At 67.9% G+C, this 43,171-nt stretch carries 41 protein-coding genes and 1 riboswitch; of the genes, 18 read left to right on the top strand and 23 right to left on the bottom strand.

Annotated features, from left to right (window positions below; all coding sequences use genetic code 11):
* Positions 1–529: aminotransferase class III-fold pyridoxal phosphate-dependent enzyme (locus LK10_RS11805; RefSeq protein ID WP_043123895.1), on the top strand; the 529-nt coding region annotated here is incomplete at its 5' end.
* Positions 530–628: 99 nt separating this feature from the next.
* Here the strand turns inward: LK10_RS11805 and LK10_RS11800 are convergent.
* The 3 genes from LK10_RS11800 to LK10_RS11790 form a co-directional block, all read right to left on the bottom strand.
* Positions 629–1,222, bottom strand: coding sequence for a short chain dehydrogenase (locus tag LK10_RS11800; RefSeq protein ID WP_043123893.1), 594 nt, complete (start codon positions 1,220–1,222; stop codon positions 629–631).
* Entirely contained in the window at positions 1,219–1,917 is a 699-nt protein-coding gene (locus LK10_RS11795; RefSeq protein ID WP_043123892.1) for a GntR family transcriptional regulator, read from the bottom strand. The genes LK10_RS11800 and LK10_RS11795 overlap by 4 nt, the downstream gene beginning before the upstream one ends.
* 191 nt (positions 1,918–2,108) lie before the next feature.
* Entirely contained in the window at positions 2,109–3,170 is a 1,062-nt protein-coding gene (locus LK10_RS11790; RefSeq protein ID WP_043123890.1) for an ATP-dependent DNA ligase, read from the bottom strand.
* A gap of 95 nt (positions 3,171–3,265) precedes the next feature.
* Between LK10_RS11790 and LK10_RS11785 the strand changes: the two genes are divergently transcribed.
* The 4 genes from LK10_RS11785 (at position 3,266) to LK10_RS11770 (ending at position 10,317) form a co-directional block, all read left to right on the top strand.
* Positions 3,266–5,881: an ATP-dependent DNA ligase gene (locus LK10_RS11785; RefSeq protein ID WP_043123888.1), complete on the top strand. Its 2,616-nt coding sequence runs from the start codon at positions 3,266–3,268 to the stop codon at positions 5,879–5,881.
* A gap of 159 nt (positions 5,882–6,040) precedes the next feature.
* Positions 6,041–6,826, top strand: coding sequence for a LamB/YcsF family protein (locus LK10_RS11780; protein ID WP_231567742.1), 786 nt, complete (start codon positions 6,041–6,043; stop codon positions 6,824–6,826).
* A 2-nt stretch (positions 6,827–6,828) separates the two neighbouring features.
* Positions 6,829–8,514 (top strand): 5-oxoprolinase subunit B/C family protein, encoded by a 1,686-nt coding sequence (locus LK10_RS11775; RefSeq protein ID WP_052207252.1) that lies wholly within the window; start codon positions 6,829–6,831, stop codon positions 8,512–8,514.
* A 45-nt stretch (positions 8,515–8,559) separates the two neighbouring features.
* Positions 8,560–10,317: an acetyl/propionyl/methylcrotonyl-CoA carboxylase subunit alpha gene (locus LK10_RS11770; protein WP_043123886.1), complete on the top strand. Its 1,758-nt coding sequence runs from the start codon at positions 8,560–8,562 to the stop codon at positions 10,315–10,317.
* A gap of 127 nt (positions 10,318–10,444) precedes the next feature.
* Here LK10_RS11770 and tcuA read toward each other — a convergent pair whose 3' ends face one another.
* The 3 genes from tcuA to LK10_RS11755 form a co-directional block, all read right to left on the bottom strand.
* Entirely contained in the window at positions 10,445–11,938 is a 1,494-nt protein-coding gene (gene tcuA, locus LK10_RS11765) for an FAD-dependent tricarballylate dehydrogenase TcuA (RefSeq protein WP_231567741.1), read from the bottom strand.
* Positions 11,939–12,028: 90 nt separating this feature from the next.
* A complete protein-coding gene (locus LK10_RS11760; RefSeq protein ID WP_081998478.1) occupies positions 12,029–13,420 on the bottom strand; it encodes an MFS transporter in 1,392 nt (463 codons plus the stop codon).
* A gap of 144 nt (positions 13,421–13,564) precedes the next feature.
* Positions 13,565–14,755, bottom strand: coding sequence for a PrpF domain-containing protein (locus tag LK10_RS11755; protein ID WP_231567740.1), 1,191 nt, complete (start codon positions 14,753–14,755; stop codon positions 13,565–13,567).
* 105 nt (positions 14,756–14,860) lie between these two features.
* On the opposite strand from LK10_RS11755, the gene LK10_RS11750 reads away from it, so the two are divergent.
* The 5 genes from LK10_RS11750 to LK10_RS11730 all read left to right on the top strand — a co-directional run bounded on the left by LK10_RS11750 (position 14,861) and on the right by LK10_RS11730 (position 19,519).
* Positions 14,861–15,781 carry a LysR family transcriptional regulator gene (locus LK10_RS11750; RefSeq protein WP_043123881.1) on the top strand — a complete coding sequence of 307 codons (921 nt, stop codon included), beginning with the start codon at positions 14,861–14,863 and terminating at the stop codon, positions 15,779–15,781.
* Between the two features lie 31 nt (positions 15,782–15,812).
* On the top strand, positions 15,813–16,490 hold the full coding sequence (locus LK10_RS11745; protein WP_043123880.1) for a GntR family transcriptional regulator: 678 nt from the start codon (positions 15,813–15,815) through the stop codon (positions 16,488–16,490).
* Positions 16,491–16,747: 257 nt separating this feature from the next.
* Positions 16,748–17,458 carry a DUF969 domain-containing protein gene (locus LK10_RS11740; protein ID WP_043123878.1) on the top strand — a complete coding sequence of 237 codons (711 nt, stop codon included), beginning with the start codon at positions 16,748–16,750 and terminating at the stop codon, positions 17,456–17,458.
* Positions 17,455–18,423, top strand: coding sequence for a DUF979 domain-containing protein (locus LK10_RS11735; RefSeq protein ID WP_043123875.1), 969 nt, complete (start codon positions 17,455–17,457; stop codon positions 18,421–18,423). Before LK10_RS11740 ends, LK10_RS11735 begins: the two co-directional genes overlap by 4 nt.
* A 10-nt stretch (positions 18,424–18,433) precedes the next feature.
* Positions 18,434–19,519, top strand: coding sequence for a DUF2891 family protein (locus tag LK10_RS11730; protein WP_052207251.1), 1,086 nt, complete (start codon positions 18,434–18,436; stop codon positions 19,517–19,519).
* A gap of 65 nt (positions 19,520–19,584) precedes the next feature.
* Here the strand turns inward: LK10_RS11730 and LK10_RS11725 are convergent, their stop codons facing one another.
* The 6 genes from LK10_RS11725 to LK10_RS11700 form a co-directional block, all read right to left on the bottom strand.
* Positions 19,585–20,634 carry an NADPH:quinone reductase gene (locus tag LK10_RS11725; protein WP_043123873.1) on the bottom strand — a complete coding sequence of 350 codons (1,050 nt, stop codon included), beginning with the start codon at positions 20,632–20,634 and terminating at the stop codon, positions 19,585–19,587.
* 154 nt (positions 20,635–20,788) lie between these two features.
* Positions 20,789–22,330 (bottom strand): UDP-N-acetylglucosamine 1-carboxyvinyltransferase, encoded by a 1,542-nt coding sequence (locus LK10_RS11720; protein WP_043123871.1) that lies wholly within the window; start codon positions 22,328–22,330, stop codon positions 20,789–20,791.
* A 111-nt stretch (positions 22,331–22,441) separates the two neighbouring features.
* Positions 22,442–22,831 (bottom strand): VOC family protein, encoded by a 390-nt coding sequence (locus LK10_RS11715; protein WP_043123869.1) that lies wholly within the window; start codon positions 22,829–22,831, stop codon positions 22,442–22,444.
* 111 nt (positions 22,832–22,942) lie between these two features.
* A complete protein-coding gene (locus tag LK10_RS11710; protein WP_043123868.1) occupies positions 22,943–23,758 on the bottom strand; it encodes an energy-coupling factor transporter transmembrane component T family protein in 816 nt (271 codons plus the stop codon).
* On the bottom strand, positions 23,755–25,281 hold the full coding sequence (locus tag LK10_RS11705; RefSeq protein ID WP_043123866.1) for an ABC transporter ATP-binding protein: 1,527 nt from the start codon (positions 25,279–25,281) through the stop codon (positions 23,755–23,757). Before LK10_RS11705 ends, LK10_RS11710 begins: the two co-directional genes overlap by 4 nt.
* Before the next feature lies 1 nt (position 25,282).
* Positions 25,283–25,876: an ECF transporter S component gene (locus LK10_RS11700; protein ID WP_043123865.1), complete on the bottom strand. Its 594-nt coding sequence runs from the start codon at positions 25,874–25,876 to the stop codon at positions 25,283–25,285.
* Positions 25,877–25,914: 38 nt separating this feature from the next.
* Positions 25,915–26,042: riboswitch (TPP riboswitch) on the bottom strand.
* 81 nt (positions 26,043–26,123) lie between these two features.
* Here LK10_RS11700 and LK10_RS11695 point away from each other — a divergent pair.
* The 3 genes from LK10_RS11695 (at position 26,124) to LK10_RS11685 (ending at position 27,987) form a co-directional block, all read left to right on the top strand.
* Positions 26,124–26,384 carry a DUF4235 domain-containing protein gene (locus tag LK10_RS11695; RefSeq protein ID WP_043123863.1) on the top strand — a complete coding sequence of 87 codons (261 nt, stop codon included), beginning with the start codon at positions 26,124–26,126 and terminating at the stop codon, positions 26,382–26,384.
* Between the two features lie 131 nt (positions 26,385–26,515).
* A complete protein-coding gene (locus LK10_RS11690; protein ID WP_081998477.1) occupies positions 26,516–27,115 on the top strand; it encodes a type IV toxin-antitoxin system AbiEi family antitoxin domain-containing protein in 600 nt (199 codons plus the stop codon).
* Positions 27,112–27,987, top strand: coding sequence for a nucleotidyl transferase AbiEii/AbiGii toxin family protein (locus LK10_RS11685; RefSeq protein ID WP_052207250.1), 876 nt, complete (start codon positions 27,112–27,114; stop codon positions 27,985–27,987). The genes LK10_RS11690 and LK10_RS11685 overlap by 4 nt, the downstream gene beginning before the upstream one ends.
* Before the next feature lie 43 nt (positions 27,988–28,030).
* Here the strand turns inward: LK10_RS11685 and mnhG are convergent, their stop codons facing one another.
* From mnhG to LK10_RS11655, 6 genes are read right to left on the bottom strand one after another with little or no spacing between them, the layout of a single operon-like run.
* The gene (mnhG, locus tag LK10_RS11680; protein ID WP_043123858.1) at positions 28,031–28,396 is read right to left on the bottom strand and encodes a monovalent cation/H(+) antiporter subunit G; all 366 of its coding nucleotides are present in this window, start codon (positions 28,394–28,396) and stop codon (positions 28,031–28,033) included.
* Complete coding sequence (locus tag LK10_RS11675; protein ID WP_231567739.1) at positions 28,393–28,665, bottom strand: monovalent cation/H+ antiporter complex subunit F; 273 nt, start codon at positions 28,663–28,665, stop codon at positions 28,393–28,395. The genes mnhG and LK10_RS11675 overlap by 4 nt, the downstream gene beginning before the upstream one ends.
* Entirely contained in the window at positions 28,662–29,252 is a 591-nt protein-coding gene (locus LK10_RS11670; protein ID WP_043123856.1) for a Na+/H+ antiporter subunit E, read from the bottom strand. Before LK10_RS11670 ends, LK10_RS11675 begins: the two co-directional genes overlap by 4 nt.
* Positions 29,249–30,832 (bottom strand): Na+/H+ antiporter subunit D, encoded by a 1,584-nt coding sequence (locus tag LK10_RS11665; protein ID WP_052207249.1) that lies wholly within the window; start codon positions 30,830–30,832, stop codon positions 29,249–29,251. Before LK10_RS11665 ends, LK10_RS11670 begins: the two co-directional genes overlap by 4 nt.
* Positions 30,829–31,395, bottom strand: a complete 567-nt coding sequence (locus tag LK10_RS11660; RefSeq protein WP_081998475.1) for a Na(+)/H(+) antiporter subunit C — start codon at positions 31,393–31,395, stop codon at positions 30,829–30,831. The genes LK10_RS11665 and LK10_RS11660 overlap by 4 nt, the downstream gene beginning before the upstream one ends.
* Complete coding sequence (locus LK10_RS11655) at positions 31,392–34,376, bottom strand: Na+/H+ antiporter subunit A (RefSeq protein WP_043123855.1); 2,985 nt, start codon at positions 34,374–34,376, stop codon at positions 31,392–31,394. The genes LK10_RS11660 and LK10_RS11655 overlap by 4 nt, the downstream gene beginning before the upstream one ends.
* A 115-nt stretch (positions 34,377–34,491) precedes the next feature.
* Here LK10_RS11655 and LK10_RS11650 point away from each other — a divergent pair, with 115 nt between their 5' ends.
* The 3 genes from LK10_RS11650 to LK10_RS11640 all read left to right on the top strand — a co-directional run bounded on the left by LK10_RS11650 (position 34,492) and on the right by LK10_RS11640 (position 37,695).
* Complete coding sequence (locus tag LK10_RS11650; RefSeq protein WP_043123853.1) at positions 34,492–35,877, top strand: MFS transporter; 1,386 nt, start codon at positions 34,492–34,494, stop codon at positions 35,875–35,877.
* 126 nt (positions 35,878–36,003) lie between these two features.
* Positions 36,004–36,486: a cation:proton antiporter regulatory subunit gene (locus LK10_RS11645; protein ID WP_043123851.1), complete on the top strand. Its 483-nt coding sequence runs from the start codon at positions 36,004–36,006 to the stop codon at positions 36,484–36,486.
* Positions 36,487–36,489: 3 nt separating this feature from the next.
* Positions 36,490–37,695, top strand: coding sequence for a cation:proton antiporter (locus tag LK10_RS11640; RefSeq protein ID WP_043123850.1), 1,206 nt, complete (start codon positions 36,490–36,492; stop codon positions 37,693–37,695).
* Positions 37,696–37,708: 13 nt separating this feature from the next.
* Here LK10_RS11640 and LK10_RS11635 read toward each other — a convergent pair whose 3' ends face one another.
* The 4 genes from LK10_RS11635 to LK10_RS11620 all read right to left on the bottom strand — a co-directional run bounded on the left by LK10_RS11635 (position 37,709) and on the right by LK10_RS11620 (position 41,055).
* Positions 37,709–37,918: a PLDc N-terminal domain-containing protein gene (locus tag LK10_RS11635; RefSeq protein ID WP_052207248.1), complete on the bottom strand. Its 210-nt coding sequence runs from the start codon at positions 37,916–37,918 to the stop codon at positions 37,709–37,711.
* Between the two features lie 64 nt (positions 37,919–37,982).
* Positions 37,983–38,654 (bottom strand): LutC/YkgG family protein, encoded by a 672-nt coding sequence (locus LK10_RS11630; protein ID WP_043123847.1) that lies wholly within the window; start codon positions 38,652–38,654, stop codon positions 37,983–37,985.
* Positions 38,651–40,210: a lactate utilization protein B gene (locus tag LK10_RS11625; RefSeq protein WP_052207247.1), complete on the bottom strand. Its 1,560-nt coding sequence runs from the start codon at positions 40,208–40,210 to the stop codon at positions 38,651–38,653. The genes LK10_RS11630 and LK10_RS11625 overlap by 4 nt, the downstream gene beginning before the upstream one ends.
* Positions 40,207–41,055 carry a (Fe-S)-binding protein gene (locus tag LK10_RS11620; protein ID WP_043123845.1) on the bottom strand — a complete coding sequence of 283 codons (849 nt, stop codon included), beginning with the start codon at positions 41,053–41,055 and terminating at the stop codon, positions 40,207–40,209. The genes LK10_RS11625 and LK10_RS11620 overlap by 4 nt, the downstream gene beginning before the upstream one ends.
* A gap of 123 nt (positions 41,056–41,178) precedes the next feature.
* On the opposite strand from LK10_RS11620, the gene LK10_RS11615 reads away from it, so the two are divergent.
* Positions 41,179–41,988, top strand: a complete 810-nt coding sequence (locus LK10_RS11615; RefSeq protein WP_231567738.1) for a FadR/GntR family transcriptional regulator — start codon at positions 41,179–41,181, stop codon at positions 41,986–41,988.
* A gap of 4 nt (positions 41,989–41,992) precedes the next feature.
* Here LK10_RS11615 and dcd read toward each other — a convergent pair whose 3' ends face one another.
* Complete coding sequence (gene dcd / locus LK10_RS11610) at positions 41,993–42,568, bottom strand: dCTP deaminase (protein ID WP_043123842.1); 576 nt, start codon at positions 42,566–42,568, stop codon at positions 41,993–41,995.
* A gap of 249 nt (positions 42,569–42,817) precedes the next feature.
* Here dcd and LK10_RS11605 point away from each other — a divergent pair.
* Positions 42,818–43,171, top strand: a 354-nt coding sequence (locus tag LK10_RS11605) for an amino acid permease (protein ID WP_043123840.1), incomplete at its 3' end; no start/stop codon positions are given.

Here is a 43,171-nt window from a genome sequence, read left to right as displayed (position 1 = left end):
CCTGGACGCCTTCGACGTCCGCCCCGACCTCATCACCTTCGCCAAGGGCGTCAACTCCGGCTACGTGCCGGTCGGCGGGGTCATCATCTCAGAGGAGATCGCGGCAACGTTCGACGAGCGCGTCTTCCCGGGCGGCCTCACCTACTCCGGACACCCCCTCGCCGCAGCCTCGATCGTGGCCTCCATCGAAGCCTTCGAGGACGAGGGCATCATCGGCAACGCCGCCCGGGTCGGCCGAGACCACCTCGAGCCCGGCCTGCTCGGCCTCGCGGCCGAACACCCGATCATCGGCGAGGTCCGCGGCACCGGCGTCTTCTGGGCCCTCGAGCTCGTCGAAGACCGGACCACGAAGGAACCCGTCTCGGCCGCCCTCATGGGACAGCTCAAGACCGAGCTCGTCTCCCGCGGCCTCCTGCCCTTCACCTCCGACAACCGGATCCACGTCGTCCCGCCGGCGATCGTCACGGGCGACGAGGTGCGCCGCGCCGTCGAAATCTACGACGCCGCACTCACCGCCGTCGGCCGCTGAAAGCAGCCCCAAAAGGGTGCCGGGGACAGCCAGGGCCGCCAGCCTTTTCAGGCTGACGGCCCTGCATCGTGCGGCAGAAAGCCTTCCACCTAGAAAAGCTCAATCTACGGCGTAGGTCTGGCCGGTCTGCACGCCCTCGACCGACTTCACGTACGCCTGGCCGAGGGACTCGGAGGAGACCCTCGAGAACCCTGGGAAGTAATCGTGGTAGCCGGTCGCGTCCTCCAAAACCGTCGGGCTGACCGCGTTGATTCGCAAGCCCCGTGGAAGCTCGGCCGCCGCGGCCATGACGAACGACTCCAAGGCGCCGTTGGTCAGGGAAGCTGCGGCCCCCGTCAGGATCGGCTCGCGGGCGAGGATCCCGCTCGTGAGCGTGAACGAGCCGCCGTCCCGGACGTAATCGACGCCCAGTTGGACGAGAGCCACTTGGCCGAGGACCTTGTCCTCGAATCCAGACCGGAAGTCCCCGAGGCTGAGCTCCGCGAGAGGCTTGAACGGGACGGTCCCCGTGCAGGAGACGATGGCGTCTACTGCGCCGACGCTCTCGAACATCGGTGGGATGGTCTCGGGATCAGCGAGATCGACTGCGACTGCCCCAGAGCGCGAAGCCTCGATCACTTCGTGTCGCATGCCCAAGGCAGCTGCAGCGGCCTTTCCGACAAGGCCTCCAGCCCCGATCACGAGAATCCTCATATCTTCGGTTCCTTTCTCTCCAACATGGCGATCAGCTCTTCGGCGCTAGCAACCGTGTGCTCCTCGAATCCGGCGCGGATGACGCCCATGTCCCCGCTCTTCAGGGCCTCGACCAGACGCTCGTGCACGTCGTGAGCGCGGACGGGATCGTCCCGCGTGGCCTGGTCCTGGGCCAGGACGATCGTGAGATGGGCCTCCGTGACGGGCCAAAGGCGCAGCAGCATTGCGTTCTCAGAGGCGGCCCAGATGTTGCGATGGAAGGCCACGTGTGCTTCATGCTTCACGATGGGATCGGGGTCGAATTCGAGCCCCTTGTACTCTGCCCACGCCTGCTCCACGAGCTGCATTCGGCGTCCCGAGGAATCCGCCCAGATCGCCTCGGCGGCGAGCATGTCCAAGGCCACTCTAGTGTGGGCGAGGTCCATGATCATGTCCGGATCGAGGGTCGCGACGCGGAGTCCGCGATACGGCTCCTGAACCAGGAGGCCCTCCTGCGCCAGCTGGTTGAGCGCCTCCCGAACAGTCGGTCGACTGACGCTGAGCCACTCCGAGAGCTGGGCCTCTGTGAGCTTGTCGCCGGGCTTGATCGAGCCGACGACGACCGCGCGCCGGATCTCGTTGATCACTCCGTCCCGCCTCGACACCGAGGCGACCGGCGACAGACGCGCAGCGGCACGCAAGATTGCGTCTGCCATTGTGCACCTCGCTTCCTCATGCAGATTGTCAGACAAACAATACCTAGAACAGGACTATCCGGAAAGAGCCGCCCCTTCGAGACCGCTCCGTGCGGCCACCTTCCTCGCAACCCTTCTGGTCGCGGCCACCCGAGATAGCAACTGGCTCACCCCATCATGCCGAGCGGTGTCCGGAGAGTTCAGTCCGCAGCCTACGGCCTAAGGATCTTCTCCACGTCGAATGCGGCGGTGGTCTCCAGCTGCGCGTAGTTGCAGCTCTCGGGGTCGCGGTCCGTGCGCCATCGGCGGAACTGAGCGGTGTGCCGGAAGCGGTCGCCCTCCATGTGGTCGTAGGCAACTTCGACGACGAGCTCAGGCCGCAAGGGGACGAACGAAAGGTCCTTCCCGGCGCTCCAGCGGCTCACGGCGCCGGGCATCCTGGTCCCTCGGTGGGCCTCCTGGTTCGCCCAATCGCCCCACGGGTGAGAGGCGAGGTCTGTCTCGATGAGCGGTTCGAGCTCGGCAACGAGGCTCCGTCGCTTCGCCATGGGGAACGACGCGGCGACGCCAACGTGGTGAAGCCGACCCTCGCCGTCGTACAGTCCCAACAGCAGCGAGCCGATCACGCCTCCCGTCTTGTGCCACCGAAATCCGGCGACGACGCAATCGGCCGTCCGCTCGTGCTTGACCTTGAACATTGTCCGCTTGCCGGGTTCATAGGGCTTGTCGAGACACTTTGCGACTATTCCATCGAGGCCCGCTCCCTCGAATTCGCGGAACCATTTCTTGGCCTGCTCAAGATCGTCTGTAGAGGGCGTGATGAAGACCGACTCCGTTCCCCCTTGGAGAGCTTCCCGGAGCGTCTCGCGCCGTTGCTCGAAGGGGCTGCGCATGAGATTCGAATCGCCCAAGGCAAGAATGTCGAACGCGACGAGGGAAACCGGAGTCTGGCGGGAGAGCAGCTTGACCCTGCTCTCGGCCGGATGAATTCTCTGCTGAAGGGCGTCGAAATCCAGACGGCCTTCGCGGATTAGAACAATTTCGCCGTCGACCACGCATTTCTCGGGAAGAGCCCGCCTAAGCTCCTCGACGAGCTCGGGGAAATACCGCGTCATCGGCTTGTCATTGCGGCTGCCAAGAATGATCTCGTCGCCGTCCTTGAAAGCAATGGTCCGGAAGCCATCCCATTTTGGCTCGCTGTGGCCGACGTCGGGGATCTCCGGCACGGCTTTGGCAAGCATCGGTTCGACGGGCGGCATGACAGGAAGCTCCATGCGGATATCCTGCTTCGATTCGGGGTATTCAAACAGGGCGGAGGCGTTTTCAGGCAGCCCTTCACTCCTGCCGCGCCGCGTGGAAAGGTGGCGGCATGGCACGGAATCGCGAGATCGTCGAGGTCGAAGGCCGTGAGGTCCGCCTCTCCAATCTGGACAAGGTGCTCTACCCCGAGGCCGGCGTCACCAAGGCGGAGATCCTGGATTACCTGCGGTTGGTCGCGCCGCTCATGATCCCGATCGTGCGGGATAGGCCCGCGACCCGCAAGCGCTGGGTGCATGGCGTCGGAACCGGCAACGAGCCCGGCGAGGTCTTCTTCCAGAAGAACCTCGACAAGTCCACTCCGGCCTGGGTCAAGCGCGTCACGCTGCACCACCGCCACTCGACCAACACCTATCCCCTCATCAACGACCTCGCGACCCTCATCTGGCTCGGCCAGATGGCCGCCCTCGAGATCCACGTGCCCCAATGGCGCGTTGCAGGCGACGACAAGATGCTCAACCCCGACAGGCTCGTGCTCGATCTCGACCCCGGGCCAGGAGCCGGTCTGCCGGAATGCGTCGAGGTCGCGCATCTCATCAAGCCCATCCTCGACGACCTCGGCATGGTCACCGTGCCTGTGACGAGCGGGAGCAAGGGAATCCACCTCTACGCGAAGCTCGACATGAGCCAGACGTGGGAACAGGTCTCGGCCGTCGCCCACGAGCTCGCGCGCTCCCTCGCCGCCGATCATCCCGACCTCGTAGTGAGCGACCAGAAGAAGACGCTGCGCGAGGGCCGCGTGCTCGTGGACTGGAGCCAGAACAGCGGGCAGAAGACGACCATCGCACCGTATTCCCTGCGCGGACGCGCCCAGCCGATGGTTGCGGCGCCGAGGACGTGGGCCGAGATCGATGCGCCCGACCTAGCACACGTGCGCTACGACCAGATGGCTGCGCGCATTGAGAAGTACGGGAACCTGTTCGCCCCGCTGCTCGCCGTAACCGCGGACCGCAGTTCCGAAGACCACAGGAAAGGCGCGGACGACGACGGCGCTCCCGCGGCGCCGTCGTCCGCGCCTTCCAAGGGGGGTACCAAGGCGACCGGCGGGAGCGACTCCCTCGCCACCTACCGCGCGAAGCGCGACGCTGCCGCGACCCCGGAGCCCGTGCCCATGGAGGCGCCGACCCCGGGCGAGGGCAACACTTTCGTGATCCACGAGCACCACGCGCGCCGACTCCACTGGGACCTGCGGCTCGAACACGAGGGCGTGCTCGCCTCATTTGCGCTGCCGAAGGGAGTCCCGTCCGACACCGGGCGAAACCACCTCGCCGTGCACACCGAGGACCACCCCATCGAATACCTCACGTTCTCGGGCAGCATCCCGAAGGGCGAGTACGGCGCCGGGGACATGTTCATCTGGGACACAGGCACCTATGAGCTCGAAAAGTGGCGTGAGAAGGAAATCATCGTGATCCTGCACGGTCGCGAAGGCGGCGGGCTCGCCTCGATCGCCGACGGGAGGCCGGTTCGGATCGCGCTCATCCAGACGGGAAGCGGCGGCGACCAGAAGAACTGGCTCATCCACCTCATGAAGGACCAGGCGAAGGGCCATTGGCGGCAGGGCGCGCGGCACGATGAGGAGCACGACGGCGAGGAGCACGACGACGCGAAGCCCGCCGCTGGCGCGACTTCGCGCCGGCCCGGCCAGGACGGCGCTGCTGCGAAAGGCGGGGCTGCAAAAGGCGCGGCTGCAAAAGGCGCGGCCACGAAAGGCGGCCCGGCGCCGTCGCCCATGCTCGCCCAGATCGGCGCACCCGGTCTGGTCCACGGCGACGACTGGGCCCTCGAGATGAAGTGGGACGGCGTCCGCGCGATCGTTGACGCGCGCGACCAACTCAAGCTCATCAGCCGGCGCGGCCTCGACACCACAGGGACCTACCCCGAACTCGGGGGTCTCGCCGAGCTCGGGCCGGCCATCCTCGACGGAGAGATCGTCGCGATGGACTCTCGCGGACGCCCCTCGTTTTCCCGGCTCCAGCAGCGCATGGGCCTCACTGACCCGACCGATGTCGCGGCTGCCCGGCATAAATACCCCGTTCAGATCGTGCTCTTCGACCTCCTCGAGTTCGAGGGACGCGACCTCACTCCCCTGCCGTTCCGCGAGCGCCGCGAGGCCCTCGAACTCGTGGCCGAGGGCGGCCTCCCCGAGAACGTGCGGCTCTCGCCGATCTTCCACGACGACATCGACTCGGTGCTCGAGGCCTCAGCAGAACACGGGCTCGAGGGCGTCGTCGCGAAGCGGCTCTCGGCGCGCTACGAGGCGGGCAAGCGCTCGGGCGCGTGGCTCAAGATCAAGCACGAGCGGATGCAGGAAGTTGTGGTCGGGGGCTGGCGCGAGGGGAAGGGCAGCCGGGAAAGCACGGTCGGCTCCCTGCTCCTGGGAATCCCGGACGACGACGGCGCGCTGCGCTACGCGGGCAAGGTCGGCACCGGCTTCTCGGAGCGGGACCTGGTCGAGATCGCGAAGAAGCTGCACCGGATCGAGCGCAAGACGACGCCATTCGGCGACATCCCCCGCGAGGACACCCTCGACGCACACTGGGTCCAGCCGAAGCTTGTCGGCGAGGTCCGCTACGGCGAATGGACGGACGCCGGCCGCCTCCGCCACCCCGTGTGGCGGGGCTGGCGGCCGGACAAGGAGCCGAAGGACGTGAGGGTGGAGGCGTAACCCGCCGTCCAAGGGTCACCTAACGACGGTGCGCACCGCGGGATGTGACCAATGGATAGGCGCCAACCGTCGGGAGGTGACCATCAGAGGGGTCATTTTGTTGAACAATCCTCCGCGATCGTGCATGCTTGAAGCATCACATCTGCGACGGAGGTCACATTGGCAAGCATCGACGGCGAAGGAATCGCCCGCGAAGGAATAGACCTCAACAGCGACGTCGGCGAATCCTTCAGCAACTGGACGTTCGGCGATGACGCGGCGATCTTCAAGAGTGTCTCAAGCGCCAACGTCGCGTGCGGCTTCCACGCGGGGGACCCGCACCACATCCGCAAGACGTGCGACGCCGCGGCCGCCGCCGGCATCGCCGTGGGCGCGCATCCGGGGTACCGAGACCTGGCCGGGTTCGGCCGCCGGTTCATCGACATGGACCCGCGGGAGCTGACGGACGAAGTGGTGTACCAGATCAGCGCCCTGCAGGGCCTTGCCCGCGCGGCGGGCACGGAGGTCCGCTACGTCAAGCCGCACGGCGCCCTCTACAACACGATCGTCCACCACGCAGCCCAGGCTGAGGCCGTCGCCCGCGCCGTCCACGCAGTGGACCCCAACCTGCCGATCCTCGTCCTCCCCGGCTCCGAGATCCAGCGCGTCGCCGAGGGGATCGGCCTCCGCCCCGTCATCGAGGCTTTCGCCGACCGCGCCTACAACCCGGACGGAACCCTTGTGTCCCGGCGCGAGCCGGGCTCCGTGCTCCACGATCTGGATGCGATCGTCGAGCATGTGCTCCGCATCCTCGACGGGAAGGTCCGAGCGATCGACGGCACGATCGTCCCGATCCGCGCCGAGAGCATCTGTGTGCACGGCGATACGCCGGGCGCGGTCGCTATGGCGGCCCGCATCAGGGAAGCCATAACCGAGGCCGGAGTCGAGATCCGGAGCTTCGCGTAACCATGGCCCTCAAGCAGACCGACGCACCACCCCCGGCCGCGCCAGCCGCCCCGGCATCGGCGCCCCGGGAGCCCGCCGTCGTCGGCCTCCGCCCCGCCGGCGACCGCGCCGTCCTCATCGAGCTCTCCTCCCTCGACGCCGTCCTCAGCCTGGCGCGCGAGCTGGATGCCGAGCCGCTCCCGGGCCAGCTCGATGTCATCGCAGCCGCAACCACGGTCCTCGTGGCCGCCGACTCCCCGGAGGCCCTCGAGGCGATCGTTCAGCGCGTCCGCACCCTCGACCTCACGTCGGGCGCGCAACGCCAGGGCGAGCTCGTAGTAATCGAGACCGTGTACGACGGCGCCGACCTCGACGAGGTTGCCCAGCTCACCGGGCTGAGCCGCGAGGCAGTGGTCGCTGTGCATTCGGGGCAGGTCTGGAACGCGGCGTTCGGCGGCTTCGCGCCGGGCTTCGCGTACCTCGCGGGCGACGGCGCCCTCGACGTCCCACGCAGATCGTCCCCGCGCACGGCGGTCCCGGCCGGGTCCGTCGCGATCGCGGGCACCTATTCAGCCGTGTACCCACGGGAGTCGCCGGGCGGGTGGCAGCTCCTCGGCCGCACGTCCGCCGTCATGTGGGACCTCGAGCGCCCGAACCCGGCGCTCATCCGGCCGGGTGATCGGGTGCGTTTCGAGCCGGTGCGGGAGAGCGCCCGGCTCACCGAGCCCAGCGAGCAGCGCACGACGACGCCCACGCCGTCGACCGCAGGCACCGCGGCCCCCGCAGCCGATACCGGTCTCGTGGTCGTCTCCCCCGGGCTGCAAAGCACGTTCCAGGACCTCGGCCGGCCAGGGCTCGCCGCACTCGGGGTGAGCGCCGCCGGGGCCGTGGACCGCGCGTCCCTTCGCCGGGCGAACCGCCTCGCCGGCAACCCGGAGGGCGCGGCGGTGCTCGAGGTGCTGTTCGGCGCGCTCGTCCTGCGCGCCGAGCGCGACCAGGTCCTCGCCGTCACCGGCGCGCGCGTGCCGCTGAGCATCGTCCGCGGCGGGCCTGGGTGCGCGGACGACGACGGCGCGTCACCACCCGCCGTCGAACGCAGCCCCTCGCTCGACGCCCCTTTCGCTCTACTCGCGGGGGAGACCCTCACGCTCGGCGCGCCCTCCGCGGGGCTGCGCAGCTACGTCGCGGTCCGCGGCGGGCTCGATGCCCCCGAGATCCTCGGCAGCCGCTCGACCGACACACTCTCGGGCATCGGCCCCGAGCCCATCCGCCCCGGGACGCAGCTCGGAGTCCTTCCGGCGCGCGGCGTGAGCGTCGTCGGAACCCCCGAGACGGCGCCGCCGCTGCCCGAAGGCGCGGCCGTGCTGCGCGTGGTCCCGGGCCCGCGCCAGGATTGGTTCACGGACGCCTCGGCCGAGGTCTTCTTCTCCGAGGAATGGACCGTGACCCCACAATCGAGCCGGGTGGGCCTACGCCTCTCGGGCCCCGAACTCGAACGCACCCGCGACGGCGAGCTCCAGAGCGAGGGCACCGTGCTCGGGTCTGTGCAGGTCCCGCCGAATGGGCAGCCCGTCCTCTTCCTCGCGGACCATCCCGTGACCGGGGGCTATCCGGTGATCGGCGTCGTCGTGAACGCGGACCTCGACCTCGCCGCCCAGCTCCCGCCCGGTGCGCGCGTCCAGTTCAAAATGGTCGCGCCGCCCCTATGACCGCTTCAGCCCTTCTCCCTTCCACCCAGCCAACAGGAAGCACCGATGCGTAAAGTCCTCATCGCCAACCGCGGCGAGATCGCCGTCCGCGTGGCCCGAGCCTGCGATGATGCGGGCCTCGAGAGCGTCGCTGTATACGCCGACCAAGACGCCGACGCCCTCCACGTCACGGCCTGCAGCGAGGCGTACGCGCTCGGCGGGACGTCCCCAGCCGATACGTATCTCGACGCGGAGAAGATCCTCGCAGTCGCCGCGCGCTCAGGCGCCGACTCGGTGCACCCCGGCTATGGGTTCCTCTCCGAGAACGCAGCCTTCGCCCAGGCCGTCCTCGACGCGGGCCTCACGTGGATCGGCCCCTCCCCCGAGACCATCCGGCTCCTCGGCGACAAGGTCAGCGCCCGCGCAGTCGCCGTCCGCGCCGGGGCGCCGCTCGCGCCGGGCAGCGACGGGCCGGTGGCTAGCGCCGAGGAAGTGCGTGAGTTCGCCCGCGAACACGGCCTTCCGGTCGCGATCAAGGCCGCGTTCGGCGGCGGCGGCCGGGGGCTCAAGGTCGCCCGGACGATGGCCGAGATCGAGGAGAGCTTCGATTCCGCGGTGCGCGAGTCCCGGGCAGCGTTCGGACGTGAGGAGTGCTTCGTCGAGAAGTTCCTCGACCGGCCGCGCCACGTCGAGGCCCAGGTCCTCGCGGACACTCACGGGAACGTCATCGTCGTCGGCACCAGGGACTGCTCTCTGCAGCGCCGGCACCAGAAGCTCGTCGAGGAGGCCCCCGCGCCATTCCTCACCCTGGAGCAGCGGGCCCGGATCCACGAATCGGCTAAGGCGATCTGCCGCGAGGCGGGGTACTTCGGCGCGGGGACGGTCGAGTACCTCCTCGACCGCACCGGCACCCTGAGCTTCCTCGAGGTCAACACGCGCCTCCAAGTCGAGCACCCGATCACGGAGGAGACCTCCGGAGTGGATCTTGTCGCGGCGCAACTCGTCATTGCCGACGGCGGTCAACTCCCGGTCCTCGAGGACCCCGAACCGCGCGGCCACGCAATCGAGTTCCGCATCAATGCCGAGGATCCGGGACGCGGCTTCCTGCCGTCGCCCGGGAAGGTGACGCGCTTCGCAGCTCCCAGCGGGCCCGGCGTGCGCGTGGACTCCGGGGTCCGCGACGGTTCCGTGGTGCCGGGGCAGTTCGACTCGCTGCTCGCAAAGCTCGTCGTGTGGGGCGCGGACCGGCAGCAGGCGCTCCGACGCGCCCGGCGGGCGCTGCGCGAGTTCGAGATCCACGGCCTCGCGACGGTCCTCCCGTTCGACCGCGCCGTCGTCGACAGCCCCGCGTTCGCCGCGGAGCACGAACTCGGCATCTACACGACGTGGATCGAGTCCGAGTTCGCCTCAGAGCTCGCCGCGAACCCGGAGTTCAGCGCGGCCGCACCCGACGGCGGTCGGCGCACCTTCGCCGTCGATATCGACGGGCGGCGGGTCACGCTCGGCGTCCCGGAAGCGCTGTTCGCCGGTTTGGCGGCGGGGGCTACGGCGTCCCCTTCCGCCTCAAATGGGCAGCGGACGACGACGGCGGGCGGCTCGGCGTCGTCGTCGCCCTCTGCGCTCACGGCCGGCATGGGCGGCACCGTGGTGAAATGGCTCGTCAGCCCCGGTGAGGCAGTCGAGGCGGGGGCCGGCGTCGTCGTCGTCGAAGCGATGAAGATGGAAACGACCGTCCAAGCGCACCGCGCCGGGACGCTCGGCGAGCATGCCGCCGCCCCCGGCGACACGGTGGCCGCGGGCGACGTCCTGACCACGATCGGGTAGTCGGGAGTATCTGTACCCGAAACGGTGTGGAGCAGTGCTCGTTGAGAAGGGAGTTCCGGCGCCGGCCCTCGGCTTTCGAGGTGCTTGTTGCGAGTTTTCCCATGCATGCCGACGCCGGAAGTCTTGTTCAGGCGATCGAGCCTGCCCTGCGGCCGAAGACGACTCCTGCCGCGAGTCCCGAGCCTCCGGGGTAGTTGCCCGCGAAGAGGCCGCCGAGCATCTCCCCGCACACGTAGAGGCCTGGGATTTGCTCGCCGGCGGTGTCGAGGACGCGCCCGTGGGCGTCAGACTTCAGGCCCCCGAAGGTGAACGTGATGCCGCAGGTGACTGGGTACGCGTAGAAGGGACCAGCCGCCAAGGGCGTCGCCCAGTTGCTCTTCACCGGCGTCGTCTTCGCTTTCCTCCCGTCCTTGACGTTCGGGTCGAAGGGGATCGAGGGGTCGATGGAGTTGTTGTAGTCGTTGACGGTCTTCGCGAGTGCCTCCGGGTCCACCCCGATCCGCTCGGCGAGCTCCTCGACGTTGTCAGCGGTCTCGACGGAGACTCCGGGCATCTCGTATTCCTCGGCGCGCAGCATCGGGCGCAGGCCGGCGTCGAAGATCTGGTAGGCGATCGAGCCGGGCTGCTCAAGGATGTTCCTGCCGAACTTCGCGTACGTGTAGTTCCTGAAGTCCTCTCCCTCGTCCACGAACCGCTCCCCACCGCTGTTGACGATGATGCCGAGCGGATAGCTCTGCCGCGTGAGCCTGTTGGTCAGCTCCCGGTTCGATTCGTTCCCCGGGGTGAAGGCGTCCCACTGGGTGGAATGGCAGGATGCCCAGTCCCCGCCCTTGGCCGCTCCGAGTTCGAGGGCGGCCATGAGCATCTGGCCAGTGTTGAAGGGCGTGCCCCGGACCTTGGCGTTCTCCCAGCCGGGGCCAAGGTGCTCACGGCGCAGTTCCCGGTTCGCTTCGAAGCCGCCGGCGGCCAGGACCACGGATTCTGCGCGCAGCTCGTGGACGGTGCCGTCGTGCTGCCGAGCCTTCACTCCCCTGACGGTCCCCTCCTGGACGATGAGGTCGAAGACGTCCTGGCCGTAGCGGACCTCTGTGCCGAGCCGCTCGGCGACCTTGACGTGATCATGCATGAGGCCTTCGCCGCCGCCGACGTTCCCGACGTGCAGACCGCCCCAGAAGAGGTAGGTGCCATCGTGGCGCTCGTAGGCCTGGCGCTCGTACATCAGCCGGTACTTCAGGCCGAGCGAGTTCAGCCACCGCAGCCCGGGGCCGGCCTCGTTGACCAGCGCCTGAGTCAAGTCGGGGTCGTTGCGGCCGCCCGTGACCTTCTCCATGTCCCGGGCGTAGTCCTCCGGCGTGTAGGGCGGGACCTCTGTGAGCGCGTGCCGTTCGTCGGGTTCGATGAAGTCCGTCAGGTCATCCAGGCCCTCGTGGGCAATGCGGGTGGCGCCGGCCGTGTAATAGCTGTTGCCGCCGAAGAGCTCCCGCGGAGCCTTCTCCAGCAACAGGACCTTCCGGCCGCGCACGGCCGCTGCGTGCGCGGCCGTGAAGGCGGCGTTGCCTCCGCCGACCACGATGACGTCCGCGACCATGTTCTGGTTCTTGGTTCCGTTGGACTCGCTCAAGGGGAATGCCTTTCATTGCATCCGGCGCTGCCGTGCTGTGGCAGCGCCGGATAGGTGTTCTTTCAGATGATGATTGGTGCTGTCGAGGCGTCAGGCCGGGGAGGATTCCGCGCGGGCGCCCGGCTTCGGTGCTTCGACCGTCTCCACGGCCTCCTGTGAGAGGGCCTCGAGCGGCTGCTTGCCGGTGCGGGGCCCGAAGAAGGCGATCGCGAGGGCGACGACGAGCCAGCAGGCTGCGATGTAGACGAAGACGGCCTGATAGCCCAAGCCTGCGAAGATCGCTGCGACGATCATGGGGCCGAAGATGTTCGCCAGACGTCCTGTTCCGTAGACGAGGCCGTGGCCCGCGTTCCGCAGCCCGGTCGGGAACAGTTCGGGGCTGTAGGCGTAGAGCAGGGTGGCGAAAGTCTGGATCAGGAGGTTCACGCAGAAGCCGAAGGCGACGATGGCGATCGGGTTGAAGGTCAGCCCGTAGGCCAGACCGCTCGCCGCAGTGGCGAGGGAGACGACGACGAGGGGAACCTTCCGCCCGAGGCGATCGGTGACGGGCCAGGCGAGCAGGGCACCGGGAACGGCGCCGATGGTGGTCAGAGCGGAGAATCCCAGAGACTCCGCGACGCTGAAGCCGTGCTGCGCGAGGAGGGTGGGGACCCAGGCCACGAAGCCGTAGAAGCCGAGAGTCTGGAAGATCCAGACGACGGCGAGGAAGAGGGTGGTGCGTCCCGTCCGGCCGCGGAAGAGGTGCCGGTACCCGAGGCTGGCCTGGGTTTCAGCGGTCCCAACGGTCTCCTTGAGGGGTGCGAGCGGGCCGGCCATGAGCTCCAGCCGCGCGATGATCTTCTCGGCCGCCTGCAGGTGGCCCTTGTGGACGAGCCATCGGGGGCTCTCGGGCAGGACCAACAGTGCCGGAACGGCCAGCAGCGCAGCGGAGCCGAGGACGAAGACCAGGCGCCACGCCTCGTTGCCCAGAGGAACGATTCCCCTAGCCGAAAACGACATGAACGGGATCCCGGCCAGGCCCACTGCCATGACTGCCGACTGCATGCGCCCACGCTTCGAGGCCGGCATGAATTCTGAGATGTAGGTCGTTGCGGCAACGACCATCGCCGAGAGGCCCACCCCGGTCAGGAAGCGGAAGACGAGGAAGGTCGGCACGTTGACGCCAGCCGCGTTGACGAGGGAGAAGACCGAGAACATCAGGGTCGAATACAGGAGGGCCCGTTTGCGTCCGATGAGGTCCGAGACCCGGCCGCCGAAGATGGCGCCGACGGCCATGCCGAGGAACGCGGCCGAGGTGACGACGGCGATGTCCTGCACGGAGAACCTTAGGTGCTTGACCAGCGCGGGGGCGACGTACGCGAAGGTGTTCAGGTCTCCGAACTCGAAGAGGAACACGAAGGAAAGGGTCACCAGGGCGATCTTGTGCGCCTTGGTGATCGGCAGACGGTCCAGCCGTGCTGCCGTCATTGATGGAGTGAGCAATCTATCCTCCTTGATAGATAATGGTCGGCGACATTTTCGTTGCCGCCTAGGGCTAGCCCTTACGGCAGGGGATGTTCCCGCCGATGGGTTGATGGCTGCGTGATGGATTGAAGGTTGCGCAGTCGGCTGGGGGGCGAAGCCGTTTCAGGCCGGGACTGCGAGACTGGCCGCGGATGCGTTGGGATCCCCTGCCGCTGCTCTCATCAGGCGGGGGTCTCCCGCCGTCGGAACATGCAGGACTGCGGTGGCCAGCCTGCGTGCGGCGCGGTGCAGGGAAACACCCTCGATGCTGCCGTCCGGCGAGGTCCTCCATTCCACTTGGACCACTCCGGACAGGGTGCCGATCCGCAGGCTGTTCCGGTGACCGCCTCCGTACGAGTGGACGACGGACCCCGGCGTGGCCGCGGCCGTGGCAACCGCCACCGCCGAGGTCAGCCCGATCGCCGGGTGGGCTGCGTGCATGGAGAGCATGCGGACGGCGACGTCGTAGTCCCGCGCCCGGACGAGGCTCCCGTCCGAGGCGCGGTAGTCGCTTGCGGGTCCGATCACTCCCGTCTTGGGCACCGCGTTGGGGGCGGGCTCGCCGGGCTGGACCAGACCGTGCAGCACGGCACCGGCGGCCCGGAAGGCCGTGAGGATCGGCAGCCGCTCTGCGATGTCCTCCGCGTTCTCGATTCCGGTCATCCCGATGCTCTCCGCGTCGACCAGGATCGCCGGCGCCCCGGCCCTGACGATGGTCGCTTGGGCGGCGACCCCGCCGGCGCTGACGACTTCGCGCGCCTGGCCCGTGGGGAACGCGTCGCCGAAGTCGAACGGCCCGTGGAAGGTCAGCTCGACCGGCACTCCGCCGGATTCGACGCCGGGCACGAGGGCATCCCCCGCGCGAGGGGCGCGCCCGCCGGGCGTCGCGACCTCGACCTGCAGGGCGGCGCCAGTGTTGACGTTGCGGAGCCGGACCGTCGTCGTCTCCCCATAGATGGCGACGAGGCCCTCTTGGACTGCATAGAGGCCGACGGCGGTGGCGCAGTTTCCGCAGTTGCTGCCCCACTCGACGACGCGGTCCTCGATTCCCACCTGGCCGAAGAGGTAGTCCACGTCCGCACCGGGCTCAGTGGACCGCGAGACCACCGCGACCTTCGACGTGGTTGAGGTCGCGCCGCCAACGCCGTCGACCTGCCGGCGATCGCCCGAACCGAGGGCGTTTTCGAGCAGCACGTCGAGCTCGAGATGCGCGGCCTTCACCGCCTCGGCAGCGAAGATCCAGCACTTGCTCGTGCCTCCTCGCACCCATGCTCCCGCGATGTCGAGCGTGGCCTCTGTTGGACTCGGATTCACCTGAACTCCTTCCGTTCAACATCAAGCGTGGAGCGGGAGGAGGATTTGAACCAGCTAAAGTTTCTGAAGCCTCCTTTAGCCCTGCTGTAGGATCGATGCGTGGGAATGGACATCAGGCGCATGCTCGTTCTGGTCGAAGTAGCCCGGGCCGGGTCTTTGACTGCTGCGGCCGCGAGCCTGAACTACACCGTCTCGGCCGTCTCGCAGCAAGTTGGCCAACTGGAGGACGAGGCGGGTCAACCGCTCATCGAGCGTCGCCCTCGGGGAGTGACCCTGACAGAGGCGGGGCACGCCGTCGTGCGCCATGCCGAGAAGATCGAACGGATCGTCTCCGCTGCGCACGAGGAGCTTCGCGACCTCGCAGGGCTCAACACCGGCACGCTGCGGCTCGGCACGGTCCCGACGGTGACCGAGTCCTTCCTTCCGACGGCGATCTCCGCCTTCCGGGAACATCACCCGGGGGTTGACCTGCGGATCCACAGCGCTCAGCTCTCGGGCCTCGAACATCTCCTCGAATCCAGGGAGATCGAACTGGCCATTACCTGGGACCGGGACCAACCCGACAGCAGCTCGGGGACGGGGCTGAACAGCGAGCTGATCTTCCGCGACCCTAACGTCCTCCTGATACCCGCCAACCATCCTCTCGCCGACCGGCGATCGGTCCGCATGGACGAACTCCGTCACGAGCCGTGGATCATCCGCACCTCGCCAAACGTCCTTGCCCTGCTCCAGACAGCCTGCGAAGCGGCAGGCTTCGATCCGATCGTCACGTTCGAAGCGCGCAGCTACCAGGAGGCGCAGGCGATGGTCGCCGTCGGCATGGGCATCGCCTTGGTTCCCCGGCTCTCGCTCTACAGCCTGCGCAACGACACCAAGGTGCTCACGATCGTCTCGCCGAGGCCACCGTCCCGGCGTATCGTCCTCGCCCACAGGAGGGGAGAACGACTCACCCCTGCCGGGACCGCCATGCGGAAGATCCTCATCGAGACAGGGCGGGCTTGGAAGCCCGCTGTGCTGGAGCAATAAGAACCCTTCGAGGCGCCGTTAGGGTTGAGCCATGACATCCGAGGGGGTCCTGGCTAGCCTGCGTGCGCAGGCCCGGAGCACGAAGCACGCCGAGACGAGCACGTGGGTCGCCGCGCAGCTCCGCCAGCGGATTGCCGACGGCGACCTTGCCCCGGGCGCGAAACTCGCCGAAGAAGCCCTGCGCGAGGCGCTCGGCGTATCTCGCAACACCCTCCGCGAGGCATTCGCCACATTGCACGCCGAGCGCGTCGTGACCCGCATCCCCAATCGCGGTGTCTTCGTCTCCCACCCCACGGCCGACGACATCCGCGAGATCTACCGCGCCCGCAGGCTCGTCGAGCCAGCCTCGCTCCTGTGGTCTCCTGCGGGCCCGACCGAGCGCTTGGACGAAATCGTCCGAGAGGCGCGGAAGGCCGCCGAAGCCGGAGACGTGCCTGCCATGGCCAATGCGAACCAGGAGTTCCACAGGGCCCTCGTCGCGCGCGCCGGCAGCGAGCGCCTCGACAGCCTCATGGAGCAGATCCTTGCGGAGATGCGCCTCGTGTTCGCGAGCATGGGCTCCGATCCGAGGTTCCACGCGCCGTATGTCGAGGACAACGCGCGCATCGTCGAACTCCTCGAGGCCGGCAACGCCTCGGAGGCCGCGGAGCTCATGGCCGATTACCTCGACCGGGCCGAAGAGCAGCTCCTCGCGGCCGTCCGCGGCTGATTCACGGACGTTCCCGACCTTCTTTCACCCCCGGTTCCCGCGACGCGCCGCTCGCCACGCCGCCGTCGTCCGTTTTGCGCGCTCAAAGCAGGTCGGAATGTCTTCGGCCAAAGCAGGTCGGAAGGGTCGCCCAGTCCGCTGACCAGAATTGTTCAACAAGCTCTTGCTTGATTGTTGAACAAAAGGTTATGCTCTAGATCACACGCCATTTCGGCACTCCCCTTCCCAGGACAGCACTCCCTCCGGAACGGATCATCATGCTCGTACTTATCGGGGTTCTTCTGGTGATTGTTGGCTTCGCCATCCGCCTGAACCCACTTGTCGTCGTCACTGTCGCCGGCATCGTCACCGCTCTCCTCGGTGGCCTCAATCCCGTCCAGATCCTCGACGCGTTCGGCAGCGGCTTCGCCAGCAGCCGCTCCGTGACGATCTTCGTCGCGGTGCTGCCCGTCGTCGGCATCATCGAGTTCTTCGGCCTCCAGGAGCAGGCCAAGACCCTCATCGGAAAGCTCGCAAAGCTCACTGCCGGCCGCGTGCTCCTCGGGTACCTCGCCGTACGGCAGATCACGGCCGCCGTCGGCCTCAACAGCGTCGGCGGCCACGCGCAGACCGTCCGCCCGCTCGTCTTCCCGATGGCCGAGGGTGCGGCGCTGCGCCGCTACGGCCACGTCCCGGAGCACATCAAGGAGCGCATCAAGGCCCACTCGGCCGGCGCAGACAACGTGGGCGTCTTCTTCGGCGAGGACGTCTTCGTGGCGGTCGGCTCGATCCTGCTCATCACGACCTTCGTGGACACCACGTACCACCTCCACCTTGAGCCGCTCCAGCTCGCCCTCTGGGCCATCCCCACCGCGCTCGCGGCGTTCCTCATCCACGGCTTCCGGCTCCTGCGGCTGGACAAGTCGCTCGACAAGGAATACCGCAAGCTCGAGGCCACGGAGCCCGCCGTCGCAGGAGAAGCCAAGTGATCAACGTCGAAGCCGTCTACTGGTTCATCGGAATCCTGTTCATCGCGTGGGCCGCGCTCATCATGCGGGACCCGAATCATCCACGCCGCTGGGGAAGCTCCGCCTTCTGGGGCCTGCTCGGCCTCTGCTTCTTCTACGGCACGTGGGTCCAGGCCGGCACCGCTCCCGGCTGGATCCTCGGCATCGCCGTCCTCGTGCTCGTGGCGCTCGCCGCGAGCGGTCAGCTCGCGGACGGCAGGGCCAAGACCTCGACCGGTGAACAGCGCGAGGCCTTCGCTGCGCGTTTCGGGAACAAGCTCTTCATCCCGGCGCTCACGCTGCCGGTCGTCACGGTCATCCTCGTGCTGCTCGCGCCGGTGCTCAACATCGGCAAGACCCCGATCCTGGACCCCAAGAACACGACCCTCGTGGCCCTCGCCATCGGCGCAATCGTGGCCGCCGTCGTCGCCCTCCTCATCCTCCGGCCGAAGCACCCGCTCACGCCGGTGTTCGAAAGCCGCCGGATCCTTGAGTCCATCGGCTGGGCAGCCCTTCTCCCGCAGATGCTTTCGACTCTCGGGATCCTCTTCACCAAGGCCGGCGTGGGCACTGCAGTGAGCACGCTCGCCACGGGCGTCATGCCGAAGGGCTCCCTCCTAGCGGCCGTGATCGTCTACTGCGTCGGGATGTTCGTGTTCACGGTGCTCATGGGCAACGGTTTCGCGGCCTTCCCGATCATGACGGCGGCGATCGGCTGGCCCGTGCTCGTCCAGCAGTTCCACGGGAACCCGCCGATCGTCTTCGCTATCGGCATGCTCGCCGGCTTCTGCGGCACGCTCTGCACCCCGATGGCGGCGAACTTCAACCTCGTGCCGTCGGCGCTCCTCGAAATGAAGAACAAGTACGGAGTCATCGGGGCGCAGCTGGGCACCGCCTTCCCGCTCCTCGTCGTCAACACCGCCCTCATGTACTTCCTCGCCTTCTAGGAGCGTCTGAATGGAACTCGACATCTTCCCCTCGGCCGCCGAGCACTGCGCCGGCGTCGTCCTCGACAACCTGGGCCGCGCCTACCCGTACTCGGCGCACCACACCCAGCGTTCAGCCGAGGACCGCCCCACGCCGTCCGAGTTGCACCCCTCGTTCTACACGTCGTTCGACTGGCACTCGTGCGTCCACATGCATTGGCTGGGCGTGAGCGTCCTGAACTCCGTGGTGGCAGCCGGGCGCGAGGCAGGCGCAGCGGACGACGGCGGCCGTGGCCTCGACGAGGCGACCGCGGCCCAGCTGAGGGGCGCCCTGGGCGAGAACCTCACGGCCGAGAAGCTCGCCGTCGAGGCTTCGTATCTTGCGGACAACCCTTCGTGGGAGCGGCCGTACGGCTGGGCCTGGCTCGTCCGGCTCGCGGCGGCGTGCGCGGGCTCGCCCGACGAGGAGATCCGCGGCTGGGGGCGCAACCTCGAAGGGTGCGTCGACGTCGTCGCCCGCCTTGTCGAGGAGTGGCTCGCCAAGGCCGAGTACCCCGTTCGGCACGGGCTGCACACGAACTCCGCGTTCGGCGTCGCCCTCCTGCTCGACGCGTTCCGCGCGCTCGGCCGGGCGGACGCCGTGGAGGCGTGCGAGGCCGCAGCCCGGGGCTGGTTCGCGTCCGACGCCGGTTGGGCCAGCGAGTGGGAGCTCAGCGGGCAGGACTTCCTCTCGGCCGGGCTCAGCGAGGCTGACCTCATGCAGCGGGTGCTTCCGGCCGACGAATTCGCAGCGTGGCTCGAGCGATTCCTCCCGGCTCTGCGTGCCGACTCGCGGATGCTTGCCGTTGTGGGAGTGACCGACGAGTCCGATGGCTACATGGTGCACCTCCACGGCCTCAACCTCAGCCGCGCTGGCCAGATCGCCCGGGTGGTGCGGGCGCTCAAGGGCGCCTCGGCGGCTTCGTCCGCAGAGCCTGTGCTGGCTGGCGCGCTCGAGCCGCTTCTGCGCGCCGGGCTCGCGGCCCTCAGCAGCGAGGACTTCATGTCGACCCACTGGCTCGCGAGCTTCGCGTGGGACGCCCTCGAGTCGATGGCGGAGCTCACCCCCGCCGTTTGATCGTCACCTCCCGACGGTGCACCGCCGTTTGATCGTCACCTCCCGACGGTGGGAGGCAAACAACCTCAGCCCACAGGCGCCTCTCCGACGCGCTCGCCAGCCACATCGATGAGGACCTTTCCCACGGTCCCCTCCTGAACGGCGTCGTGCGCCGCAGCGGTTTGGTCGAGCGGGAAACGGGTCAGCGGAAGGCCGTGCTCAGCACCGACAGCGAGCGCGCCATCGGCGAGCGCGGCGGAGACGGCAGAGACCGCTGCGCGCTTCTGCCCGTCGGTCACGGTGTAGGTGAGGATGAACTGGAAGCGCACGTTCTTGCTCATGCTCGGCCGCACCGGGACGGTGAGTACCTCGTCGTTCTTCGATGAGGCGTAGATCGAGACCGTCCCGCCGTTCTTGAGCGCCTTCAGATCGGATTCGAGGTTGGCAGCGGCGTTAACATCGACGATCAGGTCAACGCCCTGCTCGGCAACCTTGAGAACTTCCTCGGCGACGTCCTGCTCGTGGTAATTGAGGACGACGGCGGCGCCCGCCTTGCGCGCGAGATCGGCCTTCGCTTCCCCGCTGACTGTCGCAATGACCCTCGCCCCTGCCCACTTCGCGAGCTGGATCGCGGCGTGGCCCACGGCTCCCGCACCGCCCGTGACCAGAATGGTGTGGCCCTCGAGCGCTCCCGGCGCGAGCTGGTCGGGGCCGTGCTCACTCGCCGTGAGTGCACGGTGGGCGGTGAGAGCCGGAATCCCGACTGATGCTCCGGCGTCGAACGTCTCGCCGTCCGGAAGCGGGACCGCCTTGTGGCGGGGCACAACGACGTACTCCTGGGCCGTCCCCTCGGAGCTGCCGTGAGCGACGTCCCAGAGCCAGACCCGCTGGCCCGGTTCGAACCCCTCGGCCCCCGGGCCTACGGCGTCGACCACGCCGGCGCCGTCCTGATTCGGGACGTGCCAGCCCTCGAGCTTGCCGTAGGTCCCGCCAGCCCGGGCCTTCCAGTCTGTGGGATTGACGCCGGAAACAGCGATTCGGACGCGCACCTCGCCGTCGCCCGGCTCCGGGATCTCACGCTCCCGGAGCTCAAGGACCGAGGAGTTCCCCGTGCGGTTGTACATGATTGCCTTCATGGAGCGTTCCCTCCCCTTGATGCGGGCACCTCAACCCACCCTAGGTGAGAGTTGAATGCCGCGGCACCGTCGGGAGGTGACCAACGAACGGGCCCGCACCGTCGGGAGGTGACCAACGAACGGGCCCGCACCGTCGGGAGGTGACCCCTGGACGTCAGTCCTGGAAGTACTCGATCCGCGCCCCGATCGAGTTGAGTCGCTCGGCGAGATCCTGGTAGCCGCGCTCGATCACGTAGATGTTGCGCAGCTCGCTCGTGCCGCGCGCGGCGAGCATGGCCAGAAGGATGCACGCCGCCGGCCGGAGCGCGGGCGGGCATCCAACCTCGGCGGCCCGCCACTTCGTGGGGCCGTTGACATAGATGCGGTGCGGGTCGAGGAGCTGGATCTGCCCGCCCAGGCGGTTCAGCTCGGTGAGGTAGATGGCCCGGTTCTCGTAGACCCAGTCGTGGATGAGGGTCTGGCCGGTCGCGTTTGCCGCGATGACGGCGAAGAATGGCAGGTTGTCGATGTTGAGCCCGGGGAACGGCATCGGGTGGATCTTGTCGGTGGGGGCGACGAGTTCGGAGGGCAGTGTGGTGACGTCCACGAGCCGCGTGCGGCCGTTGCGGGCCATGTACTCGCCCGAGATCTCGAGCTTCTGGCCCATCTGCATGAGAGTCGCGAGCTCGATCTCCATGAACTCGATCGGCACTCGCCGAATCGTCACTTCGGAGTTCGTGACGATCGCGGCCGTGATGAGGCTCATCGCCTCGATGGGGTCTTCCGAGGGGAAGTAGTCGATGTTCTGCTCGATGCGCGAGCGGCCGCGGATCCGCAGGGTCGTCGTCCCGATGCCATCGATCTCGACGCCCAGGCTCTGAAGGTAGAAGCAGAGGTCTTGGACCATGTAGTTCGGCGAGGCGTTACGGATCACGGTGAGGCCCTCGCGATGCGCGGCGGCCATGATCGCGTTTTCCGTGACCGTGTCGCCGCGCTCGGTGAGCACGAACGTACGGTCGTGACGGTCCGCTTCGGGGGCCCTGACGGAGTAGAAGCCGTTCGAGGCTTCAACGTCGAGGCCGAAGGTCCGGAGCGCCTGCATATGGGGTTCGACCGTGCGGGTGCCGAGATCGCAGCCGCCGGCGTACGGGAGCTTGTACTCGCTGCGCTCGTCGAGCAGAGGCCCGAGGAGCATGATGACGCTCCGGGTGCGGCGCGCGGCCTCGACGTCCATGGCCTCGAGGCTCAGCTTGGCAGGACGGCGGATCTGGAGGTCACGGGGCTGCGCGCCGGGGGCACCCGGGAGCCAGGTGCACTCGACGCCGATCGAGGTGAGCACCTCGACGATGCGGTTGACCTCCTCGATCCGGGCGAGGTTGCGCAGAGTTGTGGTGCCCCGGTTGATGAGGCTTGCGCAGAGGAGCGCGACCCCTGCGTTCTTGGACGTGTTGACCTCGACAGCGCCGGAGAGACGGCGGCCGCCTTCGACCCGCAGGTGGGTCATCTTGGACGGCCCGATATTCAGGATCCTCTGCCCGAGGATGTTCTCGATGCGCTGGAGCATCTTGAGGCTCAGGTTCTGCTTGCCCTGCTCCATCCGGGCGACGGCGCTCTGGCTCGTCCCCAGCTCAGCAGCCAGCTGCCCTTGCGTCCATCCCCTGTCGCTGCGCACTCCGCGCAGGATCGCGCCGACGGTCTCAGCAGTCTGTTGTGCCATACCGCCAAAATATCACCTATGCGATAGCCGACCGCAAATCGACACGCCATTGGACACGTCCCACCGGTCTAGACCGGAAAAACGCCGTATCATGAGATAAAGATCCTGTCACTAATCGGTCACGACTGAGAGAACATTCCCGGCAGGATCCTTGAACCAGGCGATTCCGCGGCCCTCTCCGCCTTCACGGTCGCGCAGGATTCCGTTCTCGTCCAGCGGCATCTGCTCGCTGCTCGGATAGTGGTCGGTACGCACGCCTTTTTCGTGAAGCGAGCGGACGGCGTCGTCCACATTGGCGACCACGAGGTTCAGAACTGTGTGGCTCGCGGGCACGTGGTCCGGTTTCGGGTAGGCGAACACTTGGCCGCCGCCGGGGAGGGTCATCCGGAGCCCGCCCATGACTTCCTCGATGCTGAAACCGAGGGTCTCGGCGTAGAACTCGCGGGCCTTCGGAACGTCGTCGACGCTGAAGCTCGAGAACGAACCCACGATCTCAACCATCGCTGACTCCTTCGTTCGAGGTTCCTCCCGCCGCAACGATCTCACTCCCCGCCGTCGGCGCGCCATAGGCGACACGCCCAGGCTTGCTTCCTCCAACCCCTGATCGCGCCCTCACCCCCACACCACATTCCATGTCCCGAGCACGACGGCGGCCCCCACCGAGAGCGCGGCGACGCCAGCCCCTGTGACGATCACCCATGCGTCGAGGCGCGAGTAGCTCGATTCGCGGGCCCACGTGCGGGGGGCCGGCCGACCGTCCACGATCCCACCGAAACCGCGCGCCTCCATCGCTATGGCGAGCCGGGTCGCGCGCCGAATGGCTTGGACGAGCAGCGCGAACGCCTGGCCGAGGAACGCCTTGAATCGCGCGATCGGGCTGTGGCCGCTCCCGACGCCCCTGGCGCGGCGCGCGAGGCCGAGGGTCCGCCACTCGTCGACGAGGAGGCCCACGAGGCGCATCCCCGCAAGCGCGCCGAGCACGAACCGGGCCGGAAGGCGGAGCTTCTGGGCGAGGCCGTCGGCGAGGTCCGTGGGATCGGTGGAGAACAGGAGGAAGACGCCCGGGAGTGCGACGGCGAGGCCCCGGAGCCCGATCGCAACGCCCGTGAGCACCGAGTGCTCTGTGAAGACCGCCGGGCCGAGCTGAAGCCAGACCGGGCCGATCTTCGCCCCAAGCAGGGCTGTCGAGTACGCCGCGACCGCTGCCGCCGCGGCGAGTGGCCAGGTGCGGCGCAGGAAGGTCCCCGCCCGGACACCCAGAAGGGGCAGCATGAACAGCTCGCAGGCAAGTGCCACCGAGGCCGAGACCCAGTCGACACTCAGCAGCAGCGTGATCGTGATGCAGAGGGCCGCGGCCAGCTTCGCGACGGGGTTGGCACGGGTGAGGACGGAATTGGCGAGCTCGGGCGTGAGGATGTCGACGCTCATGCAACCGCCTCGACTCGTGCTGCCCGGCCGCCGTCCACCCGGTACACGGTGTCGGAGAGGGCGTTGGTGAAGTCCTCGTCGTGAGTCACGGCGAGCAGCGACGTGCCCTGCTCGAGCAGTTCCGCGAGGAGCCGGACGAGTTCGGCCCACGTCAGCGCGTCCTGCCCGAAGGTGGGCTCGTCGAGCACCAGGAGGCTCGGATCAGTCGCCAGCATCGTCGCAACCGAGAGGCGGCGCTTCTCGCCGCCCGAGAGCGTGAAGGGATTCGCCTCGGCCAGCCGCTCGAGGCGGAGCCGCTCCAAGAGTCCGTCGACGAGCGCCCGCACCTCCTTTTCGGGCCTTCGGGCGACCCTTCGCGGGCCGAATTCGAGCTCGTCCAACACTCGGGGGGTAAGGAACTGATGCTCGGGCTCCTGGAATACGGTGCCGATCCGGCTCACAAGCTCGCTTGAGCGCCAGCGGTGTGGGCTCGTCCCGGCCCCGCGGGCGAGCGCCGGGAGCGCCTCGAGACGGCCGCCGACGGCGGGAAGCAGGCCGGCGAGCGTGAGCGCGAGCGTCGACTTCCCGGCCCCGTTGGGCCCGGTCACGCTCGCGGCCCGACCCGCTCGGAGCACGAGGTCGATCCCGCCGACGACCGGCGGCGTCTTAGGCGAGCGCCCGACGGCGAGGCCCTGGGCGCTGAGCAGTTCGGCTTGGGGGTCGTCGTCCTGGGAGGACGTATCCCTCAGGGCACTCGGTGTGAGCTCGCCGGTGAGGGGATGCCAGCCGGGCACCCACACGCCCGCGGCGGCCAGCCGCCGTCGTACGTCTGCATCGCCCAGCACGCGCTCGGGTGAGCCGTCGGCAAGGAGCCCGCCTTCGCCGCTCAGGACGACAACGCGGTCCACGAGCTCCGCCCACACCGAGACCCGGTGTTCGACGACGACGAGCGTCGCACCCGTGCGGTCCACACTGCGCCGCACGGCCTCGCGGACCTCCTCGACGCCCTCGGGGTCGAGGTTTGCGGTCGGCTCGTCAAGGAGCACGAGGCCTGGGGCCATGGCGAGGATGCAAGCAAGGGCGAGCCTCTGCTTCTGGCCGCCCGAGAGGGCGGCTGTCGACCGGTCGATCGGGACGTCGAGGCCGACGTCGTCGAGCGCCCGATGGACTCGTGGCCAGATCTCGTCGCGTGGCACAGCGAGGTTCTCACAGCCGAAGGCGACCTCGTCGCCAACGCGGGCCATCGCGATCTGGCCGTCCGGGTCCTGGAGCACCAGGCCGGCGCGCCCCCGCGCTGCAGGTGCGGGGACGCCGTCGACCGTGAGCTCGCCCTGCTCCTCGCCCTCCTCCGCCGCCCCAAGGACGCCAGCGAGCGCGTGCAGGAGAGTCGATTTGCCTGCACCCGACGCGCCGAGCAGGAGGACCCGCTCACCGGGGGCGATATCGAGGTCGACGCCGCTCACGGCGAAGGCTTTGCGACCCGCGTGCCGCCAGCCCCAACCGCGAGCGTGGACGCGGGCCGGACCGGAAGGGAGGTGGGGCATCTCAGACGTCCGCGGCGCGCCCCGATGCGAAGGCGGAGAGGGCCCCGGTCTTCGCAAGTGCCTTGACCGCGAGCCAGCTCAGGAGGCCGGCGATCACGATGCCCGAGATCACGGCGAACACCGTGTACGCGAGCTGCCAGCCGAACTCCCACGTCGGGAAGAACTGGATGACCTCGCTCACGCCGAGGGCCAGGCCGGACAATCCGCCGGCCAGGAGCGCGACGCCGAGGTTCCAGCGACGGTACGCGAAGATCGCAAACGCGACCTCGGCCCCGAGGCCCTGGACAAGGCCCGAAAGGAGCACTGTGACGCCGAATTGCGAACCGAGGAGCGCCTCGACGACTGCCGCGAGGATCTCGCAGAACAACGCCGCTCCCGGTTTGCGGATGATGAGGCCGCCGAGGACGCCGGCGAGGAGCCAGCCGCCCGAGTAGAGGCCGCTGAGCGGCGCGAACGCGGCGGTGGCGACTTCGACTCCGGCGTAGGCCTGGTCCCACAGCCAGAAGATGACGCCGCACGCAACGGAGACGACGGCGGCGACGACGATATCGACGACGCGCCAGGACGCCGTGGGCTTCTTGATGGTGGTGCTCATAGTTTCTCCCCCTGGGATCAGGAGGGGCGGCAGTGTGACTGCCTGAGAACTCGACTCCCTTCGCCGGTATTAGCCGGAGCAGGTTCGAGGGTCTGCGGTGGTCCGCACTCTCAGCGCCCTCTGCCTCCGGTATGCCCGGCGGCACGGCGCTCCCCTGTCGTATGAAGTGGAGCCAGTCTACCGCTAGGCTGAGCGGGAAAGCTCTGGCTGGCTGCAGGACTGTACCGGATGCGAAGGAGAGACGGACGTGACGGTGGTCATCAAAATGCTCGGGACGGTAATCGGCATCGGATCCGGCTTCGTGGCGACGAAGGTGCTTGACAAGGTTTGGGAGAAGGGCACCGGGCACAAGCCGCCGAAGGACCCGACGAATCTCGAGGCCAGCCTCCGCGACACGCTCGTGTTCGCCCTCGTCGCTTCCGGCGTCGGCGCCGTGGTGCAGGTCTTCACTCAGCGCTATACCCAGAAGGCAATTGCGCGCTTCAACAACTCGCCTGAAAAGGTCTAGGGTCCAGACCCCTATTCTCGTCTTCTTCGCGGAGGTTTGTTTCCTCCGCCGAGCAGCGGCAATGAGCGACCGGTCGTGAAGTTCTGGGAAGATTCCATGACAGCTACACCCAGATGTCATAAAATCTTCCCATGGCTCCAAGAACGGGACTTGTTGATCGTCTCCCAGCAGGGGTGTTCACCCTCCGAGACGCCGTGGCCTCTGGGGTCTCGAAGTCGAGTCTGTACCGGATGGTCGCGTCCGGCACTGTCGAGATGATCGGGTCGGGACTGTTCGCAGCCGAAGGCGCCTTGGAAGGCGACCCAGACCTGCTCGAAGCCGCCCACAAGGCCCCGCAGGCCACCATCTGCCTCGCCAGCGCCCTGGCCAGACATCAGCTCATCGACGAAATCCCGTCAGCGGTCGACCTTGCCCTCCCGCGGGGGAAGACCCCTCCCGAACTCACCGCCCCCGTGAGATGGCACGTCTTCGACAGGGGAACCTTCGCGCTCGGCCGCTCGATGGTGAAGATCGAGGGCAGCCATGGCGCCGAGATCGGCCTCTATTCCGCAGAGCGATCCATCGTTGACGCGTTCCGCCTGCGTGGCACCGTCGGCTACGAGACGGGCGTCGAAGCCCTGCGCAACTGGCTGCGGCGCCGAGGCGCGCAACCTTCCCAGCTGATGGAGATCGCATCCGCCTTGCCTCGCGCAAAGGGACCTTTGCGACAGGCCCTCGAGGTCCTCTCGTGACCGACGGCAGATCTATCTACCTTCAGCTGAGGAATCTGGCCCGGGACCGCAAGAGGCCACTGGACGAACTGATCGTCCTCTACGGCCTGAAGCGATTCCTCGCCCGCTTGGGCCGCAGCCCCTACGCCCGCGACTTCTGCCTCAAGGGCGGAATCCTGCTGTCCGCGCATGCGCTCCGGCGCCCGACGCGCGACATCGACATGCAGGCCCTCGACTTCGAACTGGACGTCGAGCACATCACTACGGTTGTGGGAGCGGTGTGCGACATCGATGCCCAGGATGGGCTCGAGTTGGACCCCGGCTCGATGGCTGTCGAGCCGATACGTGAAGAAGACGAGTACGAAGGCCTGCGTGTCAGCCTTAGTGCACGCGTCCACACGGCGAAGATCCAGATCAAGCTGGACGTCAGTACCGGCGACCCCATCTGGCCGAAGCCCGAGCAGGTTGAGTTGCCAGCCCTGCTCGGCGGCTTCGTCGAGATCCAGGGTCACCCCCTCGTGACTGTGATCGCTGAGAAGACAGTCACGATGCTCCAGCGCGGGACGACGAGCATTCGCTGGAGAGACCTTTTGGACATCGGCGTAGTGGCGGATCGTTCCAAGTTCGAGGCCGGGGAGCTGCAGGAAGCAGTTGGGCGAGTTGCAGCGCACCGGTCGGTCCAAGTTGTCCCGCTGGCTCCACGGCTCTCGGGTTATCAGGAGGTCGGTCAGGTGAAGTGGGCAGCGTGGCGGAGGAGGCAAAAGGTTGAGCACCTGTGCCTCGGAGACCTCGGCGAGCAGGTCGAGAGGGTCCTCGCGTTCGTCGGGCCGGTCTTCGACGGAACCCTCAAGGCAGGTTCCATTTGGGACCCTGGCTCTCAGGCGTGGTCCTGATTCCTCCGTAGACGGCGCCTGGAGCTTTCAGCGACCCGCCACGCTACCCCTCGTCGGCCCGCTCCACGCGGGCGACGACGTCGTCGAGCTCGTCGACGGTGAGCCGAGCCTTGTCGACGTGCTTGGTCCGGTACCCAGCCCTTCCGACCATGTGGGCCGAGACCGGGACGGTCAGCAGCTGGAAGATCCACGCGACGACGAGCAGCGGCACGAGCGCCCATGACCGCAGCTCGAGTCCGAGCGCCGTCAGCAGGAGCAGTGACCCGAGCACCTGGGGCTTCGTCGCGGCGTGCATCCGGGTGAGCAGGTCGGGAAAGCGGAGGAGGCCGATCGCCGCGCCGAGCGACATGAGGGCACCGAGCACCATCAGCACCCCGGCTACGATGTCCACGACCGAACTCACATTCACGGCCGCCTCCGGTCCTGCACAAACCGTGCCACGGTCACCGAGCCGACGAAACCGATCAGCGTGATCGCCACGACGAGGGCGAGATTGTCGGTGTTACGGCTGACCGCCATGTTGACGATCAGCCCTGACGCGAGGACCACGAGCAGCACGTCCGCTGCGAGCACGCGGTCGAGGAGCGCAGGCCCCTTGATCATCCGGACGACGGCGCCAAGCGCCGCGAGCGCGAGCAGCACGCTGCAAACGAGCACGCTTCCGTCGAGGAACGTCACCGGCCCGCCTCCCTTCCTGCCGCGGAGGAATCCGGCCCCAGCAGCGCCTCCTCATCGCGCAGCACCTTCAGGTCCTCGCGAGACCCCATGATCCGGATGAGTTGCGCCTCGGCGGCGAGCACGGAACGCCGCAGCTTTTCGGCGGCCGCCACGTCAGGAACGTCGATGCCGTGGACGTAGAGGGTTGCATTGGCACGGTCCACGTCGACGATGAGCGAACCGGGGATGAGTGAGGTCGCGTGTCCAGTCGCGGTGACCATGAGGTCGCTGTGGGTCCGCAGCGGCACGGCGACGATTGCGCTGCTCGCTCTCGGTCCCGTCACGAGGGCGAGCCACAGGAGCCTCACACTGGCGTCGATGACGTGCCAGAGGAACACGAACGCGAAGCGCAAGGCATGGAGCACGTTGAACCGGCCGTTGAGCTCAACCGGCGGCAGGTACAGGAACCGCGTCACGAGCAGCGCGAGCACCAGCCCGAACACGAGGTTCCCGACGCTGAAGTCCTGCCAGAGGGCGCCCCAGACAATCACGAGCCACGCGAGCAGGGGCAGCTCGGTGCGGAGCGAGATGCGACGAACGGGGCTCATGGGCGCGCCACCCCTGCCTGCGCAGCCTGTTGAGCGGCCTCGTGGGCGGCGTCCTGTCCCAGCACTGCCGTGATGTACGGGGTGCGGTCGAGCATGTCGTTCGCCGCTTGCTGGCTCACGCTGAAGAGCGGGCCGGCGAACACCGTCAGCGCGAGGCCGAGGGCCACTAGGCCCGCCGTCGCGCCGACCATGGCACGCGGCATCGAACCCGGGTGCGGGTTGGCGAGGAGCGCGCGGTCGGGATTCTCGGCGTCGTCCGGAGTTCGCCAGAAGGCGCGCGCCCACACGCGCGCGAGCGCAAGGAGCGTCAGAAGGCTCACCGCCACGCCGGCGACGACGACGGCGAGCGCAAGCGGGGTGCCTAGCGACACACCCGCCTGGATGAGACCAAGTTTCCCGAGAAAGCCGGAAAGCGGGGGGATCCCGGCGAGGTTCATCGCGGGGAGGAAATAGAGGAGGCCAAGCAGCGGGGACAGCTTCGCGAGGCCGCCCAGCCGGTCGATCGAGGCGGACCCGGCACGCCGCTCGATCAGCCCTGCGACGAGGAACAGGGAAGTCTGCACCGTGATGTGGTGCATGACGTAGAACACGGTGGAGGCGAGCCCGATCACCGAACTCATCGCGAGCCCGAACACCATGTACCCGATGTGGCTCACAAGTGTGAAGGACAGCAGGCGCTTGATGTCCGTCTGGGCCAGCGCGCCCAGGATGCCGACAACCATCGTGAGGAGCGCGACCACCATGAGGGGCGCATTGAGCTGGTCGCCGGGGAACAGGAGCGTCTCGGTGCGCACCATGGCATACACGCCGACCTTGGTGAGCAATCCGGCGAACACTGCCGTGACCGGGGCGGGAGCGGTGGGATACGAGTCGGGGAGCCAGAACGAGAGCGGGAACACCGCGGCCTTGATCCCGAACCCGAGGAGCAGCATGACGTGCAGGAGCAGTTGCATGCCCGGCCTCAGGTGCCCGAGCTTCACCGCGAGGTCCGCCATGTTCACGGTGCCGGTCGCGGCGTAGACCATCGCGATGGCGATGAGGAACAAGAGTGACGAGACGACGCTCACGACGACGTAGGTCACCCCGGCGCGGATCCTCGCCGTCGTGCCCCCGAGCGTGAGGAGGACGTAGCTCGCGGTGAGGAGCATCTCGAAGCCGACGTACAGATTGAAGAGGTCGCCGGCCAGGAACGCGTCCGAGACCCCCGCTATCAGGATGAGGAAGCTCGGGTGGAAGACGGAGATCGGGCCGTCGCGGTGGTCTCCATCGGCCACGCCCTGCGACACCGCGTAGATGAGGACCGCGAGGCTCACCGAACTCGAAATCACGAGCATGAGCGAGGAGAACTGGTCCACGACGAGCGTGATGCCCCACGGCGGGACCCACTCGCCGATCGGCACAGCGACCGTCCCGCCGCCCCAGACCGATGCCAGAAGCGTCACCTCGAGTGCAAGGGTGAGTGCGACGACGCCGATGCTCACGATCCGCTGCGCGCGCTCCTGCCGCAGGAGCACGAACGTCACCGCCGCGCCGAAGAGCGGGAGGACGACGGCGAGTGGCGCGAGGCTGGCGAGATTCACTCGGGGTCCTCTCCATCGCGGGAGACGCGGTCAGAAGTCTGGCCGTACGCCGCATCGCCGTCGAGCGGGGCGCCGGCCGCGTCCCGCGCCATGACCTTCTGGCGTGCGCTGTGCACAGCCGCCCGATCGGCGGCTGCCGCCTCCTCGCGGTCCATGAACTCACTGACGTCCTCGGGAAGGATCGCGTCCTCCTCCGGCTGCGAGCCGGTCTGGGCCGCGACTCGCCGGTCCTCGAGATCGTCCGCGACCTCGTCTCCTCGGCCGAGCTGCCAGGTCCGGTAGACAAGGGCGAGCATGAAGCCTGTCACGGCGAACGAGATGACAATCGAGGTCAGCACGAACGCCTCTGGGAGCGGATCGGTGTATGCCCGCGGATCGGTGCCCTTGGCGAAGAACGGCGCCAGGCCGGCATAGCCGCCGGTCGTCAGGAGCAGGAGGTTCGCGCCGTTCGTCAGCATCATGAGGCCGAGGAGGACGCGCGTGAGGCTCCGCTCGAGCACGAGGTAGATCCCGCACGCGAAGAGCACCCCGGAGATGATGAGCAGTGTCAGATTGGGGTTCATGCGCGCTCCCTCTCCTGCTCGCGCTCACTCCGATTCCGCAGCTCGCGAGCTGCATCGGCGTGCGCCTGATCCTCGAGCTGCTCGTCGATCCGCGAGCCGAGGCTTCGCAGGACGTCGATCACGAGGGCGACGACGATGAGGTACACACCGACGTCGAAGATCGTCGACGTCACGAACTTCACGTCGCCGAAGACGGGCAGCCACATGCTGATGATCGCGCTCTGGAGGATCTGGCCGCCGACGAGAAGCGGAACCGCGGCGGAAAGCGCCGCCGTCGCAAGCCCTGCGCCGAGGAGGATGCCCGGGTTGAACGGCGCGGCCTCGTGCAGCTCGAAGCGGCCACCGGCGAGGTAGCGGATCGTCAGGGCGATCCCCGCGACGAGTCCGCCCGCGAACCCGCCGCCCGCACTGTTGTGGCCTGCGAGGAGGAGATAGATCGAGAAGAGCACCATCCCGTGGAACACGAGCCGGGTAATGACCTCGAAGATGATCGAGCGCCGCTCAGGCGCGAGGGTCCGGCCGGCCACGAGCCAAGCATCGCGCTCGAGAGAAGCGAACGTCCGGGCGACCGCGAGCTCTGCTCCGCCGCGCGAAGTGGGGTCGACGCCGCGGACGCGTCCGATGCTCCCCGTCTCGACCTCGTGCGTGGGGCCTGGACGGCGCCCGCGGTGGCTGATGAAGATGAGGCTCGCGATCCCGGTGGCGGCGAGGACGAGGACGGAGATCTCCCCAAACGTGTCCCACGCGCGGATGTCTACGAGGGTGACATTGACGATGTTGTTCCCGCCGCCCTCGTTGTAGGCGAGTTCGGGGAACCGCAGCGAGATGGGCGCATCGGTCCTCGCCCCCATCGCGAACATGCCGGCGAACACGATCACCGCGCCGAACAGCACGGCGATGATCACCCGGGTAACGCGGTAGCCTCCGCCGGTTCGCCCGCGCAGCTGTGCGGGCAGCCGACGCATGCCGAGCACGAACGCGACGAGCACGATCGTCTCGACCAAGAGCTGGGTCATCGCGAGGTCGGGCGCGCCCTGCAGCGCGAAGATGAGAGCTATCCCGTACCCCGTGACGGAGACCATGAGGACCGCGAGGAACCGTTTGTTGGCCCGGACCGCTGCGAGCGCCCCGATCACGATCCCAACGCCGATGATCGCCTGCAGCGGCGATTTCGGGTCCACGAAGTAGGCGCCTCCGGGGATGGCCGGGCGCGTGAAGAGCATGACGACGAGCGGCAGGAGCGTCGCGATCGAGAGGATCACCGCGAGGTAGAAGAAGAGCGATCCGCGCTGGGTGCGGCCCGTCACCCAGATCGCGGCGTCGTCGACGGCACCGACGAGGCCGCGGTAGGCGCGCTCGGCGTCGGGCAGCCCCGAGAGCGCGACCTGGAGGCGGTACACGGGATCGCGGGCCCAGAACAGCAGCGCCCCGCCGGCCCAAGCGGCCACGGAGAACGCGAGCGGCAGCTCGAAGCCGTGCCATGCCGAGAGATGGCTAGCGGCGTGCGAATACGGGCTCACCCAAGCGTCGACGGGGGCCGGCCACACTCCATACACGAGCCCGAGCACCGCGAGAATCAGCGGCGCGGCGACGAACAGGGGTGTGACTGGCTTGAAATGCGTGTCCGAGAGGCCGCGTTTGGGTGCGAACGTGCCCCACACGAAGCGCGCGCTGTACGCGACCGTAAGTGCGGAACCGACCACGAGCGCTGCGAGCACGGCCACTCCCGCGAGCGCGGAGAGCGGTCCGTGCGCGCCGAACGCCTCGGTGAACGCCGCGAAGATGCTCTCCTTCGCGACGAATCCCCCGAAGAGCGGGAGACCGGCCATCGACGCCGCGGCGAGCACCGCGAGGACTGTGAGCCGTGGCGCGCGGCGGAACAGACCCGAGAGCCGCCGGATGTCGCGCGTTCCCGTCTGGTGGTCGACGATCCCGACGATCAGGAAGAGCGCGGCCTTGAAGAGGGCGTGGGCGACGACGAGCGCGAGCCCCGCGAGCGCCGCCTCGGGGGTGCCGAGGCCGACGACGGCGATCATGAATCCGAGCTGGCTCACCGTGCCGAACGCGAGGAGCAGCTTGATGTCGGTCTGCCGAAGGGCCCGGTACCCGCCGACGAGGAGGGTGGCCGCCCCCAAGCCGAGGACGACGGGCCGCCAGAAGGGCGTGTCCGCGAAGCCTGGCGCGAGCCTCGCCACGAGGTAGACCCCGGCCTTCACCATCGCAGCGGCGTGCAAGTAGGCCGAGACTGGCGCCGGTGCGGCCATTGCCGCAGGCAGCCAGAAGTGGAACGGTACGAGCGCCGACTTGCTCAGCGCGCCCACGAGGAGCAAGAGCGCGCCCGCAGCGATAACCCCTGAGGTGCCGGGCGCCGTCGTCAATCGGCCTGCATTGGCGAGGATCTCCGAGATGCGGTAGGTGCCTGCCGCCGTCCCGATCATGACGATCCCGACGAGCATGGCGAGGCCGCCCGCCGTCGTCACGATGAGTGCCTGAACCGCCGAGCGCCGCGCCGCGAGCCGGGTGCGCGCGAAGCCTATGAGGAGGAACGAGAGGACGCTCGTGACCTCCCAGAAGACGTAGAGGGAGACGAGATCGTCCGCGGCGACGAGGCCGAACATGGTTCCTGCGAACGCGAGGAGCTGCCCACCGAACCCGCCGAGGCCGTCGTCGTCATCCTTGAAGTACCGCGAGCAGTAGGCGAGGACGAGCGCGCCCACGCCCAGGACGAGCAACTCCATGACCCACGCAAGGGGATCGATGCGGAACGCGACGTCGAAGTGCAGCGCGGGGACGAACGGATACGTCTCGACGAGGCCGCCACCATGTCCAGTGCCGTAGGCACTGCCGTGTTGGAAGACGAGCCAGACGAGGGAGAGCGCGGGCACCGCCGCGAGGATCAGGAACGACGCGCGGCCCCAACGCCGGAAGATCCAGGGCGCACCAGCCGCCACTGCATAGTGCAGGGCGATGACTGGTACCACAGGGCGCCTCCGCTACGTCAGTCGGTATCGAGTCAAAGGAAGTTGGAGTCGGGCGATCATCAGTTGGGTTCGGTGCTCCGGGAACTTCACCCTATCAAGCGCTAGCATGCGAGCTATGTCGACTGCCGCGCCGCAGCCCTCGGAGCTCGAGCTCCAGATCGCCCCCGTCCGTAAGGGCCAAGTCCTCGCTTGGGCCTCGTGGGACTGGGGGTCCGCGGCCTTCAACGCCGTCATGACCACATTCGTGTTCACTGTATATCTCACGTCCTCCGCCTTCGGTGGTTCCGATCACGCTTCCTCAGTGCTCGGCCTCGCGCTCGGCATCGGCGGCCTCCTCATCGCGCTGCTCGCCCCCGTTTCCGGCCAGCGTTCAGACGCGGGCGGCCGCCGCAAGCTGTGGCTCGGGATCCACACGGGCGTCGTGGCGCTCCTGACCGGGCTGTGCTTCTTCGCGTATCCGCGGCCAGAATTCCTCTGGTACGGAGCCGGCCTCATCGCTGCCGGCCACGTGTTCTCCGAGCTCGCAGGCGTCAACTACAACGCGATGCTTCAGCAGATCGCGACACCGAAGACCATCGGCCGAATCTCCGGTCTCGGCTGGTCGGCCGGGTACTTCGGCGGCATCGTCGCACTCCTGCTTGTCCTCGTCCTGTTCGTCCAGCCCGTCTTCCACTGGTTCGGATCCTCGACGGCGGAGAGCCTCAACATCCGGCTCGTCGCCGTGTTCTCGATGCTGTGGATCGTGGTGTTCTCCCTTCCGGTCATGTTCTCCGTGCCGGAAGTACGACGGCGGCGCGCAGCCAAGCTGGGCGTTGTCGCCTCGTATGCACTGCTGTTCCGGAGGATCCGCGCGATCTGGCAGACGAGCCCGCACACGCTGTACTTCCTCATCGCGAGCGCTGTGTTCCGCGACGGGCTCGCTGCGGTGTTCACGTTCGGCGGGGTGATCGCGGCCGGCACGTTCGGCTTCTCGCTGAGCCAGGTCATCTTCTTCGCGGTCTTCGGGAACGTTGTGGCGGCCGTGGGGGCGATTCTCGGCGGGGTTCTGGATGACCGCATCGGTCCCAAACGTGTCATCATCGGGTCCCTCATTGGGCTCTTGATCGCGGGCTTCGCAGTGCTGGCGCTCGGAAATGAGACCTACCATCTCGGCGGGTTCACGTGGCCAGGAGCGGCGACCTTCTGGGTGTTCGGCCTGTTCCTGTGCCTCTTCGTCGGCCCTGCCCAGGCCTCAGCCCGCGCCTATCTGGCCCGGCTCGCGCCCGACGGGGAGTCCGGCGAGCTGTTCGGCCTCTATGCGACGACCGGCCGGGCCGTGAGCTTCCTCTCCCCCACCCTCTTCAGCCTGTCCATCGCGGTCGCAACGCCCCTCGTCGCCAGCGGGCAGGCCCAGCGCTGGGGCATCCTCGGCATCATGGTCGTGCTCCTCGCGGGCCTGCTCGTGCTGCTCCCCGTGCGGCCGCCGGCAAAGGTCGCGACCGCCGTCGTCCCCGAACTCTAGCCGTCCAACCGTCACGTCCCGACGGTCCTGCCCCATCCAACCGTCACGTCCCGACGGTCCTGCCCCATCCAACCGTCACGTCCCGCGGCCCGCTGGATTGTCGGTGGCCCGGATTAGAGTTGTGGCATGAACGTGGAAGAGACCGAACTTCCCGGATTCGGCGTGCGCAAGGACTTCATGACGCAGTCGGGGCGGCGTATCGGCGTCGTCACTCACCGCGACGGCGAAACCGAGCTCATCATCTCGACGTGGGACGATCCCGATTCCTGCCAGGCGTCGATCCCCCTCACAGGGGATGAAGCGACCGCCCTCGGGAACCTTCTGGGGAGCCAGCGGATCGTCATGCAGCTCACCGAGGAGCACAAGGAAGTTCCCGGGATCGTCACGCGCCAGTTCACGATCCTCCCTGACTCCCCGTACCGCGACCAGCCGATGGGCCGAGCGAGCATCCGCACTCGCACAGGCGTTTCGATCGTGGCGATCATGCGTGAAGGCGAGGTCGTGCCCTCGCCGGGACCCGACGTCGTCCTTCGCCGGGGTGACCTCGTCGTCGCCGTGGGGACCGAGGAAGGGCTAGAGCAAACCGCAACGATCCTGCGCAACGGCTGACCCATGGACCCGCTCGCGCTCGCACTCATCGAGCTCGGGGCAGTCGTGTTCGCCCTCGGGCTACTCGCGCGCCTCGCCGGGCGGATCAGCATGTCCCCGATACCGCTCTACCTGCTCGGGGGCCTCATCTTCGGTGCCGGGGGTCTCGTCGACCTCAGCGGGGTGCGAGAGTTCTCGCACTTAGCCGGCGAGATCGGCGTCATCCTGCTGTTGCTGCTGCTTGGACTCGAATACACGGCGAAGGAGCTCTTCACTGGGCTGCGACGCTCCTGGCAGGCCGGCGTGGTGGACGCAATCCTCAACCTGGCGCCCGGTGTCGGGATCGCGCTGCTCCTCGGTTGGGGACCCATCGGCGCAATCGTCCTCGGCGGCGTGACCTACGTTTCGTCCTCCGGCATCGTCGCCAAGGTCATCACCGACCTCGGCCGGCTCGGCAACCGGGAAACCCCGACCATCCTCTCGATCCTCGTCTTCGAGGACCTCGCCATGGCCATCTACCTGCCCATCCTCACGGCCACGCTCGCCGGCGTGAGCTGGTTCGGCGGGCTCCAGACGGTCGCCATCTCGCTCGCCGTCATCACGGTTGTGCTCGTGGTCGCGCTGCGTTTCGGGAATCAGGTCTCGCGCGCGGTCCACAGCGAGAATTCCGAGGTCTTCCTCCTCAATGTCATGGGGCTCGCGCTGCTCGTGGCGGGGTTGGCTTCCGCGATGCAGGTCTCCGCGGCAGTGGGCGCCTTCATGCTCGGCATCGCCATTTCAGGCACGACGGCGCACCTCGCCTCCCGCCTGCTCGAGCCACTCCGCGACCTGTTCGCCGCAATCTTCTTCGTCGCGTTCGGGCTCAACACCGATCCCCGCTCGATTCCGCCGGTGCTCGGCTGGGCGCTTCTCCTCGCCGTCGTCACGTCGCTCACCAAGATCGGCACGGGGTGGTGGGCGGCAGCGCGGGCCGGGATCGGCATTCCGGGCCGGGCACGAGCGGGCGTTCAGCTGATCCCGCGGGGCGAGTTCTCGATCGTCATCGCAGGCCTCGCGGTGACGTCGGGCGCGGTCTCGAGCGATCTCGCAGCGCTCGCAACCACCTACGTGCTGCTCATGGCCGTCATCGGCCCGCTCGGGGCACGGTTCGTTGACCCCGCCATGCGATCGATCCAGAGCCTTCGCCGCAGTCGCAGCGCGCGCAAGGAAGCGACCGCCCCGATCCCCTGAGTCGATTCGGAGGCTACTCCTGACGGGGACGCCCGAAGGTCCACCAGGCCGCGGCTCCCACCACACTGCCCAGCACGAGGATCACGACCCACGCGTCGCGCGGGAGGGTCCGCACACCTCGAGCGTCGCTTCGCGCGAAGTCGAGGATGGAAATCGCCCAGAACGCGAGGCCGCCGGTCAGCACAAGCACCGGCATCATCGCCACGACCGCAGCGCCGCTCATGGCGCAATTGTGCCCTCTCTGGGCAGACGTTCATAGGGGTCTTGGTCCCGCCTGCTCCCGTCACCTACCGCACGATGATGACGTCGAGCGTTCGGGGACCGTGGACGCCTTCGACACGTTCGAGCTCGATATCGCTCGTCGCCGACGGGCCCGAGATAAGCGTCAGCGGCCGAGTCGGGTCCAGCCTCGCGAAGCCCTCAGGCACGATCCCCACGATCGTCTCCACGGGGACCACGCACACGTGATGATCCGGCACGAGCGAGATCGCTCGCCGACCTTGGTCCGGCGAACCGTCCAGGACGATCGTGCCGGTTTCGGCGATGCTCACCGCCGACGAAGTCACCACGGCGTCCAGCTCGTCGAGACGGTCGACGGCGATCGGAGCCTTGCGCGAGTCTCTCACCGCCGCAGCTGCCAGGCTCGGATCGAGCCACTCGGAGGGAAGGCCCTCGGGGACAACGAAACGCTTGCCCTCCAACCGGGCTCGGATCGCTTCGGCGAGTGCATCCGGTCCCACGACCTCGACGCGTGCCTTGTAGTCAACGAGCCGATCGATGAGGAGCTCGACGAGGGCGTCCTCGTCGAGACCCGAGGCTGTGCGATAGCTCCGCCGTCCGTCGCCGAGGTCCGGTGATCCCGCACCCCGGGTACCCGTAGGGGCAAGCGAGTCGGTGACAGGCTCCGGGGCGCCGAGCGCCTCCCGGACGCGGGCCAGAATTTCCTCGCGAGCGCTCATTCTGCACCACCCCTCGCTGCGCCGTCGCCTTCGCCCGGTGCGGCACGCTTCTTCCACCAGCTCCGGAACGACTCGCTCGGCGGGGCCGGCACGTCGCGGCTCTGGGTCCAGCCAGCGGCGAGGCCGGGCAGCCGAGAGATCTTCCCGTCACGTCCCGCGAGCGCCCGCGCCACGGGGAGGCCCTTTTCGAGCAGACCGAGCCGGTCGCCCGACGAAAGCGCCCAAGAAGCCGCGCCGAGGGCGACGTCCATCTGGGTGGGCAGGGCCCGCCGTCGTCCGTTTGACTTTCCGTCAGCGCCCGACGACGCCGGGCCGCGCCCATGCTTCGCCTCGACATCCTCCCCGCGGAGGTACACGAGGATCTCGGGGATGTTGATCTTGACGGGGCACGCATCGAAGCAGGCCCCGCACAGCGACGACGCGTACGGGAGCGACGAGTTCTCCTCAGCCTCGACGCCAGTGAGCAGGGGCGAAAGAATTGCGCCGATCGGGCCCGGATACGTCGAGCCGTAGGCGTGGCCACCCGTCCGCTCGTAGACGGGGCACACGTTCATGCAGGCAGAGCAGCGAATGCAATGAAGAGCGCCGCGGCCGTGACGGTCTGCAAGCGCACGGGTGCGGCCGTTGTCGAGCAGAACCACGTGAACGTTCTGCGGCCCGTCGCCAGGTGTCGCCCCCGTCCAGAGCGACGTGTACGGATTCATTCGCTCCCCCGTGGAAGAGCGCGGGAGGAGCTGCATGAACACCTCGAGGTCTTGAGCCCGCGGGAGCACCTTCTCGATCCCCATGACCGTTATGAGCGTCTCCGGCAGCGTCAAGCACATGCGCCCGTTGCCCTCGGACTCGACGACGCCCAAGGTCCCCGTCTCGGCGATGCCGAAGTTCGCGCCCGAGATCGCGACCTTGGCCGAGAGGAACTTCCTGCGCAGATGCGCCCGGGCTGCCATGGCGAGGCGGCGCGGCTCATCCGTGAGTGAGCGGTCGACGCCGGGCATCTCCTTGAGGAAGATGTCGCGGATCTCGGTCCGGTTCTTGTGGATCGCGGGGACGAGGATGTGGCTTGGCTTGTCGTGCCCGAGCTGGACGATGAGCTCGGCCAAGTCTGTCTCGATCGCCGAGATGCCGCGCTCCTCGAGGTACTCGTTGAGGCCGATCTCCTGGGTCGCCATCGACTTGACCTTGACGACCTCGCTCGAGCCCGTTTCGCGGATCAGGCCCTCGACGATCCGGTTTGCCTCGGCGGCGTCGCGCGCCCAGTGCACCGTGCCCCCACGGGCAGTGAACTGCTCCTCGAACTGGGTCAGGAGCTCGGGCAGCCGCGACATGGCCTCGGTCTTGATCGCGGACCCCGCGTCCCGCAACGCCTCCCAGTCGGGGAGCTCGGAGACGACGCGGAGGCGCTTGTCGCGAATGGTGTGCGTTGCGTGGCCCAGATTCGCGCGGAGCTGCCCATTGCCGAGTTCGCGGTGCGCCGCTTTGGGAAAGGGTTCGGTGGCGGAGATGTTGCCGAAGCCGCGAGGGGGAAGGGCGGGCATTCCGAGACTCACTGCCGTCATCGCGCACCTCCCGCCAGCGCGAGGGCCCCGTCGAAGCTCAGGGGATTCTCGCGGGTCGAGGCAAGCACCTCCGCGAGGTGGACGGTCCGCACTGGAGCTCCGGACTCCGTCGTGCGCCCCTCGCGGGAAAGGCCCCCGCCGATGTGCATGAGGCACGAGACATCCCCACCCGCGCACGCCCCGGCGCCGGTCCCGCAGATGTTCTCGACCTTGTCCGCGAGCATCGCCGATGAGACGTCCGCGTTCTTGATGGAGAAGGTGCCGCCGAAGCCGCAGCACTGGTCGGCTTCGGGGAGGGCAACGACGTTGAGCGCCTCTACCGTGCGCAGCAGGCTGAGCGGTCGGTCGCCGAGACGCAGGAGCCTCATCCCGTGGCAAGAGGGGTGATACGTGATTGCGCCGGGGAGGTAGGAGCCGAGCTGAGCAGCGGCATCCGTGACGCCGAGGACGTCGGTGAGGAGCTGGCTGAGCTCGTAGGTCCGCTCGCCCACGGCGTCTGCGCGGGCCTCGAGGGTTGCGTCGGCGCGCTTGTCTCCCCTCTCAACCGCCCACCGGGCCACCATCGCGTGCTGATGCTTCACCGACGCGACGCACGATCCGGAAGGTGCGACGGCCACGTCGTACTCGCCAGAGTTGAACCCGGATTCGAACGCTCGCACATGGTTCTCGACCACGGGAAGGGCCTCTCGGAAGTAACCCGAATTCAGGTGCATCTGCCCACAGCACGCCTGCCCCGCCGGAAACACGACCTCGTGCCCGAGCCGCTCCAGGATCTGGACCGTGGCCTGCGCGACGCGCGGGTACATCGCGTCGACGATGCACGTCGCGAAGAGCGCAATCTTCATGGTGTCCTCTCCGGCCCGGGCAGGAGGACCGGACCATGTGGTCTGACCATAGTGTCAGGCATTCCGGGCCGCCGCAATCTTCTGGCCCTCGCGCTCCAGCCCACTTCTGAGACCATCAAAACCGTGTCGCACCCCGACACGCCGCTGATCGGCCAGTACGGCCAGCAGAAGTGGGCCAGAAGGCGAGGGCTCGGAGCGCTGCTCGGCCTACGGCAAGATGTAGACATGCCTGTTGAACGTGCGAGCGAACGCGCCCATGACGCTGTCCTGCGGCACATCGAGGACAGCCTGCGGTCCGGGGGGCTCAAGCTGGGCGATCGGCTGCCCGGCGAGCGGGCCCTTGCCGAGCAGTTCGGCATCTCGCGAGCATCGGTACGGGATGCGATCCGCGCACTCGAAGTGATGGGCATCGTTCGTTCGGCGACGGGTTCGGGTCCCAACGCCGGCACCATCGTGGTCTCGGACCCGTCCTCAGCGCTTGGCTCGGCGCTGAGGCTGCACGTCGCAAGCCAGCGCCTGCCCGTGAAGGACATCGTCGAGGCACGGGTCATGATGGAAACGTGGTCTCTTGCCCACGCCGCCGACGCCGAGTGGGAGCCGGGCCAAGCGGAGGAGGCTCGCCGCCTGCTCGAGGCCATGGACGATCCGGGCCTCCCCTCGCCGGCATTCACGGCCCTCGACGCGCAGTTTCACGTCGCGCTCAGCGCACTCGCAGGCAACTCCGTTGTCAGCACGATGATGGATTCGCTGCGCGAGTCGATCCGCGGATACGTCGACGATGCGGTCAGCACGCGAGGCCAATGGCACGACATCGTCGGCGAACTGCGCCGGCAGCACTGGGAGATCCTCGAGGCCGTCGAGGCGCGCGACGGCGAGCGCGCCGCCCGGCTCGTGCAGGAGCACATCGAGTGGTTCTACGCCCGAACTCTCTGAACGGTCAGACCGGGGTGCGGTGGAAGTTGAGGTAGCTGCGTGAGGCCGTCGGGCCACGCTGGCCCTGGTAGCGGTTGCCGTACGCCCCGGAGCCGTACGGATGCTCAGCGGCCGAGGTGAGGCGGAAGAAGCAGAGCTGGCCGATCTTCATGCCCGGCCAGAGCTTGATCGGCAGGGTCGCGACGTTGGAGAGCTCAAGGGTCACGTGGCCTGAGAACCCTGGGTCGATGAAGCCAGCCGTGGAATGCGTGAGGAGTCCGAGCCGCCCCAGGGACGACTTTCCTTCGAGGCGCGCGGCGATATCGTCAGGCAGGCTCACCGTCTCGAAGGTTGAGCCGAGCACGAACTCGCCGGGGTGGAGGATGAACGGCTCGTCGGCACCCACCTCGACGAGCCGCGTCAGCTCGGGCTGCTCGAGCGCCGGGTCGATGTGCGCGTACTTGTGGTTGTCGAACAACCGGAAGAACCGGTCGATCCGGACGTCGACGCTGGACGGCTGGACCATCGCCGATTCGTAGGGCGTGAGGACGATCCGCTGGGCGTCGATCTCGGCTCGGATGTCGCGGTCGGAGAGGAGCACCTCCCCAAAATACCGTAGGGCGGGGCGGCATCGAGCGTTCACAGCCGCTTGGCGGGCAACGGACGACGTCGGCGCCCAGCTCTTCCGGGCCCGTCGCCAGTGAGTGGAGTCCAAATATTTCGTCCACATTTTGGCCATCTATCCAACATGCGGACCCCTCTTGTCTGAATCAGGGTCCATGTGGCACAAGCCACGTGGCCTGTGGCACACTGTCGCCTCGGAAACTCTGTCCCTTCCGAAATGAGTCTTATGTCGTCCCCCAAGCCCGAGTTCGACCACGTTGAAGATGGCGGCCATGCGCATTCGACGGATCATGTGATCCATGCCGAGGACGCCGGCTACCACAAGGGCCTCAAGGCCCGCCAGATCCAGATGATCGCGATCGGCGGGGCCATCGGCACCGGCCTGTTCCTGGGCGCCGGCGGCCGCCTGGCCGCCGCCGGGCCCTCCCTGGTCCTCTCCTACGCGATCTGCGGCTTCTTCGTCTTCCTGATCCTGCGCGCCCTGGGCGAACTCGTCCTGCACCGGCCCTCCTCCGGGTCCTTCGTCTCCTACGCCCGCGAGTTCTTCGGCGAGAAGGCAGCCTACGTCTCCGGCTGGTTC

The organism is Sinomonas humi (genome assembly GCF_000802235.1).
GTDB classification, from domain to species: domain Bacteria; phylum Actinomycetota; class Actinomycetes; order Actinomycetales; family Micrococcaceae; genus Sinomonas; species Sinomonas humi.
The sequence above is the reverse complement of the archived record's forward strand: the minus strand, read 5'-3'. Positions and strand labels throughout refer to the sequence as shown.

What these genes read in the sequence shown, in the direction of transcription:
- LK10_RS11800 (WP_043123893.1), bottom strand. Translation starts at nt 1,222, where the DNA reads ATGAGGATTCTCGTGATCGGGGCTGGAGGCCTTGTCGGAAAGGCCGCT.
- LK10_RS11690 (WP_081998477.1), top strand. Translation starts at nt 26,516, where the DNA reads ATGGCTCCAAGAACGGGACTTGTTGATCGTCTCCCAGCAGGGGTGTTC.
- LK10_RS11725 (WP_043123873.1), bottom strand. Translation starts at nt 20,634, where the DNA reads ATGAAGGCAATCATGTACAACCGCACGGGGAACTCCTCGGTCCTTGAG.
- LK10_RS11715 (WP_043123869.1), bottom strand. Translation starts at nt 22,831, where the DNA reads ATGGTTGAGATCGTGGGTTCGTTCTCGAGCTTCAGCGTCGACGACGTT.
- LK10_RS11775 (WP_052207252.1), top strand. Translation starts at nt 6,829, where the DNA reads ATGGCCCTCAAGCAGACCGACGCACCACCCCCGGCCGCGCCAGCCGCC.
- LK10_RS11630 (WP_043123847.1), bottom strand. Translation starts at nt 38,654, where the DNA reads ATGAGCGCTCGCGAGGAAATTCTGGCCCGCGTCCGGGAGGCGCTCGGC.
- LK10_RS11790 (WP_043123890.1), bottom strand. Translation starts at nt 3,170, where the DNA reads ATGGAGCTTCCTGTCATGCCGCCCGTCGAACCGATGCTTGCCAAAGCC.
- LK10_RS11645 (WP_043123851.1), top strand. Translation starts at nt 36,004, where the DNA reads ATGAACGTGGAAGAGACCGAACTTCCCGGATTCGGCGTGCGCAAGGAC.
- LK10_RS11785 (WP_043123888.1), top strand. Translation starts at nt 3,266, where the DNA reads ATGGCACGGAATCGCGAGATCGTCGAGGTCGAAGGCCGTGAGGTCCGC.
- LK10_RS11620 (WP_043123845.1), bottom strand. Translation starts at nt 41,055, where the DNA reads ATGAAGATTGCGCTCTTCGCGACGTGCATCGTCGACGCGATGTACCCG.
- LK10_RS11700 (WP_043123865.1), bottom strand. Translation starts at nt 25,876, where the DNA reads ATGAGCACCACCATCAAGAAGCCCACGGCGTCCTGGCGCGTCGTCGAT.
- LK10_RS11750 (WP_043123881.1), top strand. Translation starts at nt 14,861, where the DNA reads ATGGACATCAGGCGCATGCTCGTTCTGGTCGAAGTAGCCCGGGCCGGG.
- LK10_RS11740 (WP_043123878.1), top strand. Translation starts at nt 16,748, where the DNA reads ATGCTCGTACTTATCGGGGTTCTTCTGGTGATTGTTGGCTTCGCCATC.
- LK10_RS11660 (WP_081998475.1), bottom strand. Translation starts at nt 31,395, where the DNA reads ATGAACCCCAATCTGACACTGCTCATCATCTCCGGGGTGCTCTTCGCG.
- LK10_RS11705 (WP_043123866.1), bottom strand. Translation starts at nt 25,281, where the DNA reads ATGCCCCACCTCCCTTCCGGTCCGGCCCGCGTCCACGCTCGCGGTTGG.
- LK10_RS11635 (WP_052207248.1), bottom strand. Translation starts at nt 37,918, where the DNA reads ATGAGCGGCGCTGCGGTCGTGGCGATGATGCCGGTGCTTGTGCTGACC.
- LK10_RS11625 (WP_052207247.1), bottom strand. Translation starts at nt 40,210, where the DNA reads ATGACGGCAGTGAGTCTCGGAATGCCCGCCCTTCCCCCTCGCGGCTTC.
- LK10_RS11795 (WP_043123892.1), bottom strand. Translation starts at nt 1,917, where the DNA reads ATGGCAGACGCAATCTTGCGTGCCGCTGCGCGTCTGTCGCCGGTCGCC.
- LK10_RS11650 (WP_043123853.1), top strand. Translation starts at nt 34,492, where the DNA reads ATGTCGACTGCCGCGCCGCAGCCCTCGGAGCTCGAGCTCCAGATCGCC.
- LK10_RS11730 (WP_052207251.1), top strand. Translation starts at nt 18,434, where the DNA reads ATGGAACTCGACATCTTCCCCTCGGCCGCCGAGCACTGCGCCGGCGTC.
- LK10_RS11720 (WP_043123871.1), bottom strand. Translation starts at nt 22,330, where the DNA reads ATGGCACAACAGACTGCTGAGACCGTCGGCGCGATCCTGCGCGGAGTG.
- LK10_RS11710 (WP_043123868.1), bottom strand. Translation starts at nt 23,758, where the DNA reads ATGAGCGTCGACATCCTCACGCCCGAGCTCGCCAATTCCGTCCTCACC.
- LK10_RS11640 (WP_043123850.1), top strand. Translation starts at nt 36,490, where the DNA reads ATGGACCCGCTCGCGCTCGCACTCATCGAGCTCGGGGCAGTCGTGTTC.
- LK10_RS11745 (WP_043123880.1), top strand. Translation starts at nt 15,813, where the DNA reads ATGACATCCGAGGGGGTCCTGGCTAGCCTGCGTGCGCAGGCCCGGAGC.
- LK10_RS11670 (WP_043123856.1), bottom strand. Translation starts at nt 29,252, where the DNA reads ATGAGCCCCGTTCGTCGCATCTCGCTCCGCACCGAGCTGCCCCTGCTC.
- LK10_RS11770 (WP_043123886.1), top strand. Translation starts at nt 8,560, where the DNA reads ATGCGTAAAGTCCTCATCGCCAACCGCGGCGAGATCGCCGTCCGCGTG.